This window comes from Pseudoalteromonas sp. ABE4_541 (genome assembly GCF_056312285.1).
The window spans coordinates 1-56,487 of sequence record NZ_JBSVEM010000026.1; the positions used below are offsets into that span (position 1 = coordinate 1).

Sequence of the window (56,487 nt, forward strand, 5' to 3'; positions counted from 1 at the left end):
CAATTTACAGGCGCGGGATGGAGCAGCCTGGTAGCTCGTCGGGCTCATAACCCGAAGGTCGTCGGTTCAAATCCGGCTCCCGCAACCACTTTCCTGTAAATAGCTTTTCAATAAAGCGTCAAATACTTCCGACTTATTTCCTGACTAATTCTGAATTTATTATTTCATTGCTGTACGTGCACAAATGTCTCACACTGTATTTTTGACTTATTTGTATACTTGATGACAGGCAAAGTGAAGCAAATTCCACTTTGCCTAGCTTGATGTTAGAACTTAGCGGCGTATTCTTCGGCTTGACGCCAAACACGCAAAGTGTTGCCACTTAATATCTTTTTAATTTGAACTTCGCTATAACCTCTATCCAAAAGTCCTTGTACTAGATTTGGATAGCTCGACACATCTTTTAAGCCAATGGGTAATGAATCACCAACCCCATCATAGTCTGAGCCAATGCCAACATGATCGATGCCAATTAGCTTTACAACATAATCGATGTGATCAAGCACTTGCTCTAAGGTGGCAAATGGGAATGGGTTTTGCGCGATATAGGCATCACGCTGTTGGGCTTCATCGCGTTTTTTATACCAATTTCTGGCATTTGCCGTAACAAAGCTTGAACCAAAGTTTATTTGAATAACCCCGCCATTTTTCTTCAGTGCTTTGAGCATGTCATCATCCATATTACGCTCAAAACCCGGTGTGTACTTGCGCAGAGAAGAGTGAGAAGCGATCACCGGCGCTTTAGACAGTTCCATCACTTGATAAAAAGCGGCGTCAGAGATATGCGATACATCGATCAACATACCAATCTTATTCATTTCCACAATCAGCTCTTTACCAAATGGGCTTAAACCTTTCCACTTGCGACGAATATCGTACGATGAGTCGGAAATATGATTACTTTGCGAATGGGCAAGCGTGATATACCTGATACCCCTATCAAAAAAGTGATGGAGATTTTTAATGTCTCCTTCAATAGGTGAGCCATTTTCCATTCCCATAGCAATCGAGATCTTACCCTGTTTAAAATGGGTATAAATGTCTTTGCTTGAATAAGCCACGGCAAACTTTTCAGGCGCTCTAAAAGCCAATGCTTCCATGCTGTCGATGAGTTCATTGGCTAATTGATAACTTTTGCCTTTACCTTCAAATTCCAAATTTGCAGGAATATAAATTGACATAAACGGTGCGTTTAGGCCGCCTTTGACTGCTCTAGGGTAATCAAAATCACCGCCTGTGGTGGCTTGACTGACATCCTCCCACTTTGATTGAAGTCGATAGGGGACGTCGATATGGGTATCAATCAAAATACTTTTTTGAGCAATGCTTTGCGCACGATCGGACGCTTTATAATCTGTAGCGTAGGCGCTAGATATCGTTAGGACGCTGGCACAAAGCGCAGTCGTTAACTTCATGGGGTTGCCTTTATTGTTGTTGTGATGTGTTATTGATTGTATCAATTATTACTTCATCTACAATCTTTTACGTTTAGCCGCTAATTTGACCTTTCGTCATTATTTCGATTGAAGAAATGTTGATTTTTAACGTTTATCACCGAAATTGACCGCTCATCATTTAGTTCAACTCAAGGTTGCTGAAATCCTTATTATTTATCTCAAGCAATACGCAAAATTTAAATTTAAGGAAGTAACCATGTATAAAATGAAATCTCTCACTCTGGCATTGGCAGCATCACTATTCGCTTTGGGTTCTGCCACGGCGGCCGCGCATGACAAAAAAGAAAGTAGTGGCTTAGATATCTGGCAAGGGGTATCTATCGATTTACAAAGTTTGGATATAGATAAGCGTTTTTCGGGAGACGGTTCCGGCATCACATTACAAAAGCAGCTATTTACTTTTGAAAACAATTGGAACCTAGATGTATATGGTCGTTTCAATTTGCAAATGCTCAGTGATGATGAAACGGCACAACATATCGAGCAAAAGGGCATTACAATTGGTTTGAATTGGAATGTGACCGACAACCAAAGGTTGTTTGTTGAAGAAAGCTATATGCATCAAGACTTACGCCTAGTCACTGGTGATTCAACGCTGAGTTATGAGCAATGGACGCTTGGTGCAGAAAGCATGCTTGGAGAGCGCTTGGCCGTACGTGGTGCGATTGAATATCGTGACAATACCGATTCAGAGACTGGATTTTCTGTGGCGATAAGAGCGATAGAGTTTTCAATGATGAAGCCTGAAGTGGGCTTTCGCAAAATCGGCGATGATGAGTCGCTGTATGTAAGCCTTGGTTTCAACTTTTAACTTGGTTTAATTAAGTAATGGTTGCGGTTACAATGCGTTCCAAAAATAGGGAGCGCATAACCATGTCAGCATTAATAAAAAAACCAACAAAGGCCTACTGGTTTTGCCAGCTTACTGGGTGGGGCTCGATGCTTATCATGACTTCACTTTTTCTTCTTCCTGTGCTTAAAGATCTCGCCACATTTTTTGAGTACATTGAGCGAGGGTTATATACCGCATCCGGTGGTCTTATCATTTCACATTTTGTGATCCGTGGTACAGCGCATATTATGATGCGCCGTCATGGTTGGCATCAGGTCAAGTTTTGGCTGCTGGCAATATTGGCTGTATTCGCTGCCGTCGCAAGTGTCTTGTGGCTTGAAATAGTAGTACATGGGTTTCTTGCTACGCCTATAGACTCTGTATCATTCGAACAGCAGGCTAACACGGGCAAGCATGGCTCGGGTTTTACATTTGATATGTCCGGGGTAAAAGGTATCTTCTCAACGTACTTATCACACTGTGGCCTGTTTCTGCTTTGGTCTATCTGCTACTACGTTATCACTGGTCGTCGGGAGAAAAAGCGTTTGCAACAAGCATTAAAAGAGCAACAATTAGCGGGGTTACTTAATCAAATCAATCCGCATTTCTTGTTTAATTCGCTGAATACTATTCGGGGTATGATTTATCAAGATAGGGATAAAGCCGCGGAGGTCGTCACACAACTGTCGGAATTATTTCGTTATAACTTATCGACTGACTTGCGAACACATGTGGCACTTAAAGACGAGTGGCATATTTGTTGTCAATATCTGGAAATTGAAAGTGTCCGCTTTGGTAAACGACTTACCTACAGTATGCACTGCCCTAAAGAGCTGGAGAATGTAACGTTGCCCAGCATGTCAATACTGACTTTAGTTGAGAATGCCGTTAAACATGGTATTTCACACTTACCATCAGGTGGCGAGGTGGGTGTAGAAGTGGCATATGGACAACTACATAATTCGGTAGAAGTTATTGTCAAAAATCCTTTTGATGTATCGAGAGTGAGCTCAGGCACCCAATTAGGATTAAAGAACATTCGCTCGCGTTTAGCCATCATGTTTGATGGTCAAGGCAAGCTGCTGGTTGAACCCAGCGACAATGAGTATGTGGTACGTATGGTGATCCCAAATGGCAAATAAAATTCGAGTACTCGTCGTCGATGATGAACCGCTGGCACGAGCGGAGTTAGCAAGATTACTTAAAAATCATAAAGACATTGAGATCTGTGCTGAAGCTGAAAACATCTTTGATGCGCAGCAGAAAATTCAGGTGCATTCACCCCAAGTTATTTTTTTAGATATTGAGATGCCGGGTGGGACGGGCCTTGAACTCGCGGAGCAATTAGGTGGTGATATTCCCATCGTATTTTGTACCGCTTACAATGAGTTTGCCGTTGATGCGTTTTCACTCAACGCAGTTGATTATTTGTTGAAGCCCGTACAACCTGCGCGTCTTGAACATGCTATTTCAAAGTTCGCTCCGCTTATGGCTGAACAGGCCAATACCACTTTGGATGATGACTTCAAGCTGATGGTGAAAATGGCAGAGACCATGCGTATCATTCAATTGAGAGAGATCATTCGCTTTGAAAGTGTAGGAAACCATGCCGCCATTTACACTGCGCATGGCAAAGCCTATTTACACAGCTCATTAACTAAAATTGAAGCGCGATTAAAGTCAGATGTTTATCTGCGTGCTAGTCGCAGTGATATCATTCGCTTGGATGCCATTAGTGAGTTAGAAGAGACAATTAACTATGGGCTGTTGGCTAAATTGCATAATGGCGCAGAAGTTGAGATCTCCCGCCGCCAAGCCGGTAAATTAAAAAAACAGATGAGCTTTGCTTTGTAGCACTACTCATCATACGGATGATACTCATCACTTTGCATTGCGTGAAACTGTGCTTTTGAGACGATATTGACCGACTCATGTAGCTCAGAAAATACAATCAATGCTTCGCCAGATTTGAGCTGGGCTTTCACATGTTCCACCTTGGCAGCAGTGGAAAATTCTTGTTCACCGTAGTCAGTCCCCTCTCTGAGCACATAGTGCTCAATCAGGTTTTCCAGTGTGTTTGGGTCAAGTTGCTGATAAGGAATGATCATCCATTAGCCCTTTGTATGTAACGCGTTAAAGTAATGAGGAATGGCTTGCTCTAACCAAAATTGTGGTTTAAATGGATTCTTGCCCGCAATAAAACCTACATGCCCACCAGTTTGAGATACCGCAAGTGTTACGCTACTACTGACCTGTTCAGGCTGAGGAACAGATTGCGCGGATAGCATGGGGTCATCTTGGGCGTGCACCACCAGTGTAGGCGTTCGGATCTCTTTGAGATAGCTTTGTGCACTCGCTTTGGCATAGTAGTCTTCGGCCCCATTAAAACCATGTAGTTGGGCGGTGATCTCATTATCAAATTGCCACAAATCATTGATGGCGTTGAGTTGCTTTGCATTGATGTTCAACACATCACCTATAGTATCTAACTTTCTTGAGAAGGAATGCTTCATTCTATCGAGCAAATACTTTTGATATAGGCCATAACAACTTTTTCGGATCACTTGGCATGACGATGATAGGTGGTGAGGTGCTGAGATCACGGCGGCACCTTGTAAGTTGCTATGGCTGCCTTGTTCACCTAGGTATTTGGCTAATACATTGCCACCAAGAGAAAAGCCAACGGCATACAGCGGTTTATCCTCAAAGCGTTGTTTTAAGGTATGGATCAAAAAACCAAGGTCGGCGGTTTCACCACTATGATATGCACGTGGCAATCGATTGGCGGCGCGGGAACAGTTTCTAAAATGCATGAGTACTGCATTAAAGCCTTTTTGTGATAGGGCTTTAAGCATGCCCTTGGCGTAAAAGCTATTAATATTACCTTCAAGACCATGTAGCACGATAGCAAGCGGTGCATTGGGATAAGACTGTTTAGCCCAAGCAAGCTCAAGAAAGTCTCCATCAGGTGTAGTGAGCTCTTCAAATTTAACCGCTACTTTTTGCCACGGCCTGAAAAAACGCGGCAATATGGTTTGTACATGTCGGTTGCGCATCCACCATGCGCTTTGAAATGAGTAGTCCATAAGGTGTCTTACAATCAAACGGATTGGCAGTGTAACAAAGTTCATGAGCGCTGTTGAGCGTAAAATAAAAAGCACCCGACTAACATGGTTAGTAAGGTGCTTTGTGCGTCGTGCTTAATTCTTTCGTCTGTGGGAACAGGTGTGCTGATTTAGGTTATTAATCTAAGCTCAGTACGGGCTCATTAGTATCAATTTGGTGCTTCTGCTTCGTTCACTTTTTTAACGAAGTAGTATACGTAGAACAGACACAGCGCAATCACTACTCCTAAGATCCCGAATGAGAGAAATAACACTGGGTCAGTAAAAAAATCTCTGAAGAATACGTTCATGGCGATGCCTCCTAACTTGTCGATGAGGTAATCTTAGCCCCAGGAGCGCAGGCAAGACATGATCAAGATCAAGTTTTAAAACGCGTGCTTTTACAGTGCTCTGGAAGATTGATCTCGATCATGCTTTTTAGCTTATTAGGGCTATTTTAATGTGTTGATCTGCGTTTTCGTGAGGTAGAGGGCAAGATTGTTAGGTGCCGTTTGTGGAGTAGGTTTAAGTTGATTTACTCGTTTAACAAGCTCTGCCTGCTGCAGCTTTTCAAGCTCAAGCTCACTGTGGAGCAATTGTTTTCTCAGTTGCGCATAGGAGGGGTGTTGCTGGTAATTTTGTTTTAGGATGCTGCGGATCTGACGATGCGGTGTCAGTAACTGAGCATCCAATGATTGGCATAGCGTACTTAGCTGTATGACATCATCGCTAGATAGCTGTAAATTGAGGTGATCCAGCTGCATCAGTAACAAGCACAAGTTAATATTTTTATGGTACTCGTTTTGTAAATTAAGCAAGGCACTTTGCATCGTGCCTTGCTGATAGACTCGACAAGCGTATTGCCAAAAAGTGTGCTCACACAGTGGCATCACGCCTCTAAACTCTCTTCAAACGCGGCTTGTTTTTCTTCCAGTTCTTCAAGCGCCATGAGTAACGATTCTTCCACGTCATTAAGCAGTGGCGTGACTTTAGCTTGCTCTGCGAGTAACTCGGTGAGTTTGCTTTTGTTATCGTCACTATACAGGCTGTTATCGGCCAGTTGTGCTTCGATCTCAGCTAATTGCTCGGTGTATTTATCCAGCGATTTTTCGAGCTTTTCAATATTCTTTTTCAGTGGTTGGACTGATTTCCTAAACTCTGCTTCTAAGCGCTTTTGCTCTTTTCGATTGCTGCTTGAGTGTGCCTTGCTGTCACTTTCTGTTTTTTTCGCTGCTTCTTTATTGGCATTTAACAACCATTGGTAGTAGGCATCTAGGTCATAGCCAAACTGGCTAACTTCTCCATTGTCTACCAAGTAATATTCATCGGCGGTATTTTTCAGCATATGGCGATCGTGCGATACGGTCACCATGGCGCCTTCGAAGCCTTGTAATGCCATGACTAATGCATGGCGCATCTCTAAATCAAGGTGGTTGGTAGGTTCATCCAGCAGTAGTAAGTTGGGTTTTTGGTAAACCAACATGGCTAACACTAAACGTGCTTTTTCTCCGCCGGAGAAAGGCGCTACAGGCTCTAATGCGCGGTCGCCATGAAACGCAAAGCCACCGATAAAATCACGAAGTGATTGCTCGCTGGCTTTTGGGTCTAGTCGTTGTAGATGTGTTACTGCACTGGCGTTTAAATCGAGTGACTCCAGTTGATGCTGGGCGAAGTAGCCGATTTTGAGGCCTTGATGCATAAAGACTTCGCCCGCTTGCGGCTCGAGTTCACCCGCTAACAGCTTGATTAAAGTAGACTTACCAGCACCGTTACGACCCAGTAATGCTATACGACTACCTGGTACCAAATTAAGCTTAATTTTATGCAAGATCGTAATGTCACCATAGCCAGCTTGTGCGCCGTCAAGTGTCATCAACGGGTTCGGTAAAGCACTAGGCATTGCAAATTCAAAATCAAACGGTGAATCGGCGTGGGCTGGTGCGAGTTTTTCCATTCGCTCAAGTGCCTTAACACGACTTTGTGCTTGTTTAGCCTTACTGGCTTTTGCTTTAAAGCGTGTAATGAACTTTTCTAAGTGGGCGATTTGTTCTTGCTGTTTTTCAAAAAGCGCTTGCTGTTGTGACATACGCTCGGCTTTTTGGCGCTCAAACTGTGAGTAATGGCCCTTGTAAACATTGATTTTTTGTTGGTCGATGTGCCAGATCTGATCAACCACAGCGTCTAAAAACTCTCTATCGTGAGAGATAAGTACCAGCGTGCCAGTGTAGGCGCGTAAAAAACGCTCTAACCAATAAACAGCGTCTAGGTCTAAGTGGTTGGTTGGTTCATCCAGCAGTAGCAGATCGGCGTCACGGATCAAGGCTTGCGCGAGGTTGAGTCGCATTCGCCAACCACCAGAAAAGGCGCTGACCGGATTATCAATTTGTTCGTTACTGAACCCTAAGCCATGTAATAACTCGCCCGCTTTGGCTTCAATGCTATAGCCTTTGATATGTTCTAATTGTTGATGCACTTGTGCTTGTTTTGCGCCATCTTGCTCTTTTTCTGCTTCTTGCAAAGCTATTCGACAAGCATAATATTCAGGGTGCCCCTGCAATACATAGTCCAGCGCACTGTTTTCCAGTGCGGGCGTTTCTTGTTTTACCGAGGCGATTGACCAGTCTTTTGGAAATAACAACTCACCAGAATCTAGCGTTAGCTCTCCTTTTAGCAGAGCAAATAGTGAAGACTTACCACACCCATTGGCACCAACCAGGCCCACTTTGTGTTCTGGAAATAAGGTGGCACTGGCATGTTTTAACAGGTTTTTTCCACCACGAAGGAGTTCTATATCAGACAGCTGGATCATAATGTATCTATGTTTACCTCAATTGTGCCTATCATAGCACGAACCCAGATGCTTACGTCATCCAAGTTAGTCATATCCTGCACTTCGACTTTGGGTTAAAATAGCAACATTCGCTGTGAGCCTAGTAGTAGGGGAAACCATGAGGCAGAAAAAACGTTTTATTGCAGGGGCATCTTGCCCAGAGTGCCAAGAATTAGATGTGATGATGCTGTACAAAGAGCATGAAGTCGAAAAGGTTGAGTGTGTTAAGTGTGGTCATGTGATGACCCAGCCAGAAGAGGCGGTACAAGCATCAACACGCCAGTTTGAGCAGGTCATAGGGGTGTTTAAGCCAGAGTAAAACTCAGGCTTAATTTTGACATAATAAATCTCTAGTAGTGGGGTGGAGGTGGCTCTTTATGCTGAGGCATCAGGCCTTCTTCTCTGCTTTCTTTTATTTTCTCACCCAGTAATTGGATTTGGCGCTGCATTTTAGCGAGTCGCTGTTGGTGCGTGCGCAACTCGTCGTTGAGTGTTTCAATGGTGTCGTCTTGAAAAGCCACTTTGGCTTCAAGCTCCATTACACGCTCTTCTAATTCGGTCATTGGGACTCCATTTGATTAAAACGCTCTAATAAGCCGCTTGAGCTTTCGCTCATTAGAGCGCGGTCTTGTTCTAAAAATGTGACATCGAACACGACAGCTGATTTTGGGCGGCTACCCTCGCGAGGCTGTACTTTCCATAGTCCTAGTTTTTCTCCATCTTTGACTCGCCATAATGTGAGTTCTCTATTGGGAGAGCCTGTGGCAAGCAAAGTACCAGTATCGTTAAAGCGCACCGCACTGAATATTTTCTGCCGCGCAATATACTGTAATTGTGAGACAAGATCACCTGACGCAAGTTGCCAAATGCTGGCTTTTTTTAGACTATCCGCAGTGAAAGCGTATTGGCCAGATGCATCAAGTGCCACTTTTGTCACTCGACTCGGGTGGTTAAAGCGGTGGATCACTTGTCCCGTTCGGGTATCCCAAAAGTAGGCTGTGTAGTCATTTGCACCGGTGAGTGCGAAGTGCCCGTTGGGTGACATGGCAATTGAATTAATTTTTTCTTGATGTCCAAGGAACTCTAAGCGCCTTCCGCTCTCTAAATCCAGATGTACGACGACGTTGTCGCTGCGGCCGTATAATATGTAACGGCCTTGGTTACTGATAGTAATGTCTCTGATGGTGCCGGTTTGAATTTGATAATAGCCTCGGTTTTGGCCTGAGCTGATATCCCAAACCGCAAAGGTATTATTTTCGGCAGTGACTGCAAAGCTATTGTCATAAGCAATAGCTAGTGAATGGACTAAATTGCCATCAGGCTTTGATTGTTGCCATTGATATTTTAATCCGTGGACTTGATTGTCCCAAAGATTGACACCATGTTCTACGGATGACACTAAACTGTAACGACCATCGTGTGAAATAGCGGCCGCAAACGCGCCGCGAGCAGCATGTTCGACAGTGAGGTCGGCTTTTTTATCTGACGGTGTACAGCTCATTAGCATAACCACCGCTGCAATAAGCAAAGCGCGTTGAAGTTTGGGCATAATGTCGGTTTTCCCTTAACGCAGTGCGTTGTACAAGGTAGACTATGAATATCTATCCAATTGTTGAATAGTATTCTTTGATAGTAGCGTATCGTTACTGCAAAGTCGCTTCAAGTCACAGAAAACGCTAAAAATATGCTGAGAAGGTCATACAATTTGGCATCTGCAGCGATGAATGCTAATGTGGCTAAACAGTTTTAACCATTAATAAAATATTAACAGACAGTCGAAAGGCTTGTCGGAGAGAGAGAATGAAACAGACGATTAAATTGTCTTTGGTAGCGGCTTCAGTTCTTGCACTGACTGCATGTAACCAAAAAGCAGAAGAACAAAAACCAGTAGAACTAAAACTAGAAACTGAAGTACAGCAACAAGCCTACGGTATTGGTGCTTCTGTTGGTAACTTCCTACAAAAAGACTTAGAAGAGAAAAGTGGTTTTGGTGTGCAACTAGACAAAGCCCTACTTATGCGTGGTTTTGAAGATGCATTGGCGGGTAACGCACAACTAGACGAAGCTAAAATTCGTGAAGTATTAACTGCATTAGACGCGAATGTGCGTGAGAAGCAAGCTGAAAAAGTAAAACTAGAAGCAGAGCAGAACAAAGCTGAAGGCGAAAAGTACCTGGCTGAAAACGCGAAAAAAGAAGGCGTTACTGTGACTGAATCTGGTCTTCAGTACGAAGTTATCTCTGAAGGTGAAGGTGAAAAACCGGCAGACACTGACCGTGTGAAAGTACACTACAAAGGTACTTTGCTAGATGGTACTGAGTTTGATAGCTCATACGCGCGCAATCAGCCAGCAAGCTTTGGTTTACGTCAAGTCATTAAAGGTTGGACTGAAGGCCTACAATTAATGCCTGTTGGTTCAAAGTACAAGTTTACAATTCCAGCTGAACTTGGTTATGGCGAGCGCAACCTAGGTAAGATCCCAGCGAACTCAACGCTTGTTTTTGAAGTAGAATTACTTGAAATTGAAAGCGATGAAGGTCACGGCGAAGACGGTCACAAGCACGCGTCGGAATAATCTTTCGAGATAATAAAAAAGGGCCATAAGGCCCTTTTTTATTATATGTTCCGCAACATAGAGTTAATCAGTGTGATTGGCGTATAAGTTGTCGATCAGTTCATCTTCAAGTTCGAAGCGTAACTCTAATACCTCACCAAGGTTGGATAAATCTCTATCAAAATCTTTCAGCACTTGTTCTTGAGAATGCTCTGCATATTTATCATTGAAATCAAGTGCAACATCGGTAGTGTCTGCGATACGAGGATAAAGAGACTTTGCTAATTTAGCACTTTCAGGGCCTTTTTCTTCACAAGCCTCGACTAAATTATCATAGATCTCAAAGTGTCCGGCTGAAAGATAATCCATGAGAATTTGGCAAAATGACTGGATCTGCACTTGATCTGGCAAGGCGTGGTCCTTTTTGTCATATGGAGAAAATCCCGCAATTTTACAAAATTGAAGTAGTAATTCTTGTCTCTCTGCTAACCATGCATCAATAACACTATGGCTGCCTCCCCATTTTTCTTGGGCTTGTTCTAACCTCGAAAGCATAGTGAATTCCTCTTGCGGATTGTTTTCTTCTATAAAAAGGAAATCTGCTGCAAAGGTCAACCTATTTTTATTTTTATTCTAAAGAAACAAGCTAACCACTTGATAAATAAGGTGTATCTTTTTTGGGGTTTTAGGAAAAGAAAAACCACCCTAAAGGTGGTTCGAATGCAGTTTAGCTATTTGATAACTATTTTTATTCTTATTATAAAGGTGTTTTGTTGTTATTTTTGTAACGCGGCATTTTTATAACAAGTTTTCACCCTTGTTGTAAATACTTTGCCACGATGTAATTTGAATATTTTTTATATAAAAAAGCTAACAATCTGAGTTACCGAGGAATTTAATCTAGATCATAAATGGGTAAATTTGCGCTTGGGTTTCGATAGAGCACAAAGCAAGATAGTGATACAATCTGCGCAATTTTTAAAGTATTGGAATAGAGACACGCTATGAGCGAATTGAAAAACGATCGTTATTTACGTGCGTTGATGAAGCAACCCGTGGACGTAACGCCAGTATGGATGATGCGTCAAGCGGGCCGTTATTTGCCGGAGTATCGTGCAACTCGTGCACAAGCTGGCGACTTTATGAGTCTGTGTAAAAACGCTGAGTTGGCCTGTGAAGTAACGTTACAGCCGTTACGCCGTTATCCGTTAGATGCCGCAATTTTGTTCAGCGATATTCTTACTATTCCTGATGCGATGGGCCTTGGTCTTTACTTTGAAACGGGTGAAGGTCCTAAGTTTGAACGCCCAATCAGTTCACTACAAGACGTAAAAAATATTCCAAACATCGACCCAACGGACGAGCTTGGTTATGTGATGAATGCCGTGAGTACGATTCGTCGTGAATTGAAAGGCGAAGTACCATTAATCGGTTTTTCTGGTTCACCATGGACACTAGCAACTTACATGGTTGAAGGTGGCAGCAGCAAAACCTTCGGTAAAATTAAGAAGATGGCATTTGCCGAGCCACAAACACTACACCTATTGCTAGACAAAGTCGCAGACTCAGTCATTGATTATTTGAACGCGCAAGTGAAAGCTGGTGCACAGTCATTGATGATTTTTGACTCATGGGGTGGCGTATTAAGCCCTCGTGACTATAAAGAGTTTTCACTTCAATACATGCACAAAATTGTGGATGGTTTAATTCGTGAATATGATGGCCGCAAGGTTCCTGTAACGCTCTTTACAAAAAATGGTGGTCAATGGATCGAAGCGATTGCAGCCACAGGCTGTGATGCTATTGGCTTGGATTGGACGATTGATATTGCCGATGCGAAACGCCGTGTAGGGGATAAAGTAGCACTACAAGGTAATATGGACCCTGCGATGTTACATGGTACGCCAGAGCGTATTCGTGAAGAAGTGCAGTCTATTTTAGCAGGTTTTGGTGAAGGTTCAGGTCACGTATTCAACCTTGGTCACGGTATTACGCCTGATGTTGACCCTGAAAATGCCGGTATATTCATCAATGCTGTGCATGAATTTAGTGCGCAGTACCACAAGTAAACTCGCACAGTAATGCAATAAAAAACCCAAGCTGAGCTTGGGTTTTTTATATTAAACGCTTGGATTTAATTATTTATTAAATGCACGTTTCATAAAGTTAGGGGTGGCTAATGCGCCTTTGTGAATACCGGTATTGTAGTATTCAGTATCAAATGCTGCGTTATCAGCATCTGCTTCTCTAAAGCCCGCAAATTTTTCATCTTTACGCGCAAGTGTTGCTGACCATAAACCGCTTGGGTAAATAGGCTGTGGGAACGGCAGAGTTTGCAAATCAACGAATCCAACTTCTAGCATCGCTTCACGCATCTCAAGAAGCAGTGGCATATGTGTCAGTGGAGATTCACTTTGCTGCACCATGATGCCGCCAGGGCGTAGTGCTTTCAAACAGCTCGTATAAAATGCATGGTTGAACAAACCTTCACCAGGGCCCACAGGGTCAGTACCATCGACAATCACAACATCAATAGAGCTTGGTGCTGCTTCGCGCATGTATTTGATACCATCATCAAACATCACAGTGGCACGAGGGTCGTTATTTGACTCACATAGCTCAGGGAAGTACTTCAAAGACATTTGTGTAACAACTTCATCGATATCGATTTGTGTCACACTCTCTACGCCTGGGTGTTTTAGAACTTCGCGTAAAGTACCGCAGTCGCCACCACCAATGATCACGACATTTTTTGGTGCTGGGTGTGAAAAGAGCGCAGGGTGGCTCATCATTTCGTGATAGAAAAAGTTCTCACGCGTGCTCACCATCGTACAGCCATCAATGATCATTAGATTTCCGAAATGGGTGGTTTCGTACATTTCTACATTTTGAAACGGTGACTGGACTTCATCTAATTTTTTGTTGATGCGCAGTGAAAAAGCACTGCCATCACGGTCGCTCACCTCTGTAAACCAACGGTTTGCTTCTAAGTTCGACATATCTGTTATTACACTCACAATATTGTAAACGCTAATTTTGCCAGCGCAGATGCGATAGCTCAATGAAAATTTGCGTGGCCCATTTTCTCGTGCCACGAAACCTAACTGTAATAATAGAGCAAGTTCTCAACGAAGGTAAAACTAACCGGGCATTGATGCTGTGATATTTTATGGGACAAGTGAGTGAAAGCCGCATTATGAGTGCGTAACTACAATGACTACTCTGATTTATCAAATTCATTTTATGGTGCTTGAGTGCTTACATTGATTTTTGCCCGAGTACTTACGCTTTAAAATAGTGTCGCTTATCCAAGGCGGGCGTATTAAAATAGGGGTTTTCGAAGATATAAAAGAGAAAGCCATGACTTGGGGTTTAGACACTGCACGCGAGATTTACAACGTCGCTCATTGGAGTGAAGGTTATTTTGATATTAATGCACAAGGTGAGTTAGTTGCGTACCCTGATGGTGATCATAGTAAATCGCCAGTGTCTTTAACTGAGTTAACGGAGCAATTTAAAGCGCAAGGCTTAACTTTGCCGGTACTTGTGCGTTTCACTGATATTTTAAAACATCGTGTAGATACGATGACCGATGCATTTGCCCAAGCTTGCCAGCAGCGCAGCTATCAAGGGCAGTATAACTGTGTTTACCCAATTAAAGTTAACCAGCAACGTTCCGTTGTCACCAAGTTATTGGCTCACCCTAGTGGCCAAGTTGGTCTAGAAGCTGGCTCTAAGCCTGAGCTAATGGCTATTTTGGGTGTGGCCACATCACCTATCACAATCGTGTGCAATGGCTACAAAGACAGCGAGTTTTTACGTTTAGCCTGTATTGGTCAAGCCATGGGCCACAAAGTGAATATTGTGGTTGAGAAGCTTTCTGAACTGACAACTTTAATCAAAGAAATTGATGATTTAAAGATTGAGCCAGCGATAGGTATTCGTATTCGATTAAATTCGGTCGGCAAAGGTAAATGGCAAAATACCGGTGGTGAAAAAGGTAAATTTGGTCTGACTGCGGGCCAAGTACTTGAAGCCGTTGAAATGCTTAAGGCTGCGAATAAGCTGCATCTAATGAACTTAGTACATTTCCATATTGGTTCTCAAATTGCCAATATTCGCGACATTCATCGTGCACTTAAAGAATGTGCGCGTCATTTCGCTGAGTTATCACAGCTCGGTGTCCCTTTGAAAACTGTTGATGTGGGTGGGGGTCTTGGCGTGGATTATGAAGGTTCGGGTTCGCGCAGTGCATGCTCGATGAACTATACCGTGGCGGAGTATGCCCGCAATGTGGTCAATGCGTTTGCCGAAGTATGTGAACAACATGCGTTAGCGCATCCCGCTATCATTACTGAGTCGGGGCGTGCCTTGACTGCACATCATGCCGTCTTGATCACCGATGTGATTGATGTCGAAAAGGCACCGAAACAAAATGCGCCAGAGGCACCGTCTGCAAAAGCGCACGCTATTTTGCAAGAGCTTTGGCAAACTTATAGTCGTATCACGCCGCGTTTGGCCCTTGAAATGTACCATGATGCGATGCACTTATTCAGTGAAGCCCATGCGCAGTACGTGCATGGACTTGTGAGCATGACACAATGGGCGCAAATTGAGCATTTGTATTTTACTATTTTGCATCAAGTGCGAGACTTACTGAATGAAAATGCTAGGGCACATAGAGAAGTGCTGGATGACCTAAACGAGAAACTAGCCGATAAGCTATTTGTGAATTTTTCATTGTTTCAGTCGCTTCCTGATGTATGGGGGATCCAGCAGTTATTCCCAGTTATGCCGATTGAAGCACTTGACCAGCCACTCACTCAAAGGGCTATTTTACAGGATATTACCTGTGATTCGGATGGCCAAATTCGAGACTATGTTGAAGGCTCTGGTATTGAATCAAGTTTACCCATTCCACCTTACACGCCGGGCCAGCAATACCATATTGCCATGTTTATGGTTGGTGCGTATCAGGAGATCTTAGGTGATTTGCATAACCTTTTTGGTGATACTGATTCGGTTCATGTGGAGCTTAACGAGCAAGGTTACACACTCACCAATGCCATCAAAGGTGATAGTGTGCAAGATGTACTGAAGTTTGTGCATTATGACAATGCTCAATTGTCTAAAACGTTTGAAGCGCGAGTCAATGAATCGGTTCAGGATGACGCTTTGAAAAGCCAATATTTAGATGAATTGAACGCAGGTCTTACTGGTTATACCTATTTTGAGGACTAGACAAAAGTAATCAGCTAGGTTTTTTGTCAGTTAAAAACAAGGTATTATCAACGGCCATATTAAAGGCTGAGGGAGCATATACTCTCTTAGCCGATTGGCTTAGTTGTAAAGGAAGCATTGCATGTCATTTTTGCGTCGTATTTTGGGTTTGATATTGTACACAGTGAACACGCTTGTTTGGTTTGTTCCTATCTTTATCTTCGGTTTAATTAAACTCTTGCCCATACCGCCATTACAAAAAGCATGTAGTTGGTTGGCAAAAGAGTGTGCGAGCCTGTGGGTAGGTTGTAATACCTTAAACCAAAATCTGACGGCTCCGTATAAGCTAAATGTTTATGGTCTTGAAGAAGCGAAACGCAAAGACTGGTATCTCGTTATTGCCAATCATCAAAGCTGGGTTGATATTCTGGTTTTACAGCGGGTACTGCATCGCCAAATACCATTTCTAAACTTCTTTTTGAAAAAAGAGCTCTTGTACGTGCCATTTCTTGGCCTTGCTTGGTGGGCGCTCGACTTTCCATTTATGACCCGCAGCAGTAAAAGTCAGTTAAAGAAAAACCCGAAACTTAAAGGCAAAGATGTAGAAACAACAAAGAAAGCCTGTGAAAAATTCAAAACGATGCCAGTGAGTATTGTGAATTTTGTTGAGGGAACGCGCTACACAGAGTCAAAACATCAGCGTCAAAATAGCCCTTTTAAGCATCTCTTAAAACCTAAGGCCGGTGGTATCGCATTTGTGATGCAAGCCATGGGGGAGCAGATCAGTAAGGTGGTGAATGTGACTATTCATTATCCTGACGGGATCCCTTCGTTTATTGATTTTGTAAGCGGTAAGGTTAGGGTTGTTGATGTACATATTGAAGTCATGCCCGTCAGTAATAACCTGATTGGGGACTATAGCAATGACAATGAGTTTCGAGTTCGTTTTCAGAATGAACTAAATCAACTTTGGAGTCAAAAGGACGAGCAATTACAGCAGTTTAGTGGGTCTGAATAATATTTAGTGAGGTTGGCAATGCTCAGAAATGGTGTACCTAAATGGTTTTTTGGATTGCTAGCAACTTGGGTCTTGTTACTTAATACCTTAATTTGCGGCGTAATAGTGTTTATGCTTGGTTTGGTTAAGCTGTGTTTACCTGTGCGGGCTGTGTCGGTGCTGTTACATCAAGCTTACGGGCTGTGGTGTAAGGGTAATAAGCTTGGTCTGCAAATAGGTTGTGGTCAACTTAACATATATGTACCTGAAGACGTGCAATCAAATGGTTGGTACTTATTGGTCTCAAATCACATCAGTTGGTTGGATATTGTGGTACTCAGCGCCATTGATGCATTACCCGCCCCCAAGTTTTTTCTCAAAGATGAATTAAAGTTCGTGCCTTTTATTGGTACCGGTGCATGGGCAATGGGTATGCCGTTTATGAAACGGGCCAGTAAGGCACAAATAGCCAAAAATCCAAAGCTCAAAGGAATGGATGTAGCGAGAACAAAACACAGTTGTCGTAACTTCAAAAACCACCCAACAACAGTGATTAATTTTGCAGAGGGAACGCGCTTCACGTCTGGTAAGCATGCAAAGCAAAATAGCCAGTTTAGGCATTTATTAAAACCCAAAGCGGGTGGTACGGCATTTGCCTTGGAAGTATTATCGGATCAACTCGATGGTTTGCTTAACACCACTATTATCTATGAATCAAAAGGCAGTCATATTTGTCGAAGCTTTATGCTTGGACAACTATACAGTGTCAATGTTGATGTCGAATTTGTGAAGATGAGTGCGCTGCCATTAGGTAACTATCAGCAAGATAAAGCATATCGCGTTTGTTTCCAAAATTACCTAAATACGCTTTGGCAAACGAAAGACCGTCAAATTGATTTGTTTTACTCAACATCCTGTGCCAATACATCGAATATTAACAAGGAAATTGCACCACTATGACTTTGGTTCATGTTACAGATTTATTAGATGCTTGGTTTGCCAACGTACCACAGGGAAATATGCTCAGTGCATTGACTGCCAACGGCATTGGTATGATATCGCTGATCTTTTTGTATTTATTTACACGACGTTTGGTTTTGCCCAGCATTCAAAGGGGGCTGACTAAAGTATCACCGACGCGTATAGGCCACTTAGCGCCTGAGTTAAATAAGCTAACCGGACGCTTAGCGGCAATGTTATGCTGCGTGGCATTTTTGGCATTTTATGAACGGGTACTTGTCGCCCCAACTTGGTTAATGGGCGTGTTTTTGTCACTTGGACAAATTATTTTGGTGATCATTGCAGGCTTTTTGTTTAGTGGGTTTGTAAACCTTGCTCATGCGATATACAACCAATTACGTTTTGCCAAAGATGTGCCAATTCAAGGTATTGTGCAAGTTACCAAATTACTAACCTTTATCGTCAGCAGCATTTTGGTGATTAGCATGCTGCTTGATAAGTCGCCGACTTACATCCTGTCGGGCTTTGGTGCAATTGCTGCTGTTACCTTATTGGTTTTCAAAGATACGATATTAGGCTTAGTTGCAAGCATTCAAATTGCGGCAAATAGACTTGTAAAAACAGGCGACTGGATCCAAGTGGATGCCTTTGGTGCAGATGGTGAGGTGTTAGATTTAGGCTTAAACACAGTGAGAGTCAAGAACTGGGATAATACGGTCACAACCATTCCAACTTACATGCTGATCTCAGATTCATTTAAAAACTGGCGTGCTATGCAAGAATCGGCTGGGCGACGCATAAAACGTTCGTTATTGGTGGATATGCATAGCATTACATGTCTCAGCAGTAATGAAGTTGATGCGCTTAGGAAGAAGTTTGGCATGCTTGAAGAAGAGCAATCTCTACCAAGCAATGTGACCAATTTGGGTTTATTTCGCCGCTATGCTGAGTTGTATTTAAAAACTCATCCTGAAATCAACCAAGAGTGTGTATGTATGGTCAGAGAGTTAGCGCCTGCAAATTATGGTTTGCCCATTGAATTGTATTGCTTTAGTCGCAACAAGCAGTGGGTTGCGTATGAACACATCCAAGCAGACATTTTAGATCATATGTTGGCAACGATGGGCGCTTTTGGATTACGCCCATATCAAAGTATTTCAGGGCAGGTGTTGCAACAGCAAACCAACTCCAGAGAAAGCCAGTAGCATCATCCATATTGGCGGCTTTGCTAGCTTAAGCACAGCAAAGCCGACTAGCACTGCACCTAAATGCCACAGGTTGTAGACAGCCGAGACCAAAATAGGATCATATAAGGCTGCTGCAAGTAATCCTACCACGGCGGCATTTAACGCAGCGGTCATACTGGCAAACTTAGGGTAAGCACTGAGCGTTTGCCAACTATGAATACAGGCCCACATGAGTAATAAGCCGGGCAAAAATATCGCCACTGTCGCTATTGCTGCACCTAGCCAGACATTGTCAGGTTGTGCACTGGCACCCAAAAATGTTGCGATGCTAAACATCGGACCTGGTACTGCTTGTGCAGCCGCATAGGCGGTCAAAAAGCTATCTTGTTCAAGTCCCGAAACGGTACCCTGCAATAGGGGCAAGACGACATGTCCACCACCAAAGACCAAGGCACCTGCTTGGTAAAACTGTGCAAATAAAGCATTTGGCAAACTGATAAAAGTGAGTAAAAACAGCAGAGAAAACAAAGCTAATACTGACCAGTTAAGTGATGCTGAACCGGCTTGTGATGAAGCTGGCAAAGTATTAAAGCGATACAAAAGCCCAAACACAGCAGCGCTGCCAAGCACCCACAGTTGTCCATGTAATGTTGGTAACAGTAAAAGTGCCAGTGTACTGAAAAATGTCACAACCTTTAGTGGTGTTGTCTTACAGAAGCTTTTTGCCATGCTGAGCACCGCATCAAATACCACGACTACGGCAAATAACTTCAGGCCACTGATCACGCCAAACGCCATGTCGTTGAGTTGAGAAGCCGTCAAAGCTAGCAGTAACATAATTAGAAAAGAGGGCAGGGTAAAACCCAAAAATGCGGCAATACCACCGACAATACCTGCGCGTTCTAATCCGATTGCAAAGCCAACTTGGCTCGAGCCTGGGCCGGGCAATATTTGTGATAGGCTGATCATTGCACTATATCGATCATTCGACAGCCAACCTAAATTATCCACAAAGTGTTGTTTGAAGAAGCCTAAGTGTGCCGCTGGACCACCAAAACTTGTGCAGCCAAGTAAAAAAAATTGATAAAAAATATTCAGTGCCATAGCCTACCTTGTGATAAAGTTAACGTTATAAAATCGCATAATAACATGACAATTTTATGATATTTTACTCTGTATGAAAGCAGTTAGTTATGCGGTTATTTCAGTGAAGTTCATCGGAACTATGCTATAGGTGAATGAGAGGTATGACAATTTGCTGCGTTTAGTGATTGCTTTTTCAATTATTTTTGCTGCTTTAGTGAGGCAAGCACACGCTGAACACAAAACGATTCATGTTGCTATCGATCATGCGCCACCTTACAGTACCGTTAACAGCGATGGTGAGTCATCTGGGTTGATCTTAGATATCGTTAGAGCGGCTGCGTCCGAGCACTACCATGTACGTCCAGTGCCATGTCCACTCTCGCGTTGTTTGCGAATGCTTGAACAAGGTGAAGTCGATGTGATGGGGGGGCTAATTAAAACGCCTCAAAGGCAAGATTCTATGGTTTTTATCGACCCTCCTTACATGGCTCTGCCCTCGTCTTACGTATTTTATGCCAAAAAAGGCAGCAAAATAAATGTAATGCGTTTTGAAGACCTGTATGGCAAACGGATTGCTGTCATGCGCGGTGCTGCATTTTTTAAACGTTTTGATGAAGATGCGCGGTTGGACAAAGTTGAAGTGACGTCAGAGCAAATTGCGTTAGATTTGGTGCTAAAGGGACGCGTTGATCTGGCTATTGCGGTTGAGGATACCGCTGAAGTGGCGATGAAAGCACTAAAGCAACCCATTTCTCAGCTCGAAACCATGCATTACCGACACACCAAATTGATCTATGGCTATATGGCCGTTAGTCAGTCTTTTAATCAATCTGATGCAGCTGCGCAGCTTCATAGAGCAATGGAAGAATTAGCGCGTACGCGTCAGTTAGATAAAATCATAGCACCTTATTCGCTCCCCCCTATCCCTGAGCGTCTGTTGCAATAATCGGCATAAGTTAATCTGCGATTCAGGCACCTCCTTTTAGGCTTAGACCTAACTACTTTGGAGGCAATGATGATCTTAAACAAGCAATGCGCATTGGCTGTTGCGCTGAGTGTGACTTTAATCTCTGGCTGTCAAATGACCAATACAGGTAAGGGGGCATCTATCGGTGCTGCGGCCGGTGCGGTATTGGGTAAAGCAACAGGGAATCATAAAGATAAACGTATTTTCATTGGTGCTGCCATTGGCGCACTTGCTGGCGCTGCAATCGGTGATTACATGGATAAACAAGAAGCGGCGTTTCGCAAGGAGCTGGAAGGCTCAGGTGTTGAGGTGATCCGAGAAGGGGATAACATGCGCCTTGTGATGCCAAGCAATATTACTTTTGCCTCTAGCCAAGCCAATATTTCCCCCAGTTTTTACCCCACTTTAGATGCCATTACGAAAGTGATGAATCAATACGAAAAAACCTTACTTAATATCGTGGGCCATACTGATAGTACGGGGAGCAGCGAGTTAAATCAGCGCCTAAGTGAGCAGCGCGCCAACGGAGTTAAAAACTACCTACTCGGTCAAAATGTATTGGCGGCAAGGCTGCAAACACAGGGCATGGGCGCATCTGTGCCCATCGCGAACAATAGTACCGAGCAAGGGCGAGCGCAAAATCGTAGAGTAGAGATTCAAATCGTGCCTAATCGCGCATAACAAAGCGGTGCAAAGCACCGCTTCTTTCATTACTTGGAGTAAGCCAGTTGTAGAGCAAGTTGCTGAATAATAGCCATTGCTTGTGCATGTGCTTCATGATTATCGTCGCCATTACTGAGCAGCACAATGCCATTGTTGTGCCTAACATCACCTATCATTTGAGACATGACACCAGGGTCTGAACCGTCGTGGTGAATCAAATCACCGTCCAGTTCCCAGAAATAACCAATATCCCTACTTGGCACTGGAGTAGCTGTTTGTGGGCTCAACATGGCCGAAACGGCGTTGGCCGATAATGCCTGTTGTTGGTCAATTTTACCCTCGTTCATACTGGCAATTAAAAAGCGAGCCACATCATTCACGGTTGAAATTGCTGCGCCATCTGGGTAAGTCACCGCACCGTAGTCAGGCATTGGCAGTAATTGATTATCGTTAGGTGAAAATACAAAGCGTGTCGCGACAGTATCAGGTGTTGGACCTACTCCCCAGCGGCTATTATCCATCGCCAAAGGCGAGAACAGATAGCTTTGCACTAACTCAACGAATGGCGTTTGCGTTTTTTGTTCTAAGGTATACGCGGCGAGTGCCGTGGCGATGTTAGAGTATACGTAAATGTCGCCCGTATTATGGCCATACTGACTGGTAAAGTTTTTTTCTTGATAACGAGTGCCACTTTCACTTAAGTAGTTTGCTAGATAAATACCAAGATCGGGGTTGATTTTCTCATCACAAATTCTGCTGCCTAACAGCGCATCATTCATGTTTTGCATCGTGTCATGCAAATAGTAAGAGCAGGTATAGGCGATAGTTTCATCTACGATACCACTGGTATGTGTGACTAAGTGCCTGAAGGTGACTGGCTCATCTTGCGCAGGGATTGCATTCAACTCAAACGGGACATGAGCCGAAATAGAATCATCTAAAGAAAGTTGTCCAGCATCCACAGCGTGTGCCAGTGTCGCGCCCACGAGTGTTTTGCTCACTGACGCGAGGTAAAAAGGGGTATCAGCCTGAACAGGCGTACCTTTTGTGTCGGCGATACCAAAGCCTTGACTATATTTTAGTTGTCCATTTTGGATAACCGCAACTGCCAAACCTGGTAACTCGCTTTGTGCCATTACCTCACTGATTTGTTTTTCGAAGTTGGTAATATTTATGGCTGGGTAAGTTTGTTTTCCGAGTTTTTCTAATGCGTAATCGTAGCTAGCAAAGCGGAGTAATTCGCCTGAGAAGCCACTAAATGCAGGGATCTGCACGTCTGGTTGAAGGCCGCGACCTTCAAAGTTCTCACCTTTTAAATTTCGATACTCTTCATTAGATAAGCCTATCTCCCAACCATTTGGTAGGGTTAATCGCAGTACATCAGAAAATGCGCCAGAAGTTTCTTCTCCAATATGAGTGACTTGCGGAAGCTGTTTCATCATCATGGCAAAGACTTCACCAGCGCTCACGGTAATTTGGCTGGTGAGTAAGTACACAGGTTTGAGATAAGGATCTGGTGCCGCATTGAGTATATGATGTGACTGTGGCCCCAAACCAGCCCGGTTGTTTGCCCGCTTGTGAAACGCAATGCCTTCTTTTTCGTTAAACTGCTTAGCGAATAATTTAGCAATTGCATCCTCTCCGCCAAGGTTATTACGAATGTCAATTATCATGCCGTCCGTGTCTTTAAGGTCATTCATGATGTCGTCGACATGCTTTAAGGCTGCTTCCATATGTTCTTTTTCGTTTGCTTTGGGGTCGCTGGAAAAGTCAGCTAGATTATTGATCACAAGGATGCCCACATTGTCAGTTGTTTTGCCCCAAATTACCGTTTTTGATCCGACCTGCGAAGGGATAGTCTTTAGGGTGCTTGCGGTGATGTAGTTGGCTGTCGTTTGCTCATAATCTTCCAAAATAGACCCGATCACATCCATAGTATCAACGTCGAAGCCAAAGCGCAGATAAGATTTGGCCTCACCCTCTGCTGCACGCAAGATGGGGCTTGGTTTCAGCACGTTAAATTCTTGCTCATGGTTATCAAGATACACATGCGCATCTTGCAAAGGTGCAACCATGTCAGCCATCACAGTAAACAATTCATCGTCACTCATCGCATCACTAATACGCGGCGCGTGAGTGTCGTACTGTGCTTGCCAATCTACATGTCGGATATCAAAAAAGGCATAGTAATCATTAAAGGCATGCCAAAAGTACTCAAATACTTGGCTTGGTTTTGCATCGGCTTTGACAACTATTGGAGTATGGCATGTGTTTGGGAGTTTATCGGTTGAGGTATAGGTTGTTACATTCACATCGCTCGTTACAAAAAGCGTACTTTTCTCTTGCGAGACCCTGGCAAAGTCACCATTTTTGGCTCGCAGGTGGGTTTGTTTGTTTACTTCAATACAACCTTGGCTGTTTAACTGATAGTGGGTCACATGTGTCGGGTCTATTTTTATGACTTGGCCGTAGCTGGCTCTTTTCCAAACACCTTGTGCTTTTTGCAACTCGGTTCGGTTATCGTTACTGTCATTACAAGCACTTAAAAAAGTCGTAGTCGCGACGGCAATGGCTAAGGTATGTAATTTGAAGTTCATCGAAAGCAGTCCTTTAACAAGAGTAATTGCAAAAAGAATATGGGGAACTGGTATCAAGAACTGTCAGCAATTGCTCAAAAATTGTTTAAATGGCTCGAACAAAAATTACACATTTATACATTTGGGCATGTGTGAGGAAATAGGTTATCGACTTTTTAGGGAAAGACGATAACCTAAGGGGAAATTCAAAATGAACGGACGAGATCAGAAATCCCACTTCACGCCAAAGCTTGGGATCATTGGCAACCAGTGGCCATATTCCTGATTGACAATGACGTCCCCATCGTTGTCGAGTCGATAGTTGCTCGCTTCAACACAGCACTGATTTTTGCGATTGAGTAGGTTCGATACTTCAAAGAACACTTGTAACTGGCTATCGGGCAGTAAATATTGTTTTGAGACTCGCAAATCAAAGCGCATGTAATTGGCTAAAGATTGTTGGTTTCTTTCTTTGAGATGCCGGATTATTTGCTTCTCGCCATTGGCAGCGGTGCGCACGGTGCCATACTCACCTGTAGTAGGCCACCCCGAATGATAGTGAGCGGTCACATTTAAGTTCCAACCACTGTCAAATAGATAGTTTACTCCACCATTGAAGGTGTGAGTTTGATCCCAACTGCGGTTAACCTTTTTCCCGTCAACGGTTTCTTTTGCATCTGACCATGTGTAATTGGCATGCCAGCGCCATTTTTCGTTGATTTGCTTTTGCACGGATAGCTCTACGCCAGAGATTGTGCCTTCCGTTGCTACAATAAGGTGCCTGTCGGCTTGCCCTTCAGGAAAGAAATTGAGTGGGTCGAGGATGCTTTCATAACGCGTTGGGATATCAGACAATCGCTTGTGGTATGCTTCAATACGGTAATTTAAACTCTGCAATATACCGTCATAACCCAGAATGAGATGCTCTGCTTTTTGTGCTTTTTGGAATGTTGTAACGCCATCGGCCACTTGTAAATCTAAAATATCTTGTGCTTGATAAAAGTGCCCCCAACTAAAGCTGACGCTAGAATCGTTATTTAAACGATAAGAAAGCGCCGCGCGAGGACTAATTTGACTGTCGCTAAACCCTTGATAATCTTGCTTATCATATCTCGCGCCTAGTTCTCCAGCCCATTGAGAAGTAAAGCGGTATTTGGCGCTTGCATAGGCGCCTATATCAGCACCTTTTGCGGTCACTTTGGCGTTACTGTGCTTCGCTTGAGGTTGGTCGGCATAGAGTCGATGATAGTGGGCTTGCATACTGTAGTCATACTTAGCATTTAGTTGCTTGGCATGCATGCCACACTCAAGCATCAAGTTGTCACTGCGAAGCCAGCGCCAATCTTGTTTGAACGCTATGAAAGAGAACGACTTGTCATCTTTGAGTGTTAAATCAATCTCGTAAGGATCGTTTTGCCCGCCACGTCGCTGTTCTTCAACTTCGCCAACAGAGAGCATAATGGTTGAGCTTAAATCATCATGCCAGTCAGAGTGTAAGCGAGTCCATAAATATTGGCTTGCATAAGCACCACTGATCTTCTCTTTGACATAATATTTTTCAAACCCGTTCCACTCGTCAAAGTTATCATCCAGTAACTCATCATCGTAGGCGTAGAGTAAGTTGGCTGATAAGGTATGCGTGTCGTTTAACTCGTAGCTTACTTTGCTGTATAGGTCTGCGTATATAGGCTCGAATTTACTGGTTTCGTCATCCATGGCTTTGAGCACCATATCCAAATAGCCCCGTCGTGCAGAGACCAACCACTGGCCTTTACCTTCATCGAAGCTACCTTGTCCAGCTGCTCGTGCATTGATAAAGCTCACACCAAGGCTGTACTGGGTTTGCTCTGAGGGGGTGAGTGAATCTATATCTAATACGCCGCTGAGTTTGTTACCAAAGCGTGCACTGAATCCTCCGGTGTATAGGTTAATTTGCTCTGCATTGTCGGTGTCTATGATGCTAAAAGCACTGTTAAAACTTTTCATGTGAAAGGGGCGGTAAAGTTGCTGGCCATCTAGTAACACCAACACTTCATTGGCTTGCCCGCCGCGTATATAAAAGTTTGCTGAGTAATCGCCTGCACTTACCCCGGGTAAGCTGGGCATGAGCCGAAATACATCGTCAGCAATGTGTGGTGCTTGTGCGATGCCTTCTCTATCTAATTGCTGAATTGCTGAGCCATTGGTTTTCATTAGCATATAACGACTCGCACCGACTTCAATGTGCTCTATGTCTCTTTGCTCTTGTGCATAGGTTAAACATGGAGCGCTAGATAAAGTCGCGGCAACGCTCAGTGCAATTTTGCGTTTGTTATCATTGATCATTGCGGCAGCTCCAAGTATTCAAGAGGGAGTTTGGAAAATGCATGGGCCATTTCATCAAGCTCTGATTGTGCGAACCAGTGACCGTCAATTACTACGCCAGTGCGGCTTTTTAAGTTTTGAATATCCACTAACGGGTTTTTATCAAATAGCACCAAGTCAGCTAAGTATTCAGGTTTGATAAGTCCTCTGTCTTGTGGTTGCTGTAAGATGCGCGCTATCACCTTGGCTGGCACTTTTGTCGCAGCCGCGAGCGCTTGCTTAGGAGATAAGCCTGCTTCAACCATCAGTTCCATATCTCTTAATAACAACGCTGGTACTGAGCCTGCGTCACTGGTGTCAGAGCCAACCTGTACTTCAATACCCGCCTCAACCATTTGTTTGATAATAGACAGAGCGAGATCATGATACTGAGGGTCTGCATCTCCTAACTGTGGTTCTTGTTGCCAGATAGCCAGCAGGGCATCGGGAATATTACGATAGATATCGTTTTGATAAACATCTTCACCACTTGACCATTTAGCAACCACCTCATCGGTAGACCAATTGAAAACAAGCGAAATTTGATTCTCTAACATGGTATCTATTACCCACTCAAGATAAGCTTCATCATCCATATCTGGATCAACATGGTCTTTACCAACAATGATTTCAGATAAGTGGGCAATTTCATTGTGATGGGCTAGCACGTTTTCCATTGATGTATTTGGAATGTGTCCGGACAGAAATAGTCCCTGTGTTTTTGCGGTTTCGGCTATCTGTAGGTAGTTTTGCTCAGTGACACCTGAATATACTTTCACAAAATCATAATTAAGCGCTTTTTGCTGTTCGACGACTGTTTTGGTTTCAACTTCAGAAGTCGGCCAAGTATAAGCGAGCTTCGCGAGAAACTCAGTGTCTATTGAGTCATGCGGTACGCCTAACATAGGCTCTTCAGGTTCATACAAAGAAATGATGGGTCCGCTGCTGATCATTCGCGTGCCAAGCCAGTCTCCTGCATTTACTTTGTCACGCCATTGAAGCTCACGAAGTGTGCCTGAAAAGTTTCGTACCGTGGTGATCCCTTGTTGTAAAAATAGCGACATTTGTGCGGGCGAGGTGAGTACTTCCGCAACGTTTGCTAGATCCCCCGACTCGTGCCGAAAATGTGCATGAGCGTCAATCAGGCCTGGCGTTAAGAAGCCATTTTGACCATCAATGACTTTGTCTTCAGCGTGTAAAGGGATGCTGATCGCGTCGCCAATTGCGTTGATGCGCTGCCCAATAATAACAACGCGCTGGTTTTGCAAAACATCCGCTTCATCATCCAACATAGTGATCACATTCACATTATCAATGATGAGCCGAAACGGGCGTTTTGGGGGAGTGAGTCCCGTTTGATAAACGGTTTTATCAGTGATGGGAACAGCCGTGGTTTTTTGCTCGCTGCTATACTCGCTGTTACATGCGCTAAGTATAATAAGAGTGAGTACACTTATGGCAAGCATACAATAGGTTTTAAACAGGCGTCGTGACATGTTACCTCCTGAATTTGGGGACGACGCTTCATTGTTGATGATTACGCAGTACTATGTCGTCTTGTTTGATAACATAGGACAATCTTTATCTTTTTGTATTTAAAGCTTATTTTTATTTACACAGCGATTGGCGGGTTTTTTTTGAATTCGCTGGGGGTTTGTTGCGTGTATTTTTTAAAGGCATTGTAAAAAGCCGAACGAGAGTTAAAGCCGGTTTCCAATGCAACATCTAGCACGGTTTTTTGTGTGTTGTTCAGCAAGAGCTGTTTTGCATCGTGGATCCGTAATTCATTCACATAATCAAAAAAATTCTTGCCACTGACTTGGTTAATAGCCTGAGAAAGTTGATGGCGTGACCACCCGGTTGAACTAACTAGCCCATCTAGTGTGAGTTGTGGGTCAAGATATAAGCGCTGTTGTTTGACCTGTTTATCGAGTTCTTCAAATAGCTGTTTAGCGAGTTGCGGCGATAAGGTGGAATTGACATAGCGAGTTGTTTGTTCGGTGTTTATGGACCCTGCTGGTGTTTGTGGCGGTTTACTTTGGCTAAAAACAGCGGGTTGTTTCAAACCGTAGTAAGTCATGGCGTATACGCATAAAATCAGCCCCATTTCCGATGGGTAAAAATAGCGCTCTTCGGTTACCCAAGGCATGTCACAAAATAACGATATGGCAGAGTCGTAGCAAAGTCGGCTATTGAGGTCGATAAGTTCATCGATTAGCCATAGCACCACCAAAGCGGCGATCACGCGACTAAACCAAGTGAGCCAAGACAAATTGACTTTTTCCAAGTAAGAAAATTGCCCTTTTACGTAGAGGGTGTGGGTTTGTAGGAGTTTAAAAACGACGCTTAAATAACACACCAACTGCAATAAAGTGAAGGCGGGAATGGCGCTATCCACTAAGAACTCAAAACGTTCGTTGATAGGCCCAAGCGGGGCATTGAAAACAAAGAATTGCTTTTTTTGTTCGGCTGTTTGTAACAAGAACTCAGCACTTAAGCATACAACGATGATACATGGTAAAAAATGTAGCCAAAGTGGTTTCTTTGCAACTTGTTCAGTCAGTTTTGCAACATAGAGGTAAAAGAGTGGTCCCAGTGCTAATACTAAACTTTCGTGTACACCAATCAAATGGGGGTAATAAAACAACAAAGACGATGTGTCGAGAAAGACGCTAAACAATATCAGTCCAAACAAACAAATGAATACCCCAAGGTAGAGGTTAGCGGGGCTAGTTCTTTGTTGTTTGAGTAAAAAAACACTCAAAACGATGGCGTGAATAAAGCCAAGTAATAATACGGTTTGTTCTAAAAACGCTACCATGATGAGGCCATTGTCGCACGGCTTTATGATAAGCAATGCGTATCTTTTTTAGAAACTTCAAGTCTTTTCTTGGGGGGGATCAAGTATTCGCTTAGGCTAGTGAGCGCTAAGCGAACACTTCAAATCAGAACACTTGGCAAACATCCGCAACTTTGCAGGTGATCACACTGACATTTTGATAGCCTAAACGAGTTAATTGCTCGGCGGCAAAGGTCGCGCGCCCGCCTGCCGCGCAATGCAAATAAATAGGACGCGCAGCATCTTTTTCGATTTCTGGAAGTTTAAATTCCAATAAACCGCGAGGAATATTAATGGCACCCTTGGCCGCGACTGTTTGGTGTTCATTGGGCTCGCGTACATCAATGAGAAGTCCACCGTTTTGCTCAATTTCAGTTTTGGCTTGTTGTGCGCTAATGCAACGCTGGTTTGGGCTGACTGTTTTTAAAACATCTTGAACTGCGGTTAACATGCAATTACTCCTTTACGCCTAATTTTTTAAGTAGGGAGATCATTGGGCACCATCGAGTGAATGCCGACTGGATCAAGTTAACACCGATAAAGACACTAAACCAAACCCAGTGCTCGTTTACAAGGTGACTCAGTGCTAAAGACAGCAATAACATACATCCAGCTATCAATCTAAGCATAGCTTCTAATTTCATAACAACTGTCGATAATATTAGATTTCTCTAATATTAGACATTGCTAATGTGTTTGTCTATACTTTGCCCAACTTTATTATGGTAAGTGGTGATCATGGACTTTGAAGCAATGGCGCATAACGCGCAACAAGCAGAGGCTTTGCTAAAACTCATGGCAAATAAAAATCGATTAATGATTTTATGCAGCTTGTTAGAGCAAGAGATGAGCGTGAGTGCGTTGAATGAAAGCGTGCCTTTGGCGCAATCTGCGTTATCACAGCATTTGGCCAGCTTAAGAAAAGCAAACATCGTAGATACTCGCCGTGATGGGCCGACTATCTATTACCGCGTTGTCGATGAAAAGGTCAAAGCCATTTTACAACAGCTCTACCAACTCTTTTGTGCTGCATAAGGAACGCACATTATGAAAATTATCGACAAAGTGCTTGCGGCAAGTCTTGCTGGTCGACTACCTGTGGTCTTGTTGTTTTTGTCTTTGCTGATGGGGTTGTTTGCTTTGCAGTTTACACCGCGCGAAGAAGAACCACAGATTGTAGTTCCTATGCTGGACATTCGTGTGAATACACCCAACTTAAGTGGCCCAGAAGTAGCGCGTTTAGTGACCGAACCACTGGAAAAGTTACTATCACAGTTGCCCGGCGTCGAGCATATTTACTCCACCACAGATACCGGTGGTACGGTAGTAACATTGCGCTTTCATGTGGGAGAGAATCGTGAGCAAGCCATCTTAAACACCTACACCAAGCTGTATGCAAATCAACACACCATGGCGGCAGTGGTGCAAGGTTGGCAGGTGCAACCTGTTGAGGTAGATGATGTACCAATTTTGATGCTGGGCTTGTACAGCAAAAACTCAGAGCGATATAGTGACTTTGAGTTGACCCGTTTCGCACAAGAGCTCTCCACTCAATTACAAAAGTTACCGAATACCAGCGAAGTTAAAGTGATCTCCGCTCGCAAGCGACAAATTCAGGTTTACCTAGACGCAACGGCGCTTGCGGCACATCAAACAACACCGTTGGATGTGCTGATGGCGCTTGATGTCAGTAATAAGCTGCAACGCGTCGGCAGTCGTGTTGAGGGCGAGCAGCTTATCGCTTTAGAAGCTGGGGATGTGCTGCGAGACGTCGCGCAGGTATCACAATTAACGGTTAATGTGCTCAATGGCCAAGAAATATTACTTAAAGATGTGGCAAGGGTGGTGGATGGACCCAGTGAGCCCAATACTTATCAGTGGTTGGCGTTGGATGAGCAACAGCAGCACTTACCCTTAGTGACACTGTCGATTGCGAAACAAAGAGGCAGTAATGCGGTACTGGTTGCCGAACAAAGCTTGCAGTTGATGGAAGAGTTGAAACAACGTTTATTGCCTCATGACATTGACGTTAAGGTGTTACGTAATTACGGCGATACAGCAAACGAAAAGGTAAATGATTTAACCGCGAGCTTAGCTTTTGCAGTGTTGACTGTGGTGATTTTTATTGGCGTGTTTTTAGGTTGGCGACCTGCCATTGTAGTGGGTTTGGCAGTGCCTATTTGCTACGGTATTACGCTTGGACTTGATTTTGCGTTTGGCTATACCATCAATCGGGTGACGCTATTTGCCTTGATTTTATCACTGGGATTGTTAGTTGATGACCCTATCACTGGGGTGGAAAATATCAGTCGCTTTTTGGCAAAGCGCAAGGTAACGGATAAACAGTACACCAACAAACAGGTGGTTGCCGCAATGTCTGAGATCAAAGTTGCCTTGCTGATGTCGACCTTAACCATCAGTGTGGCATTTCTACCTTTGGCTTATATTACCGGCATGATGGGACCTTACATGGCGCCTATGGCGTTCAATGTGCCGGTGAGTGTGATTGCTTCAACCTTGGTGGCCTTTTTAGTCACGCCTTGGCTGGCAAAAAAACTACTCCATAATCATCCCATTGAAGAGCCTGAGCTTGAGCACAAAACATCCTTGTATAGCCGCGTATTAACGCCGTTATTGGCACAGCCTTGGAAAGCCAAACTGGTGCTATGGAGTATGTTGGTGCTGTTTATGATCAGTGTCAGTTTACCGTTGTTTCGTGCAGTGCCACTTAAGTTGTTGCCTTTTGACAATAAAAGTGAAGTACAAGTACTGATTGACCTGCCTGAGGGGAGTACTTTGGAGCAAACGGCGAAGATCGCCAAACAAATACAGCATGTGGTGTGGCAACAAAATGAAGTGACGGCAATTGCGGCTTATGTCGGTGAGCCATCAAGTATGGATTTTAACGGTATGGTGCGCGGTTACTATCGCCGCCAAGCGTCCCATTTAGCTGATTTACGGGTGTTGCTCGTTGATAAAGCATCGCGTGCACATCAATCTCATGCCGTGGTATTGAGATTACGGGAGGCACTTAAGCCATTTAATCAGCAAGGCATTCAAGTAAAAGTGGTGGAAGTACCGCCTGGCCCACCTGTTTTGAGCACCTTGGTTGCGCAAGTATATGCAGACTCGTTTGTGCCAGCACATACCCATCAGCAAGCGGCCAGCGCTTTGATGGAAAGGTTGCAAGCCGAAGCATACGTGGTGGAAGTGGATAGCTCGATGGCAGAAACGACCCTTATCAAGCGTTTTGTAACGGATAAAGGAAAAGCCGCACTTTCGGGTATTTCAACAGATGACATTAATCAGTCACTACGTATTGCCAGTGGCGGGTTAGATACGGGGTTAGCCTATATCGAGCACGAAGCACAACCCATCCCAATCAATTTACGTTTACCGTACAGTGAGCGAAACCAGCAACCTAACTTGGATGCGCTTCAGTTAAGAGGGCAGCGCGATTTAAGTAAAGTGGGCAGCGAATATGGACTTGATAGTGCAACACGCCCGCTGGTGGCATTATCGGAGTTGGGGCGTTGGCAAGCTGTACAAGCACCGCAACCTATCGTACGCAAAGACTTGCAAAACGTGATTTATGTCACCGCAGAGCTCAATGGGCGAACGCCCGGTGAAGTCATCGCTGATATTGTGGCGGATGAACAGACATCTGATAACACACCAACCGACTGGCAAGCACGCACTTTTTTAAACAGCGGTGCAGGCATCACGTGGCAATTACCAGAAGGGACCTCTTACAGCTTCAGCGGTGAAGGGGAGTGGCGTATTACCGTGGATGTGTTTCGCGATATGGGCATTGCCTTTGCTTTTGCATTGTTGGCTATTTTCTTCATCTTGCGTTGGCAAACCGCGTCCAGCTCAGTCTCACTGATTATTATGTCGGCTATTCCACTGACCATGATTGGCATTATGCCGGGGTTTTGGTTGCTTAATCAGTTTGGTGAGCGTGAAATAGCGGGCGCGCCAGAGCCAGTACTATTCACCGCAACGGCGATGATAGGCATGATAGCACTTGCTGGCATAGTGGTTCGTAACTCACTCATTCTCGTTGAATTTATTAACCAAGCACGCTCGCAGGGCATGGCGTTAAAGGCCTCTCTCATTCAAGCAGGAGAAGTGCGCATGCGACCCGTATTGCTCACTGCTGGTACCACTTTACTGGGCAACCTCGTGATCATACTCGACCCCGTGTTCAGCGGTTTAGCGTTAGCGATTATATTCGGCATTATCGCCTCAACTATTTTCTCACTAGTGGTCGTGCCATTAGTGTATTTTTTAGTGTTTAACAAAACAAAGAGCAGCAATTATGTTATCGACAATCAAGAAAACTAAACAGTGGCTAATCCCTGTGTTTGCCGTGGCGCTATTGCTGTTAGTAGTAGCCTACATGGCAGGCATGTTTAACCGCGTGGTTGAAGCAGGTCACAAGACTGCGCCCGCGCCTTATCAAGGGCAAACGCATATAGTGGAAAAACATCCAGTGATGCACCATGAAGTGGTGAACGCCAATGTATCGGCCAGAGAAAATACGCTGGTTGCGAGCCGTTTACTTGCGCAACTAAAAACCTTGCATGTTCGTGCAGGACAAAGCGTTACAGCAGGGCAGTTATTAGCAACCATTGATGATGCGGATTTAAAAGCTCAGGCTTCTCAAGTGCGTGCGCAGCAAGATGCCATCGACGCGCAATTACAACAAGCCCAAAAACAACTTGCACGTAGTGAAAAGTTGCAACAACAAGGCTTGGTTGCGGTTAATGTGGTTGATGAATGGCAAACAAAAGTGAATGAGCTTCAAGCCCAAAAAGTGGCGTTAGCACAACGGTTGGCAGCGGCAGAAGTGGCCTTGCGTGATACAAAAATTATCGCGCCTATTAATGGCACTGTGGTTGAGCGCTTACAAGAACCGGGGGTGATGCTAACGCCGGGTATGTCGATAGTTTCATTGTATAACCCCGCTCAGTTACAAATAAGTGCGGCAGTGCGAGAGCAGCTAGCGAGCAAGCTGCACTTAGGCGATGATTTAAAAATCCATATACCTGCAAGTGGCGCTACTCAGTATGCAAAAATCAGTGAAATAGTACCCGTTGCTGATAGCAATGCTCGGCGCTTTATGGTGAAGCTGGATGTGGAGCTGGCTGAAAACGTCAAGCCAGGCATGTATGCACAAGTGTTTATACCCTCAAAAAGTAAGCAACAAGTGCTGGTGCCTTCAAGGCTCGTCAAGCGTTATGGGCAATTGACTATGGTGGAAGTGGTAGAACAAGGACATATCCAAAGGCGATATATTCGCTTGGGACAAACTCATGAAAATAAGGTCGAGGTTTTAACTGGCCTCGCAGTAGGGGAAAAATTGGCGGTTCGTTAACCGCCAATACTCGTCAGCGATTTATAGAAAGGTCGTGACTTCTTCAAACGGCTTTTTCACAAGCGCATGATCTGGCACCGTTGCATCTTCGCTTGGGTAACCGGCAATCAGCAACATATACGGGCGCTCGTTATCTCTATCACGGCCACAAATTTCGGTTAAAAAGCTCATTGGTTTAGGTGTATGCGTGAGTGTGGCCAGCCCTGCATTGTGCAGTGCTTGAATTAAGAAACCAGTGGCAATCCCCACGGACTCATGTACGTAGTAGTTGGTGTTCTTATCTTCGCTGTGAATACCGCCTTTTTTCTGGCTAAAAATTGCGATTAACCAAGGTGCGTGCTCAAGGTACGGCTTATCGGCATCTGTACCGAGTGGTTTTAGCGCATCTAACCACTCATCACCAGCACGGCCTTCATAAAACGAGCGTTCTAAGTCTTCTGCCGCTTGGCGAATTTGCTTTTTAACATCGGCACTGTGAATCGCCACAAAGTGCCAAGGCTGATGGTTTGCACCACTGGGGGCTGTTGCTGCCGTCTTTATGCAAGCTTCAATAATGTCTTTTGGAACAGGGCGGTCACTAAAGCTGCGAATTGTATGCCGGCGTTTTGAGTTTTCTAGGAAAGACTCGGCGCGCGCGAGCATTTCATCCTGTGGGTATTCAATAAAATCTGTTAATGGTTGTTGTGCATGATCTTGCATCTCTCATCCCCTTATTATTTTTATTCCAGCACTGAGTGTTTCAGTGTTTCTTCCCCTTTGCAACATTGCTTTGGCATTATAGACGTCTAAATTGTAAAGTAACTCAGACAGTCGTGATGATTTTCAGAAAGATTAGACACAGTTCTTTAAAATTCAATATGTTGCATAAGTATCGCTTGGCGCAGATAATTTACACAGCAATACTAAGAAAACAATAAAACATAGGGAAGAGTTATATGCATCAGCATCAATGGCACGATGGTCAAACAATTGAATTACCAACGGGCAAGATAGTCTGTGTGGGTCGTAATTACGCCGCCCATGCAAAAGAGTTAAACAACCCCATTCCAGATAGCCCCATCCTTTTTATTAAACCTAATACCTGTTTTCAGCCATTATCTAACGGTGTTCATCTTGCCAAGCGCTTTGGTGAACATCATTACGAAGCGGAGTTAGCGTTACTCATTGGTAAGCAAATTGACGCTGATACGCAAGCGCCACTTGAACATATCCAAGGTGTGGGGCTTGCATTAGATACGACCATTCGTTCACTACAAAGTGAACTGAAAAGCAAAGGCTACCCTTGGGAGCGGGCCAAAGCTTACGATGGCAGCTGTCCAATCAGTGCATTCTATCCAGTGACTGATACTGATGAGTTGAACCACGCTGAATATCGCTTTTGGCTCAATGGCACATTAGCACAGCACGGTAAAACAGCCATGATGTTATTTAACATTGAAACGCTGCTTAAAGAAATCGCACAAACATTTACCTTATTACCCGGCGATGTGGTACTGACTGGCACCCCAGAAGGCGTGGGGGTATTAAACCATAACGACCAACTCACATTGCAATATCAAGACTATGCCCCTGTTGATGCAACCGTTACAATTGCGTAGTGATGTATCTCCAAGGAACCTGTATGAAAATAAAAACACTCGGCACACCGTTCTCATCAACGGCGTGTAAAGTTTTACTCTGTGGCGGCGGCGAGCTTGGCAAAGAAGTTGTGATTGAATTTAAACGCCTTGGCTGCGAAGTGGTGGTGTTAGACCGTTATGACCATGCGCCAGCCATGCAAGTGGCGGATCGAAGCTATGTATTGTCGATGCTTGATGGTGCGCGTTTAGCCAGTATCATCGAGCAAGAGCAGCCCGATTACATCGTGCCAGAGATTGAAGCCATCGCCACCGATAAACTGGTTGAGTTGGAAGCGCAGGGCTATACGGTGGTCCCCAGTGCCAAAGCTACGCAACTCACCATGAACCGTGAAGGCATTCGTCGCCTAGCTGCGGAAGAACTTGGCTTAGCAACATCTGCATATCAATTTGTAGATAACTTGGCCGATTTTAAAAACGCCATCGCCGAAATTGGTATGCCGTGTGTGGTCAAACCCATTATGAGTTCATCGGGGAAAGGCCAAAGCGTAGTCAAAACCGAGCAAGATATCGGAGCGGCTTGGCAATACGCACAAGAAGGTGGTCGTGCAGGGCAAGGTCGAGTGATTGTGGAAGGGTTTGTTGATTTTGATTATGAGATCACCTTGCTGACCATCCGTCACGTCAATGGCACCAGCTTCTGTGAGCCAATTGGTCACGTGCAAAAAAATGGTGACTACCAGCAAAGTTGGCAGCCGCAAGCGATGAGTGAATTGGCATTATCTCGCTCCAAAGACATGGCAAGCAAAGTCACCGAAGCACTGGGCGGTCGCGGCTTATTTGGTGTAGAGCTGTTTATTAAAGGGGATGATGTATACTTTAGTGAAGTATCACCACGACCTCATGACACGGGCATGGTGACGCTGATCTCGCAAGACCTCAGTGAGTTTGCGTTGCATGTACGTGCCATCTTAGGTTTGCCAATAGCGAATATTCACTTTCATGGCCCATCGGCATCCAGCGTATTGCTTGTAAGTGGTGAGTCTAAGCAAGTTCAATACGCCAATTTGGCACAAGCGCTCAGTCAGCCCGATACGGATGTACGCCTGTTTGGTAAACCAGCGGTAGTAGGTACACGTCGTATGGGCGTGGCGCTGGCAAGAGATAACTCTGTTGAGCAAGCTGTAGACAAAGCAAAACAGGTTGCAAGTAGTATCAAGGTAACGGTATGAGTCAAACATCAAGCCACCGAGTAATAGACCCATTAGTGGTTGGGTTTTGGCGTTTATTAGATTGGCAATTGACTGATCAACAATGTTTAAGTTACTTGCAGCAGTGCATCGACCTAGGCCTGAGGCATACAGATCACGCTGACATTTACGGCGAATATGAGTGTGAAGCGGCTTTTGGCCGTGCGCTCAAACTTGCCCCCAGTGTGCGTAATCAAATTAAGCTTATTACTAAATGTGGTATTCGCCCAGCCTTGGCTAAAAAAGGTTTGGCTGGCAAAGCCAATCACTACGACTCTAGTAAAACGCATATCATAGAGTCGGTGCAGCAAAGCCTGAAACATTTTCATACCGACAGGCTCGATGTTTTACTCATTCACCGTCCGGATTACTTGATGGATGTGGATGAAATGGCTGAAGCATTTAATAGTTTGAAGCAGCTGGGCGATGTATTGCACTTTGGGGTTTCTAACTTTACCCCATCTCAATTTGAGATGTTGCAATCGCGCTTGACCTTCCCGTTGATAACCAATCAAATAGAGTGTTCAGTGTATGAAATGAAGGCGTTGGACGATGGCTCCTTAGATCAATGCCAGCAACGTCGTATTCACCCAATGATTTGGTCGCCACTGGCGGGTGGCAAGCTGTTTGATAAAAAAGATGCCAAGGCCAAACGCTTACGCGCCGTGCTGGAAGAGGTTGCAAACGAAGCGTCAGCAAGTTCTATTGATCAGATTGCCTATGCTTGGCTCAATCGTATGCCAAGCCAGCCCTCCGTGGTGTTGGGAACGGGCAATATTGAACGTGTGAAAGCCGCTGTTGAATCGCAACATATCAACCTTTCGCGTGAGCAGTGGTATCGCATCTGGCAAGGTTCAACTGGACACAGTGTGCCATAACTCAAATGATAAAAGGGCCTTTCGGCCCTTGATTTGCAGCAAGTATCAAAGATCTTTTTGGTTATAAGGTAAAGTCTAGCCCGTAACTGACATAGACCTGTAAGTCATCGTCACTATCTAAATCTGTAGTTAACAAAGCGAACGTGAAACCAGACTTGCTTAAGCTAATACTGTAATCCATATAAGCATCATCTTGTGAGGTCCATTCATGTATGGTGTCGCCACTAGAGCGCCCAATGTGTAAAGCGAGCTCTGTGTCATTGAGGATGGTAAAGCTGGCATTGAGCTCCAAATACAGCATGTCTTCCTCAGTGCTGGAATCATCCTGAGCGTGAAGTAAGTGGCTGGCTTTAACGCTTAGCCACTGCCAACTCAGCTCTGCGTACAGTTCACCAAAATCGCTGTCGGCGCTGGTACCAGGGTAGGCGTAATAAATATAACCAACATCATAATCAAAATGGTCAGTGGCACCCTTAAAGCCAGTATAAAAATCTAATTCGTGGCTCGCATCATCACCAAAATCGACATTGGATACCCAAGTACCTGCGTAAAAACCGCTTTCGCTGCTGTAGTCTAAGCCGCCCGACACCGCTGCGCTATCGTCGGTTTGTGTGAGTCCTCGCCAATGGTAATTGGAACTTACAGCGACATTGCCAGTGACCTCTGCATAAGCATGAAGAGATGAAAAACTAAGACAAACGAAAGTGAGTAAAGAAAGTGTTTTTTTCATTGTATTTCCTATGAGCACTGAGTCGACTATGAATATAGCAACGGCTGAGCCAACAGTGAGCTAAAAAGGAATTCATTATTCAATGCAATGATATATATGAATTTTTTTAATGTTATCGATGGGCTGGTAGCGTGTGTGAGGAAAAGTTATGCACTGAACTGGTGCGTCTTGAATGAAATTTGCACATGTACCTATCACGACACATGTGCAAAAGGAGACAAAATGTAGGCTTAGCCGAAAATAGTGCGCATAAGTGAAATGGTTTCATCCACACTGCGGCCTTTTTCCACTTCCGCCACAATAGAATCGCGCTTAGCACGAATGTGCTCAGGAATAGACTCATCGCTGAGCGCTCTATCAACTAGAATTTCAGCCGACTCTTTACCGCGACGTACCGTTTTAGTACCGCCACTGCTGGTGGTGCGTTTAGGCTTGTTCAATAACTTTAAGTAGTTTGAGTTTTCAGCGGTATCTTTGTCGGCATAGTAAAACCAACAAGGTAAGAGCGCTTTAATTTCAACTAATTGCTGCTCAAACTCATTCGCTGGGGTGGGCATGGCAAACCAAGGCATGCTTTTTATGCTCATCACCACATCTTGCCAGTAACGCTCAAAATCACGATTGCTCAGCTTGGTCACACCCAGTGCGGAGCATAAGGCATCTAGCTTACTGTTACTAAGCGGTGTAAACACATCGGGGCGGCGCATTGCCAATAAACGAGTTGCAGGCGCGAGCGTTGGCTTTTCATCGCTGCCGTTAAAGGCCATAAAGTAAGCAACCATAAATTGTTGATAATCTTGCTCGCTCACGTCACCTTCGGCTGGAATGTGCGCTAAGGCATCATCAAATGCACCCGGTAGGTCGGCCAAGAGTTGGTGAAAGCCTTTGGCATTTTTTGTAGAGCTAAACCACTCAACGTCAAAGTTGTACACGCTTGGATCAAGTGATGCGGCATGCTTACCACTAAATGCCAAGCGATCTTCAACTATCATCTCTTTCAGTGGTGTTGCGCGCTTGTCAGCAAGATAGCTGATGAGCTTGAGTTGCTCTTCAAGGGCTAATACTTCTTTGTGCTGTTCAACAAAACCGGCTAATACAGGCCAAGGCGTAATACGCAGGGTTTTAAGTTGTAAAAAGCTAATGGCATTGCTGAGTAAATCTTGTAGCTTCTTAACCGTAGGTAGTTGGTGGTCGTCCAGTAAATCAAAGTTAATGCGGTTTTTGGCCACATCTAATAACTCATAACACCACAATAAAAAGTCTTCTGGGTGGTTCTCTACTTTCACCGCCATCAGGTTTAAACTGATCTCTGTCGCTTGTTTCAAAATGTTTTGATAAATTTGGCTTTCTTGTTCGCCTAAAGCCATTTTCGACGGGGAAATGAGCAACTTCTTCATGCCGGTTTGAGTCTCCACACACTTACTTAAAATTCATAACAAAAGTTTAGCCAATGTCAGATAAAACTGACAAGGGCCGGCGATCATACCTAAGTATTGAAAAGTTACAATCTGAACAGCCGTTATTTTGTGTGAAAATATGACAACACACTGGCTACTTGCGCCATAGCGTGTTGCTTAAAGTTTTCTTATCAATAGACATGAATTTAACGCGCAGCAACGCTACTATATGTAGCATTAGCTTTTATTATCAGTCATTAAGGAATTGATATGAAAACCGTCGTGAAGGTTTTGAGTGGATTTATTTTAGTGGTGTTGGCCTTAGTGCTTGCCGTGCCTTTTCTTATTCCCACAGAGCGCGTGATTGCTGAGCTGTCTGAGCAGGTTGAGAGTAATACGGGTCGTCAACTCAAAGTACTGGGTGCCAGTGAGTTGTCGGTTTTACCTAGTTTAAAAATAGAACTCAACGATGTGCATTTTTCAAATATGCCCACGGGTAGTCGCAAAGAGATGATAAGCATGCAGGCTTTGGAGGTGTATATTCCGTGGTTATCCATCCTTGGTGGCGAAGCAAAATTAGAAAAGTTTGTAATTCGTGAACCCAATATCTTGCTCGAGACTGATAAAAACGGCGTGGCCAACTGGCAAATATTACCAACCAGCAAAACCGCGCCAAGCAACCCCACTGAGCCTTCAGCACCGGCAAAGCTGCCTGAAAACTTTGACGTAAAACTCGGTGAGGTAGCCATTTACGGCGGTCAATTTACCTACATTGACGGGCAAACGGGCGCTAAGCAAGCACTGAGTGATGTTGAAGTGAGCGTGCAACTCCCCTCGCTGTATGACACGTTGGCAATCGCAGGCTCAATTACCTATCAGCAACAAGTGTTTGAACTGAACACCACCTTGGCAACCCCCGCCAAACTGGTGAATGGCGACGCATTTAAAGTGATGCAAACGCTCAATTCTAAATTACTCGATATGACCTTTACTGGCACCGTGGCGCAAATGGGCCAAGATATCCAAGGTGAGCTGAGCTTAAAGGGGGATTCCGTTAAAGCCATTACCGCTTGGCAAAACATTGACTTAAAAGCCAAAGACAATGCGTTTAATCAGTTTTCAGTCGAGGGCAGCATGCGTATGCAAGGGCAAACCTTTACCCTTGAAAAACTCACTGCAAAGCTGGATGAGTTGGCCATTGAAGGGCACAGCACCATACAACTGGGCAAACGCCTAAATGTGCAAGCCAATGTGGATTTAGGCATGTTGGACTTAAACCCTTACCTGCCAGAGCCAGTAAAACAAGTTGAAGCTCCCAAAGAGCAAAAAGAAGTACAACAAGAAGAGCAACCCATTGTATGGGATGACACAGCCATTGACCTATCGGCGTTAAATTCACTAGATGCCAACATTGTGGTGCGCTCGACCGGTTTAAAGGCGCGAGAAATCAAACTGGGTAAAAACCAACTGTCTTTGAAGTTAAACAAAGGCGTTGCAACAATCGGTTTGGATGAATTTAATGCTTACGAAGGTACTGGCAAAGGCACCGTTAAGGTGGATGCCAGCCGCACACCGTATAACATCAACACCCAGTTTGCCTTAGACAGCATTAACGCCGAGCCGCTACTCACCGATGCGGTGGGCTTTGACAAGGTACTGGGCAAGGGCAGTATCAACTGGAATTTAACCACGCAAGGGCAAAGCCAAAAGAGTTTTATATCCGCCCTTGGTGGCAAACTGGCGTTTAACCTAAAAGACGGCGGCGTAAAAGGCGCAAACATTGCCGAAATGACCCGCAAAGCCAAAGAAATGTTCAAAGGCGATTTCTCCTCACTCAAAGAGGGCCTCAACGCCGATTATAACCCCGAGCAAAAAACCGACTTTTCATCACTGACAGGCAGCCTTGTATTCACCAATGGTATCGGTCGCAATACCGACTTATACCTTGCCAGCCCGCTTATTCGTATCACAGGCGAAGGCGATGTGGACTTACCGCAAGCCAATGTGAACTACCGCTTGGTCACGGGCATTGTCGACACCATCGAAGGGCAAGCCAGTACTGACAGCAGCACCGGCTTTAAAGTGCCTCTGCGCATTAAAGGCCCCTTCCATAAAGTGGATGTAAATATTGATATCAGCGGCGCGGCGAAAGATAAAGCCAAAGACAAAATTAAGGATAAATTAAAAGATAAACTGAAAGGGCTGTTTGGTGGGTAAGTGTTGAAGGTATTTTATTGAAGAAGGGGAAATATTGCCCTTCTTCAATTTCCTCCCTTTATTCAACCTAAACCGTATTGTTTTTGTTGTGTTAAATGCATTAAAGTGGCTGTAATTCGGTGTAATCGTATTGGAACATCGAATATGGTTAGATAATCACTGTCCTTAAAAAATGAACGAAGGAAACTTACATGAATCAAACTGACACCTATCACTACACAGTGACACCTGACGCGACAGGTGAAGATTGGCAAATTACACAAAATACCAATTCAAATGATGGCTCGTTAAGAATACAGCTTAAAAATGGTGACAAAGCGGTTTTGATTTATACCCTTGCACCAGAGTCGCAAAATGAGTGGAAGTTTACTGAAAATGGGACGCTATTTACCGAAGCACAAAACAACTTAAATTATAATTTGTCGAGTCAGGTGTCTGCAGATGGTGTGGCGGTCACGGTGTCGATTGAAGCGGTGAACCTAGACCACACGTTAACAACAACAGATATTGCTAAACTGATCCAAGAGCCGCAAGCAATGAGTTGTGTACTTGAGCCTCTAGGCGAAGCGACTATTGATTTTCGTTTAGTGGCTGAGCGAGCGATCGATAGCAATAACCCTCTTGAGGCAGTTAAGCGTTATTTTTCTCAAGATCCTAAAGTGGTGATTGGTGGCATTCAGCCAAAATAGTATAGCTCTTTTCTAGGTGAAGGCTGGAGCAGGCTTACAAAGGATATTTACATTATCCAAGCCTATTAATTGGATCAGTGTTGGTTTATGACTACAAAGTTTTTTAAACCAAGGTAGTGCGAAGAAGCTCTTACTCCAACCTTCATTTATACTTGACTCTATTGCCAGAAGAGCTGATTGAGATTCGCCCAAAATAGTCAATACCATAGCTTTTACAAACTTTAGGTCGTAATTACTCGGGTGTTCTAATTCGAGTTCATTTATTAATCTTAAGGCAGCAACCTGTTGTCCTGAATGAAGCAATGCTTGCGCCCTTACCAGTAATATGTCCGAGTTATCAGAGTCGTTGGTTAGAACGATAATTTCTTGATAAAAATGCTTTGCTTGTGTTTCTTCACCTTTATAAATCAAGCTGTCGGCATAGTTGAGGATGTAGCTTACATTGTTAGAGTTCAGAGTATATGCTTTGTAAGCGTTTTTTGAAGATTGTGCATAGTCTCCGATTAAAGCTAGAGCGATAGAAAGGTTTGTTAAGGTTTTCGAATCATTGGGTGTTTTTTTAAGTAACTGTCTATAAGCCTTAATAGCTTTAACTGGGGAATCGTTTAAAAGAGATATATCTGCGTAGGCCTGCAGAGCCCAATAATCATTGGGAGCTGAACTTATAACTAAATCTAAAAACTTTAATGCCGAGGGGTAGTCGCCATTTAAGAGGTGAGTGACTGCAAGATTCCTAGTAGTATAAAGAGTTGGTCGTAGTCTATGAGCTTCAACCATATTCAGAAGAGCTTCCTTGTACTGAGCTCTTTCTCTATGATAGCTGGCTTTTATACTAAAAAACTCGTATGCGTCTATAAAAGAGCTGTTTTCAAGCGATAAAATCAAATTGTCGGCTTCTTTCCAATTATTTAAAGACTGGTATACCAAGATATGGTCGAGAGTATAATTCGGGCTCTCTTTGTAGTTTTTAGGGGCGTTCTCTAAATCACTTAAGAAGTCCCACAAAACATTTTTATCAGAGTGCGCACGATGAGTTTCTATCACTACTCTTCGGTAAAAGCTGTATAGAGGTGTAAACCTAGGAGATTGCCTTAAAAGTATCTGGGCTTGGTCTAAGATAGTTTTCAGCTCTCTACTTCCAGTATTGTATGCATTTACGAGTTCTACATACTCATCATAAAATGCATTACTAACTTCTGCTTGTTGAGGCTGTTTAGAAAATAGTCTGTTGACATGATTTAGAGTGTTTCGATAGGTTTCGCTAAAAATATCTGCATCAACACTATAACGTGTCGACTTAACCATAGTGGCATTACTACCATCTATTGCATTCAATATCACTTCACAAATCGACCCGCGACACGACAGTTTTGGCTCCAACAGAATATTTGCTCCCAGCGCTTTACCTAAACTTGCCAATGAGGTTTCTTCACCCATCAGTTTAATTGCGGTTTCCACCTCGGAATTAGACACTTGTAAGGTGCCGCTATCTTGCAAAACAAAATTACTAATGGAGTCATCTAGGCCGAGCTTTACAATACGTTGCTGAGTATCGGTGAGCGATGAGTTCTCATCATATTTAATTGGCAACGCCGCTATATAAGTTTTCGGTTTATTGACTTGCCAGTACCACACACCTGCGCCAATTAAGCCAATCACTAAAAACGCGAGAGAAAACAGTACAACGAGTTTATTGTGGGCGCTGTTTGGCTTGCTAATGTTCACTTCGCTCAGTTCAACCGTTTCGTCACTGTTGTCGTAGCTGACGCTCATCATGATTTGCTTGAGTTGCATGGCCACTTCATCGGCACTGCTTGGGCGTAAGTCTTTATTAAATTGCAGTAAACGGTCGAGCAGAGTAACTAACGCAGGGTGCAGGTCAATAATCTCACTGGCACTGGCTTTAAGTGGTACATGTTTGATTTGCTCGGCAATGGCTTGCTCGCTCTGGTTGCTTGCTTGCCCTTGATACGGGTGGCTGCCAGAAAGTAGTTGATAAGCCAGTAGGCCGAACGAGAACAAGTCGCTGCGTTGGTCTAGCGGCTCTTCGCGTAATTGTTCTGGCGACATGGATGTAAGGCTGCCAAAGCTCGACATGTTGGCCACTTCTTGCTCACCTTTGAGCTGTGAAATACCAAAGTCGGCAATTTTGGCTTGGCCTTGCTCATTAATAAGCACATTGGCGGCTTTTAAGTCGAGGTGCAAAATATGTTGTTTATGGGCGGCACTTAACCCTTGGGCAAGGTCAATAAGAATAGACAATTTCTGTTCTAATTCTAAATGAGCTTCTTTCACATAGTTTGCAAGTGTGGTGCCCTGTACGTATTCCATCTCAAGCACTAAGCTGTTTTCGATTTCCTGCACATTATAAATTTGCACAATATTGGGGTGATTCAACTTTGCCAGTAGCCGCGCCTCTTCCATTAAGGTTTGTGAGTGCGTTTTGCCATTGTTTAAAACCTTAAGCGCGACCTTACGACCCAACTTGGCGTCGGTTGCTAAAAAAACGGTGCTCATGCCCCCTTGTCCAATGGGCATCACGTTTTGATAATGGCGGCTTAAGTCTATCACTACTGAGCAAGTTCCAATATTTAATAACAACTTATGAGTTTATAGCGACGAGCGGGCAATGAGAACCTCTAATTACACAAAACCTGTTATTTAATTTTATTCAATTGAAGCGCTTATAGCCCCGTGGTTAACTGAGTGTTCCTAATTTAGTCAGTTGAACAAGGAGGAAGCGAATGAAAAAAGTGCTCTCAAGTGTGATTGCGACCTTGTTTGCCATAAGTTGTGCAGGCTGTAGCAATGTTGAAGCAGAACCCAGTGGTAAAACTAACGGCAAAACATCTATAGATAAAACATCGACGGATAAGACGCAGTGGCAGTATCCAAGCGGTGCGCGCAATGCCATTAGCATTACCTTTGACGATGCACGAGAAAGCCAAGTTGATGTGGGCGTGGCTATTTTAGACAAACATAATGTAAAAGGCACTTTTTATGTGATGCCAGAGCGTGTACAAACACGCATGGCACAATGGCAAGCTGTTGCGGACAATGGTCATGAAATTGGCAATCATACCCACAGTCATTTATGTACCGGCAACTTCCAATGGCTGCGCGCAATGGATAAAGGGCTAGAGCAGGTTGATTTAACTTGGATGCGCGACGACATTGAAAAAACCAACCAGTTTATTGAAAGCAACTTGGGTGTCACACCGCGCTCGTTTGCTTATCCGTGTGGCAACACCTTTGTAGGGCGAGGCGCTGAAGTACAAAGCTATGTGCCCCTCATCGTGGATATGTTCACAACGGGCCGCACTTGGTTAGATGAAACAGCGAACGATGCTAACTATACCGACTTTGCCCAACTGACGGGCATTCGCATCGACGGCATGACCTTTGAGCAAATTAAAGCGACATTGGATACGCTGCGTTTTACCAAAAGCTGGATTATTTTGGCAGGCCACGATGTAGGTGAAAAGGGGATGTATACCATCGACAGCCAAGCGCTAGAGTCGCTGATTATTTACCTTAAGGACCCTGCGAACGGTTATTGGCTCGATACGGTGGATAATGTGGCAAATTATTTAAAACAACATCGAGACCCACTAAAATAACTTGTTTGTTTTTTAATCTATTGATGCAAAAAGGGACTTTTGCATTGAAAAAGCTAACTCGTGCCCCCACCTAGTAAAACTGTACCCGCTCTAATGGCTGTGTTTGCTAAATTAATTAAAAATTGAACTATCCATACGCATACTTTGCTGGTACAATTGCCCGCCCTTGAAAGACAAATACTTGGTTTTTTGAGCGGAAAATAATCTAAATGCTTTGATTTCAAACAAAATTAAAGCGAGTTGTAACTACACCGGAGCTCATTAATATGATCCAAATGCAAACTCAGCTGGACGTTGCTGATAACAGCGGCGCTCGCAAAGTGCAGTGTATTAAAGTCCTTGGTGGTTCGCACCGTCGCTATGCGGCAGTTGGTGACATCATTAAAGTTTCTGTTAAAGAAGCAATTCCTCGCGGTAAAGTGAAGAAAGGTGATGTTAAAAACGCGGTAGTTGTGCGTACTAAAAAAGGCGTTCGTCGTCCAGACGGTTCATTGATCCGTTTCGATAGCAATGCGGCAGTTATCCTTAACGATAACTTACAGCCAATTGGTACTCGTATCTTCGGCCCTGTGACTCGTGAACTTCGTACTGAAAAGTTCATGAAAATCGTTTCACTAGCACCAGAAGTACTATAAGGAGTCGATCATGGCAGCAAAAATCCGTCGTGATGACGAAGTAATCGTACTAGCCGGTAAAGACAAAGGTAAGCGCGGTAAAGTGCTTTCAGTTGTAACTGAATCTGGCCGAGTATTTGTCGAAGGCATTAACTTAATCAAGAAGCACCAGAAGCCTGTACCTCAGTTACAGCAAGCTGGCGGCATTGTTGAGAAAGAAGCGTCAATCGACGTATCAAACGTTGCGATCTTCAACCAGGAAACTGGTAAAGCAGATCGTGTAGGTTTCAAGATTGAAGACGGTAAGAAATTACGTATCTTCAAATCTACCGGTAAAACTATTTAATAGTTGGAGTAGACGATGGCGAAACTGCATGAAGTATATAAAGACAAAGTAGTCGCTGAACTTCAAGAGAAGTTTGGTTTCAGCTCTGTCATGCAAGTCCCTCAGATCGAAAAGATCACATTAAATATGGGTGTGGGCGAAGCCCTAGCTGACAAGAAAATTCTAGAAAACGCTGTTGCGGACCTAGAAGCAATCTCTGGTCAGAAAGCTCTAATCACGAAAGCACGTAAATCAGTTGCTGGTTTCAAAATTCGTGAAGGCTACCCTATTGGCTGTAAAGTAACCCTACGCGGCGAGCGTATGTGGGATTTCCTTGAGCGTTTAGTCTCAATTGCGATGCCACGTATTCGTGACTTCCGCGGTGTTAGCGCTAAGTCTTTCGACGGTCGCGGTAACTACTCTATGGGCGTACGTGAGCAAATCATCTTCCCAGAAATCGATTATGATAAAGTAGACCGCGTTCGCGGTATGGATATCACAATCACTACTTCTGCGAAAACTGATGAGGAAGGCCGTGCGTTGTTAGAAGCATTTAACTTCCCATTCAAGAAATAAGGGTAGGGTTATGGCAAAGAATTCTATGAAAGCGCGCGAAGCAAAGCGCACTAAATTAGTTGCTCAGTACGCTGAAAAGCGCGCAGCACTAAAAGCTATCATCAGCGATGTTAACGCATCTGAAGATGATCGTTGGGATGCGGTATTAAAGCTTCAAAGCTTACCGCGTGATTCAAGCCCTGCACGTCAACGTAACCGTTGTAACATCACGGGCCGCCCACATGGTTTCCTTCGCAAGTTCGGCATGAGCCGTATCAAAGTTCGCGAAGCAGCTATGCGCGGTGAAATTCCTGGCCTTAAAAAGGCTTCTTGGTAATAGAGTCACGGGAGTAAGACATGAGCTTGCAAGATCCTATTGCGGATTTGTTCACACGTATCCGTAACGGTCAGACTGCGAAGAAGGTATCAGTTTCAATGCCAACTTCAAAGCTGAAAGTAGCAGTTGCTAAAGTACTAAAAGACGAAGGTTATATCACTGACTTCGCAGTATCTAGCGACGTAAAAGCAGAATTGACTATCGAATTAAAGTACTTCGAAGGCAAAGCTGTAATCGAAAACATCCAGCGTGTTAGCCGCCCTGGTCTACGTATCTATAAGAAACGTGACGCATTACCTAAGGTAATGGGTGGTCTAGGTATCGCTATCGTATCAACTTCTCAAGGCTTGATGACAGACCGCGCAGCACGCAGTGCAGGCGTTGGTGGTGAAATCATTGGCTTTGTAGCTTAATCGGAGGGGAACAATGTCTCGTATAGCGAAGGCTCCAATTACAGTTCCTGCCGGTGTAGAAGTTACAATTAAAGGCCAGGACATCACAGTTAAAGGCAAAAATGGTGAGTTGTCTCGTACTATCAACGACGCTGTTGAAGTAACTCTAGCTGACAACGTGATCACAACGACTCCTCGTGACGTTGCGAACGCGTGGGCACAAGCAGGTACTGCTCGTGCACTTATCAACAACATGATTGTTGGTACTAACGAAGGTTATGAGAAAAAACTTCAACTAGTTGGTGTTGGTTACCGTGCGGCAGTTAAGGGTAAAGTATTAGACTTAACTCTTGGCTTCTCTCACCCAGTGAACTTTGATATCCCTGAGGGCATCACTATCGAAGCTCCAAGCCAAACTGAACTTGTAGTTAAAGGCGCTGACAAACAATTAGTTGGTCAAACTGCTGCTAACATCCGTTCATACCGTGAGCCAGAGCCTTATAAAGGTAAAGGTGTACGTTATGCAGATGAGCACGTGCGTCGTAAAGAAGCTAAGAAGAAGTAAGGTAAGACGATGGATAAGAAAACAGCTCGTCTACGTCGTGCTAAACGCACCCGTAGAAATTTTATTGAACAAGGCACAACGCGTCTTGTTATCCACCGCACGCCACGTCACATTTACGCTCAGCTAGTAAACGCTGAAGGTACTGTGCTGGCTGCTGCTTCTACTGTTGAAAAAGCAATTGCTGAATCAGTATCAGGCACAAGCAACATCGCTGCAGCACAAGCTGTAGGTAAAGCGATCGCAGAACGTGCAGCTGACAAAGGTGTTGAAAAACTAGCCTTTGATCGCAGTGGCTTTAAATATCACGGCCGTGTGAAGGCGCTTGCTGATGCAGCGCGTGAAGCCGGTCTGCAATTCTAGGAGTAGACAATGGCTAACGTAGAAGCAAAAGCACAACAGCCTGAATTGGCTGAAAAGCTAATCGCGGTAAACCGTGTGTCTAAAGTGGTTAAAGGTGGTCGTATCTTTAGCTTCACTGCACTAACAGTAGTTGGTGACGGCGCAGGTAAAGTAGGTTTTGGTTATGGTAAAGCACGTGAAGTTCCAGCTGCTATTCAAAAAGCAATGGAAAAAGCACGTCGCAACATGATCAACGTTGAACTAAACGGTAACACGTTACAGCACCCAATCAAGGGTCGTCACGCGGGTTCTAAAGTATACATGCAACCAGCATCTGAAGGTACTGGTATCATCGCCGGTGGTGCGATGCGTGCAGTACTAGAAGTAACTGGCGTACAAAACGTACTATCAAAAGCATACGGTTCAACAAACCCAATCAACATCGTTCGTGCAACAATTTCTGCTCTAGAGAACATGAATTCTCCAGAAGGTATTGCTGCAAAACGTGGTTTAACTGTTGAACAGATTCAGGGGTAATTAACCATGGCTAATAAAACTGTAAAAGTTACTCAAGTAAAGAGCTCTATCGGTCGTTTACCGAAGCATAAAGCAACTTTACGTGGCCTTGGTTTACGTCGTATCAACCACACTGTTGAGTTAGAAGACACAGCATGTGTACGTGGTATGATCAACCAAGTTTCTTACATGGTTAAGGTTGAGGGGTAATTCGAATGCATTTGAATACACTTTCACCTGCTGCTGGTGCAAAAACTGAAAAGAAACGTCTAGGTCGTGGTATTGGTTCTGGTCTTGGTAAGACTGGTGGCCGTGGTCATAAAGGCCAAAAATCACGTTCTGGCGGTAAAGTTCGCGTTGGTTTTGAAGGCGGTCAAATGCCTATGCAACGTCGTCTACCTAAGTTCGGTTTCACTTCACGTAAATCTCTAGTATCTACTGAAGTTAACCTTTACGAAATCGCTAAAGTTGAAGGCGATGTGGTAGACTTGAACGCATTACAAGCAGCTGGTCTAGTTAAAAAGAACATCCAGTTCGTTAAAGTTGTTAAATCTGGCGAAGTTTCACGCGCAGTAACTGTAAAAGGCATGAAAGTGTCTAAAGGTGCTCGCGAAGCTATCGAAGCTGCCGGAGGCAAGGTAGAAGAATAAGGAAGTACACTATGGCTAAACCAGGTCAAGATATGCAAAGTGCACAAAGTGGGCTTGCGGAACTGAAGCGCCGATTACTATTTGTATTGGGTGCTATCATTATTTACCGTCTAGGTTCATTCGTGCCGATCCCTGGGATTGATGCCGCTGTACTTGCCGATTTCTTCGAGCAACAAAAGGGCACCATTGTTGAAATGTTCAACATGTTCAGCGGTGGTGCGCTTGAGCGTGCTTCGGTACTGGCACTCGGTATTATGCCGTATATCTCGGCTTCAATTATTATGCAGCTATTAACGCACATACATCCTGCGATGATAGAGCTTAAGAAAGAAGGTGAGCAAGGGCGTAAGAAAATTAGTCAGTACACGCGTTATGGTACGCTTGTGCTTGCTACATTCCAGTCAATTGGTATTGCCACAGGCTTACCAAGCATGATGGACGGGTTAGTTGTTAACCCTGGTTTTGGTTTCTACTTCACCGCTGTGGTGAGCTTAGTAACTGGTACCATGTTCCTAATGTGGCTGGGCGAGCAAATTACAGAACGAGGTATTGGTAACGGTATCTCAGTACTGATTTTTGTTGGTATTGTAGCTAACCTGCCGTCTGCAATTGGTTCGACAGCTGAAATGGCGCGCCAAGGTGATCTGAATGTTCTTGTACTGTTATTGATTGCGGTAATCGTATTCGCAGTTACTTATCTTGTTGTTTTCTTTGAACGTGGTCAACGTCGTATCGTTGTAAACTACGCGAAGCGCCAGCAAGGTCGTCAAGTATTTGCTGCTCAAAGCACGCATTTACCACTAAAAGTTAACATGGCGGGTGTTATTCCACCAATCTTTGCTAGCAGTATAATTTTGTTCCCTGGTACAATTGCAAGCTGGTTCGGCCAAGGTGAAGGTCCGGTCGCTGATGTGCTACAAGCTATCTCTGCAGTGTTGACTCCTGGTCAGCCTCTGTATGCGATGGTATTAGCTGCGGCTATTATCTTCTTCTGCTTCTTCTACACTGCGTTGGTATTTAACCCGCGTGAGACAGCAGATAACCTGAAAAAATCTGGCGCTTTTATTCCAGGCATTCGTCCAGGTGAGCAGACATCCAAATACATTGATAAAGTGATGACACGCCTGACATTGGCAGGTGCTTTGTATATAACCTTTATCTGTCTGGTGCCCGAGTTTATGACCATGGCGTGGCAAACGCCGTTCTACTTCGGCGGTACATCAATCTTGATTATCGTTGTTGTAATCATGGACTTTATGGCACAAGTACAGACTCATATGATGTCACATCAGTATGATTCTGTGCTGAAAAAAGCAAACCTTAAAGGCTACGGCCGCTAAGGTTATTTTCACGGAGTTGAGCAATGAAAGTACGTGCTTCCGTTAAGAAAATCTGCCGTAACTGTAAAGTAATCAAGCGTGCTGGTGTAGTACGTGTGATCTGCAGTGAGCCTAAGCACAAGCAAAGGCAAGGCTAATAAAAGTCATGCAGGCTAAGTAAATACTACTTAGCCTGTGTTTTTGAATATGATCTGATCTTCGTTTGAGTATCCTTGCGGGCTTTTCAAACAGATGGGTGTCGGATCTAAATATAGGAGATGTGTTAGTGGCCCGTATCGCTGGCATTAACGTCCCTGATCATAAGCATGCTGTTATTGGTTTAACAAGCATCTATGGTGTAGGTAAAACTCGCGCTAAGGCGATCTTAGCAGCGACTGGTATCGCCGAAACTACTAAAATCGGTGAGCTTTCAGACGAAACACTTGACGTACTTCGTGAAGAAGTTGGCAAGTACACTGTCGAAGGTGATCTTCGTCGTGAAGTGACTTTAAACATCAAGCGTCTTATGGACCTTGGTTGTTTCCGTGGCTTACGTCATCGTCGTTCGTTACCACTTCGTGGTCAACGTACTAAGACTAACGCGCGTACTCGTAAGGGTCCACGCAAGCCTATCAAGAAATAAGGTGGGGTAAGTTATGGCTAAAGCACCAATTCGTCGTAAAAAGGTCAAAAAGCAAGTTGTTGATGGTATGGCACACGTTCATGCTTCATTCAACAACACAATCGTAACCATTACTGACCGTCAAGGTAATGCTCTTTCTTGGGCGACTGCAGGTGGTTCTGGTTTCCGTGGTTCACGTAAGTCTACTCCGTTCGCTGCACAGGTTGCTGCTGAGCGCGCAGGTACTGCTGCACAAGAGTACGGTCTTAAGAACCTTGAAGTATTCATTAAAGGTCCAGGTCCAGGCCGTGAGTCTGCTGTACGTGCATTGAATGCTGCGGGTTACCGTATCACAAACATCACTGACGTGACGCCAATCCCTCATAATGGTTGTCGTCCACCGAAGAAACGTCGCGTTTAACAATAGGTTAGGAGAAAGAACATGGCAAGATATTTGGGCCCTAAGCTCAAGCTGAGTCGTCGTGAAGGTACTGACCTGTTCCTTAAGAGCGGCGTGAGAGCTATCGACTCAAAGTGTAAGCTTGAGACAGCACCTGGTCAGCACGGCGCTCGTAAAGGTCGTCTATCTGATTACGGTTTACAATTACGTGAAAAGCAAAAAGTACGTCGTATCTACGGTGTATTAGAAAAGCAATTCCGTAACTATTACAAAGAAGCTGCTCGCCTTAAAGGTAACACAGGTGAAAACCTACTACAGCTTCTAGAGCAACGTTTAGACAATGTTGTATATCGCATGGGTTTTGCAAGCACACGTGCTGAAGCACGTCAGCTAGTTAGCCACAAAGCGGTTATGGTTAATGGTCGTGTTGTGAATATCCCTTCTTTCGTAGTTACTCCTGAAGATGTAGTAGTAATTCGCGAGAAGTCTAAAAAGCAAGCGCGTATCATCGCTGCTCTAGAGTTGGCTGAGCAACGTGAAAAGCCAACTTGGATTGAAGTTGACGGTAAGAAAATGGAAGGTAGCTTCAAGCGCCTACCAGAGCGTTCTGATCTGTCTGCGGACATTAACGAACAACTAATCGTCGAACTTTACTCGAAGTAAAGTTAAGAGTTAAGAGAGGATAAAATGCAGGGTTCTGTAACCGAATTCCTAAAGCCAAGGTTAGTCGATATCGACGCTATCAACCCAACTCGTTCTAAAGTAGTTTTAGAGCCATTAGAGCGTGGTTTTGGCCACACTTTGGGTAACGCTTTACGCCGTATACTGTTGTCATCTATGCCAGGTTGCGCAGTAACTGAAGTTGAAATCGACGGTGTATTGCATGAGTACAGCGCGAAAGAAGGCGTTCAAGAAGACATCATTGAAATTTTGTTGAATCTTAAAGGTTTAGCGGTATCTCTAGAAGGTAAAGATGAAGTTTTTCTGACCCTGACTAAGTCTGGTGTAGGCCCTGTGACTGCGGCAGATATCCAGCACGATGGAGATGTAACAATCGCCAACCCAGATCACGTTATTTGTCACTTAACAGCTGACAATAGCGAAATCAGCATGCGTATTCGTGTTGAGCGTGGTCGTGGTTATGTGCCTGCGTCTAGCCGTTTATCCTCTGATGACGATGAGCGTCCAATTGGTCGTCTGTTGCTTGATGCATCATTCAGTCCAGTTGAGCGTATTGCGTACTCGGTTGAATCAGCCCGTGTTGAGCAACGTACAGATTTAGACAAGCTAATCATTGATATGGAAACAAACGGCACTTTAGATCCTGAAGAAGCGATCCGTCGTGCGTCTACTATCTTAGCTGAGCAATTAGAAGCGTTCGTAGATTTACGTGATGTTTCTGAGCCAGAAGAGAAAGAAGAGAAGCCAGAATTCGATCCTATTCTGCTTCGTCCAGTTGATGATCTTGAGCTAACAGTACGTTCAGCAAACTGTTTGAAAGCCGAGCAAATTCAATATATCGGTGACTTAGTACAGCGTACTGAAGTTGAGCTTCTGAAAACACCAAACCTTGGTAAGAAGTCTCTAACTGAAATCAAAGATGTACTAGCTTCACGTGGTCTTTCACTAGGCATGCGCCTAGAGAACTGGCCACCGGCAAGCTTAGCTGAATAAGCTAAGTTACTATATTTTAGTTAGAAGGATAGGGTCATGCGCCATCGTAAGAGTGGTCGTCAATTAAACCGTAACAGCAGCCATCGCAAAGCGATGTTCAGCAACATGGCTGGTTCTTTGGTGAAGCACGAAATCATCAAAACAACTTTGCCTAAAGCGAAAGAGTTGCGCCGTGTAATTGAACCTTTAATCACACTGGCTAAGACTGACAGCGTAGCAAACCGTCGTTTAGCGTTTGCTCGCACGCGTGATAAAGAAGTAGTTGGTAAATTATTCAGCGAACTAGGTCCTCGTTTTGAAGGCCGTCCAGGTGGTTACACTCGTATTCTTAAGTGTGGCTTCCGTGCTGGTGATAATGCACCAATGGCTTACGTTGAACTTCTAGACCGCCCAGTAGCGGAAGAAGCTCAAGAAGACGCGCAGTCTGCAGAGTAAGTCTTATAGAAGACATAAAAAGCCGAGCATAGCTCGGCTTTTTTCTTTTCTAACCGAAATTAACTATTCTTCAATATAGAATTTATTTCCTCATATATTTTCAATTCTTTTTTCATCTCTTATTTAGAAACTAGTCAATTTTGATTGTATTGCATAAATGATTCGAGATTTACCGCGTTGAAAGCGGGTTTTTATGCTGCATTGATATAAAAATCATATTTAAGTATAGAGTTAAGGGCACATTTAGGCACTTAAACGTATTATTATTGAGCTTAAAGCTTGAAATTTGCTCGAAAGATCTATTTTTATCACTTTTCTTCAGAAATTTTCTAAAAAACGCTTGCGCTTTTAATTCGCCGCCCTATAATGCGACCCCACTGACACGGAGCGCT

General features: G+C 44.1%; 58 protein-coding genes and 1 tRNA gene. 39 read left to right on the forward strand and 20 right to left on the reverse strand.

Going from position 1 to position 56,487, the window contains the following annotated elements; genetic code table 11:
* Window positions 1–11 precede the first annotated feature (11 nt).
* Window positions 12–88: transfer RNA gene (locus tag ACW689_RS19185), tRNA-Met, on the forward strand.
* Between the two features lie 178 nt (window positions 89–266).
* Here the strand turns inward: ACW689_RS19185 and ACW689_RS19190 are convergent.
* Window positions 267–1,415, reverse strand: a complete 1,149-nt coding sequence (locus ACW689_RS19190; RefSeq protein ID WP_476293779.1) for a dipeptidase — start codon at window positions 1,413–1,415, stop codon at window positions 267–269.
* Window positions 1,416–1,653: 238 nt separating this feature from the next.
* On the opposite strand from ACW689_RS19190, the gene ACW689_RS19195 reads away from it, so the two are divergent.
* From ACW689_RS19195 to ACW689_RS19205, 3 genes are all read left to right on the forward strand, one after another.
* Window positions 1,654–2,268: a hypothetical protein gene (locus ACW689_RS19195; protein WP_476293781.1), complete on the forward strand. Its 615-nt coding sequence runs from the start codon at window positions 1,654–1,656 to the stop codon at window positions 2,266–2,268.
* Window positions 2,269–2,330: 62 nt separating this feature from the next.
* Window positions 2,331–3,431: a sensor histidine kinase gene (locus ACW689_RS19200; protein ID WP_476293782.1), complete on the forward strand. Its 1,101-nt coding sequence runs from the start codon at window positions 2,331–2,333 to the stop codon at window positions 3,429–3,431.
* Window positions 3,421–4,143 (forward strand): LytR/AlgR family response regulator transcription factor, encoded by a 723-nt coding sequence (locus ACW689_RS19205; RefSeq protein ID WP_476293784.1) that lies wholly within the window; start codon window positions 3,421–3,423, stop codon window positions 4,141–4,143. The genes ACW689_RS19200 and ACW689_RS19205 overlap by 11 nt, the downstream gene beginning before the upstream one ends.
* Before the next feature lie 2 nt (window positions 4,144–4,145).
* On the opposite strand, the gene ACW689_RS19210 is transcribed toward ACW689_RS19205, so the two are convergent.
* The 4 genes from ACW689_RS19210 to ACW689_RS19225 form a co-directional block, all read right to left on the reverse strand.
* Entirely contained in the window at window positions 4,146–4,397 is a 252-nt protein-coding gene (locus ACW689_RS19210; RefSeq protein WP_476293786.1) for a YheU family protein, read from the reverse strand.
* A gap of 3 nt (window positions 4,398–4,400) precedes the next feature.
* Window positions 4,401–5,375, reverse strand: a complete 975-nt coding sequence (locus ACW689_RS19215) for a hydrolase (RefSeq protein WP_476293844.1) — start codon at window positions 5,373–5,375, stop codon at window positions 4,401–4,403.
* A gap of 470 nt (window positions 5,376–5,845) precedes the next feature.
* Window positions 5,846–6,283, reverse strand: coding sequence for a TIGR02444 family protein (locus ACW689_RS19220; RefSeq protein WP_476293846.1), 438 nt, complete (start codon window positions 6,281–6,283; stop codon window positions 5,846–5,848).
* Window positions 6,283–8,202: an ATP-binding cassette domain-containing protein gene (locus ACW689_RS19225; protein ID WP_476293788.1), complete on the reverse strand. Its 1,920-nt coding sequence runs from the start codon at window positions 8,200–8,202 to the stop codon at window positions 6,283–6,285. The genes ACW689_RS19220 and ACW689_RS19225 overlap by 1 nt, the downstream gene beginning before the upstream one ends.
* Before the next feature lie 139 nt (window positions 8,203–8,341).
* Here ACW689_RS19225 and ACW689_RS19230 point away from each other — a divergent pair, with 139 nt between their 5' ends.
* Window positions 8,342–8,542: a YheV family putative zinc ribbon protein gene (locus ACW689_RS19230; protein WP_476293790.1), complete on the forward strand. Its 201-nt coding sequence runs from the start codon at window positions 8,342–8,344 to the stop codon at window positions 8,540–8,542.
* A 31-nt stretch (window positions 8,543–8,573) separates the two neighbouring features.
* Here ACW689_RS19230 and ACW689_RS19235 read toward each other — a convergent pair whose 3' ends face one another.
* Window positions 8,574–8,786 (reverse strand): SlyX family protein, encoded by a 213-nt coding sequence (locus ACW689_RS19235; RefSeq protein ID WP_476293792.1) that lies wholly within the window; start codon window positions 8,784–8,786, stop codon window positions 8,574–8,576.
* The gene (locus ACW689_RS19240) at window positions 8,783–9,772 is read right to left on the reverse strand and encodes a WD40 repeat domain-containing protein (protein ID WP_476293794.1); all 990 of its coding nucleotides are present in this window, start codon (window positions 9,770–9,772) and stop codon (window positions 8,783–8,785) included. Before ACW689_RS19240 ends, ACW689_RS19235 begins: the two co-directional genes overlap by 4 nt.
* Window positions 9,773–10,023: 251 nt before the next feature.
* On the opposite strand from ACW689_RS19240, the gene fkpA reads away from it, so the two are divergent.
* A complete protein-coding gene (gene fkpA, locus ACW689_RS19245; RefSeq protein WP_476293796.1) occupies window positions 10,024–10,797 on the forward strand; it encodes an FKBP-type peptidyl-prolyl cis-trans isomerase in 774 nt (257 codons plus the stop codon).
* Between the two features lie 63 nt (window positions 10,798–10,860).
* Here the strand turns inward: fkpA and rsd are convergent, their stop codons facing one another.
* Window positions 10,861–11,331 carry a sigma D regulator gene (gene rsd, locus ACW689_RS19250; protein ID WP_476293797.1) on the reverse strand — a complete coding sequence of 157 codons (471 nt, stop codon included), beginning with the start codon at window positions 11,329–11,331 and terminating at the stop codon, window positions 10,861–10,863.
* A gap of 449 nt (window positions 11,332–11,780) precedes the next feature.
* Between rsd and hemE the strand changes: the two genes are divergently transcribed.
* Complete coding sequence (gene hemE, locus ACW689_RS19255; RefSeq protein WP_476293799.1) at window positions 11,781–12,845, forward strand: uroporphyrinogen decarboxylase; 1,065 nt, start codon at window positions 11,781–11,783, stop codon at window positions 12,843–12,845.
* 69 nt (window positions 12,846–12,914) lie between these two features.
* Here the strand turns inward: hemE and speE are convergent, their stop codons facing one another.
* The gene (speE, locus tag ACW689_RS19260; RefSeq protein ID WP_476293800.1) at window positions 12,915–13,775 is read right to left on the reverse strand and encodes a polyamine aminopropyltransferase; all 861 of its coding nucleotides are present in this window, start codon (window positions 13,773–13,775) and stop codon (window positions 12,915–12,917) included.
* 361 nt (window positions 13,776–14,136) lie between these two features.
* On the opposite strand from speE, the gene speA reads away from it, so the two are divergent.
* From speA to ACW689_RS19280, 4 genes are all read left to right on the forward strand, one after another.
* The gene (gene speA / locus ACW689_RS19265; RefSeq protein ID WP_476293801.1) at window positions 14,137–16,017 is read left to right on the forward strand and encodes a biosynthetic arginine decarboxylase; all 1,881 of its coding nucleotides are present in this window, start codon (window positions 14,137–14,139) and stop codon (window positions 16,015–16,017) included.
* A 121-nt stretch (window positions 16,018–16,138) separates the two neighbouring features.
* Window positions 16,139–17,014 carry an acyltransferase gene (locus tag ACW689_RS19270; RefSeq protein ID WP_476293802.1) on the forward strand — a complete coding sequence of 292 codons (876 nt, stop codon included), beginning with the start codon at window positions 16,139–16,141 and terminating at the stop codon, window positions 17,012–17,014.
* A gap of 18 nt (window positions 17,015–17,032) precedes the next feature.
* Window positions 17,033–17,953 carry an acetyltransferase gene (locus tag ACW689_RS19275; protein WP_476293803.1) on the forward strand — a complete coding sequence of 307 codons (921 nt, stop codon included), beginning with the start codon at window positions 17,033–17,035 and terminating at the stop codon, window positions 17,951–17,953.
* Window positions 17,950–19,158 (forward strand): mechanosensitive ion channel family protein, encoded by a 1,209-nt coding sequence (locus ACW689_RS19280; protein WP_476293804.1) that lies wholly within the window; start codon window positions 17,950–17,952, stop codon window positions 19,156–19,158. Before ACW689_RS19275 ends, ACW689_RS19280 begins: the two co-directional genes overlap by 4 nt.
* Here ACW689_RS19280 and chrA read toward each other — a convergent pair.
* Window positions 19,111–20,244, reverse strand: coding sequence for a chromate efflux transporter (gene chrA, locus ACW689_RS19285; protein WP_476293805.1), 1,134 nt, complete (start codon window positions 20,242–20,244; stop codon window positions 19,111–19,113). The genes ACW689_RS19280 and chrA overlap by 48 nt on opposite strands.
* A 130-nt stretch (window positions 20,245–20,374) precedes the next feature.
* On the opposite strand from chrA, the gene ACW689_RS19290 reads away from it, so the two are divergent.
* Both ACW689_RS19290 and ACW689_RS19295 read left to right on the forward strand, forming a co-directional pair.
* A complete protein-coding gene (locus tag ACW689_RS19290; RefSeq protein ID WP_476293806.1) occupies window positions 20,375–21,172 on the forward strand; it encodes a substrate-binding periplasmic protein in 798 nt (265 codons plus the stop codon).
* Window positions 21,173–21,241: 69 nt separating this feature from the next.
* The gene (locus ACW689_RS19295; RefSeq protein WP_476293847.1) at window positions 21,242–21,874 is read left to right on the forward strand and encodes a YiaD family glycine zipper/OmpA-like lipoprotein; all 633 of its coding nucleotides are present in this window, start codon (window positions 21,242–21,244) and stop codon (window positions 21,872–21,874) included.
* Between the two features lie 29 nt (window positions 21,875–21,903).
* Here the strand turns inward: ACW689_RS19295 and ACW689_RS19300 are convergent, their stop codons facing one another.
* The 6 genes from ACW689_RS19300 to ACW689_RS19325 form a co-directional block, all read right to left on the reverse strand.
* Window positions 21,904–24,453 (reverse strand): serine hydrolase, encoded by a 2,550-nt coding sequence (locus tag ACW689_RS19300; RefSeq protein ID WP_476293807.1) that lies wholly within the window; start codon window positions 24,451–24,453, stop codon window positions 21,904–21,906.
* Between the two features lie 204 nt (window positions 24,454–24,657).
* The gene (locus tag ACW689_RS19305) at window positions 24,658–26,757 is read right to left on the reverse strand and encodes a TonB-dependent receptor plug domain-containing protein (RefSeq protein WP_476293808.1); all 2,100 of its coding nucleotides are present in this window, start codon (window positions 26,755–26,757) and stop codon (window positions 24,658–24,660) included.
* Window positions 26,754–28,271 carry an amidohydrolase family protein gene (locus ACW689_RS19310; RefSeq protein WP_476293810.1) on the reverse strand — a complete coding sequence of 506 codons (1,518 nt, stop codon included), beginning with the start codon at window positions 28,269–28,271 and terminating at the stop codon, window positions 26,754–26,756. The genes ACW689_RS19305 and ACW689_RS19310 overlap by 4 nt, the downstream gene beginning before the upstream one ends.
* A gap of 116 nt (window positions 28,272–28,387) precedes the next feature.
* On the reverse strand, window positions 28,388–29,596 hold the full coding sequence (locus tag ACW689_RS19315) for a helix-turn-helix domain-containing protein (protein ID WP_476293811.1): 1,209 nt from the start codon (window positions 29,594–29,596) through the stop codon (window positions 28,388–28,390).
* 124 nt (window positions 29,597–29,720) lie between these two features.
* Entirely contained in the window at window positions 29,721–30,065 is a 345-nt protein-coding gene (locus ACW689_RS19320; protein WP_476293812.1) for a rhodanese-like domain-containing protein, read from the reverse strand.
* Between the two features lie 4 nt (window positions 30,066–30,069).
* Entirely contained in the window at window positions 30,070–30,258 is a 189-nt protein-coding gene (locus ACW689_RS19325; RefSeq protein ID WP_476293813.1) for a YgaP family membrane protein, read from the reverse strand.
* A 94-nt stretch (window positions 30,259–30,352) separates the two neighbouring features.
* Between ACW689_RS19325 and ACW689_RS19330 the strand changes: the two genes are divergently transcribed.
* From ACW689_RS19330 to ACW689_RS19340, 3 genes are read left to right on the forward strand one after another with little or no spacing between them, the layout of a single operon-like run.
* Entirely contained in the window at window positions 30,353–30,649 is a 297-nt protein-coding gene (locus tag ACW689_RS19330; protein WP_476293814.1) for an ArsR/SmtB family transcription factor, read from the forward strand.
* Window positions 30,650–30,661: 12 nt separating this feature from the next.
* On the forward strand, window positions 30,662–33,961 hold the full coding sequence (locus tag ACW689_RS19335) for an efflux RND transporter permease subunit (RefSeq protein WP_476293815.1): 3,300 nt from the start codon (window positions 30,662–30,664) through the stop codon (window positions 33,959–33,961).
* Window positions 33,936–34,994 carry an efflux RND transporter periplasmic adaptor subunit gene (locus ACW689_RS19340; RefSeq protein WP_476293816.1) on the forward strand — a complete coding sequence of 353 codons (1,059 nt, stop codon included), beginning with the start codon at window positions 33,936–33,938 and terminating at the stop codon, window positions 34,992–34,994. The genes ACW689_RS19335 and ACW689_RS19340 overlap by 26 nt, the downstream gene beginning before the upstream one ends.
* Before the next feature lie 21 nt (window positions 34,995–35,015).
* Here the strand turns inward: ACW689_RS19340 and ACW689_RS19345 are convergent, their stop codons facing one another.
* Window positions 35,016–35,693, reverse strand: coding sequence for a nitroreductase family protein (locus ACW689_RS19345; protein ID WP_476293817.1), 678 nt, complete (start codon window positions 35,691–35,693; stop codon window positions 35,016–35,018).
* A 236-nt stretch (window positions 35,694–35,929) separates the two neighbouring features.
* Between ACW689_RS19345 and ACW689_RS19350 the strand changes: the two genes are divergently transcribed.
* Genes ACW689_RS19350 through ACW689_RS19360 form a run of 3 tightly spaced genes read left to right on the forward strand, consistent with a single transcriptional unit; the run spans window position 35,930 to window position 38,699 of the window.
* A complete protein-coding gene (locus ACW689_RS19350; RefSeq protein WP_476293818.1) occupies window positions 35,930–36,592 on the forward strand; it encodes a fumarylacetoacetate hydrolase family protein in 663 nt (220 codons plus the stop codon).
* 23 nt (window positions 36,593–36,615) lie between these two features.
* A complete protein-coding gene (gene purT, locus ACW689_RS19355; RefSeq protein WP_476293820.1) occupies window positions 36,616–37,803 on the forward strand; it encodes a formate-dependent phosphoribosylglycinamide formyltransferase in 1,188 nt (395 codons plus the stop codon).
* Window positions 37,800–38,699, forward strand: a complete 900-nt coding sequence (locus tag ACW689_RS19360; RefSeq protein ID WP_476293822.1) for an aldo/keto reductase — start codon at window positions 37,800–37,802, stop codon at window positions 38,697–38,699. Before purT ends, ACW689_RS19360 begins: the two co-directional genes overlap by 4 nt.
* Window positions 38,700–38,760: 61 nt before the next feature.
* On the opposite strand, the gene ACW689_RS19365 is transcribed toward ACW689_RS19360, so the two are convergent.
* Together ACW689_RS19365 and ACW689_RS19370 are read right to left on the reverse strand one after the other, a co-directional pair.
* Entirely contained in the window at window positions 38,761–39,429 is a 669-nt protein-coding gene (locus tag ACW689_RS19365) for a TorF family putative porin (RefSeq protein ID WP_476293823.1), read from the reverse strand.
* Window positions 39,430–39,659: 230 nt separating this feature from the next.
* Window positions 39,660–40,826, reverse strand: a complete 1,167-nt coding sequence (locus tag ACW689_RS19370) for a hypothetical protein (protein WP_476293824.1) — start codon at window positions 40,824–40,826, stop codon at window positions 39,660–39,662.
* A 270-nt stretch (window positions 40,827–41,096) separates the two neighbouring features.
* On the opposite strand from ACW689_RS19370, the gene ACW689_RS19375 reads away from it, so the two are divergent.
* Window positions 41,097–43,043 (forward strand): AsmA family protein, encoded by a 1,947-nt coding sequence (locus ACW689_RS19375; protein ID WP_476293825.1) that lies wholly within the window; start codon window positions 41,097–41,099, stop codon window positions 43,041–43,043.
* 191 nt (window positions 43,044–43,234) lie between these two features.
* Window positions 43,235–43,732: a hypothetical protein gene (locus ACW689_RS19380; protein WP_476293827.1), complete on the forward strand. Its 498-nt coding sequence runs from the start codon at window positions 43,235–43,237 to the stop codon at window positions 43,730–43,732.
* Window positions 43,733–43,744: 12 nt separating this feature from the next.
* On the opposite strand, the gene ACW689_RS19385 is transcribed toward ACW689_RS19380, so the two are convergent.
* Entirely contained in the window at window positions 43,745–46,270 is a 2,526-nt protein-coding gene (locus ACW689_RS19385) for a protein kinase domain-containing protein (RefSeq protein WP_476293849.1), read from the reverse strand.
* Window positions 46,271–46,476: 206 nt separating this feature from the next.
* On the opposite strand from ACW689_RS19385, the gene ACW689_RS19390 reads away from it, so the two are divergent.
* The 18 genes from ACW689_RS19390 to rplQ all read left to right on the forward strand — a co-directional run bounded on the left by ACW689_RS19390 (window position 46,477) and on the right by rplQ (window position 56,095).
* A complete protein-coding gene (locus tag ACW689_RS19390) occupies window positions 46,477–47,352 on the forward strand; it encodes a polysaccharide deacetylase family protein (protein ID WP_476293829.1) in 876 nt (291 codons plus the stop codon).
* A 266-nt stretch (window positions 47,353–47,618) separates the two neighbouring features.
* Window positions 47,619–47,987: a 50S ribosomal protein L14 gene (gene rplN, locus ACW689_RS19395; protein WP_010378257.1), complete on the forward strand. Its 369-nt coding sequence runs from the start codon at window positions 47,619–47,621 to the stop codon at window positions 47,985–47,987.
* 10 nt (window positions 47,988–47,997) lie between these two features.
* Window positions 47,998–48,312: a 50S ribosomal protein L24 gene (rplX, locus tag ACW689_RS19400; protein WP_476293831.1), complete on the forward strand. Its 315-nt coding sequence runs from the start codon at window positions 47,998–48,000 to the stop codon at window positions 48,310–48,312.
* A gap of 15 nt (window positions 48,313–48,327) precedes the next feature.
* On the forward strand, window positions 48,328–48,867 hold the full coding sequence (rplE, locus tag ACW689_RS19405; protein ID WP_070986510.1) for a 50S ribosomal protein L5: 540 nt from the start codon (window positions 48,328–48,330) through the stop codon (window positions 48,865–48,867).
* Window positions 48,868–48,877: 10 nt separating this feature from the next.
* Window positions 48,878–49,183, forward strand: coding sequence for a 30S ribosomal protein S14 (gene rpsN, locus ACW689_RS19410; protein ID WP_058031299.1), 306 nt, complete (start codon window positions 48,878–48,880; stop codon window positions 49,181–49,183).
* Window positions 49,184–49,203: 20 nt separating this feature from the next.
* Window positions 49,204–49,596: a 30S ribosomal protein S8 gene (gene rpsH / locus ACW689_RS19415; RefSeq protein ID WP_476293832.1), complete on the forward strand. Its 393-nt coding sequence runs from the start codon at window positions 49,204–49,206 to the stop codon at window positions 49,594–49,596.
* A 13-nt stretch (window positions 49,597–49,609) separates the two neighbouring features.
* On the forward strand, window positions 49,610–50,140 hold the full coding sequence (gene rplF / locus ACW689_RS19420) for a 50S ribosomal protein L6 (RefSeq protein ID WP_476293834.1): 531 nt from the start codon (window positions 49,610–49,612) through the stop codon (window positions 50,138–50,140).
* A 9-nt stretch (window positions 50,141–50,149) separates the two neighbouring features.
* Entirely contained in the window at window positions 50,150–50,500 is a 351-nt protein-coding gene (gene rplR, locus ACW689_RS19425; protein ID WP_476293836.1) for a 50S ribosomal protein L18, read from the forward strand.
* Between the two features lie 9 nt (window positions 50,501–50,509).
* A complete protein-coding gene (gene rpsE / locus ACW689_RS19430) occupies window positions 50,510–51,016 on the forward strand; it encodes a 30S ribosomal protein S5 (RefSeq protein WP_476293838.1) in 507 nt (168 codons plus the stop codon).
* Between the two features lie 6 nt (window positions 51,017–51,022).
* Window positions 51,023–51,205, forward strand: a complete 183-nt coding sequence (gene rpmD / locus ACW689_RS19435; protein ID WP_016710201.1) for a 50S ribosomal protein L30 — start codon at window positions 51,023–51,025, stop codon at window positions 51,203–51,205.
* A gap of 5 nt (window positions 51,206–51,210) precedes the next feature.
* A complete protein-coding gene (rplO, locus tag ACW689_RS19440) occupies window positions 51,211–51,645 on the forward strand; it encodes a 50S ribosomal protein L15 (RefSeq protein WP_476293839.1) in 435 nt (144 codons plus the stop codon).
* Window positions 51,646–51,656: 11 nt separating this feature from the next.
* A complete protein-coding gene (gene secY / locus ACW689_RS19445; RefSeq protein ID WP_476293841.1) occupies window positions 51,657–52,985 on the forward strand; it encodes a preprotein translocase subunit SecY in 1,329 nt (442 codons plus the stop codon).
* Window positions 52,986–53,008: 23 nt separating this feature from the next.
* The gene (rpmJ, locus tag ACW689_RS19450; RefSeq protein ID WP_002959476.1) at window positions 53,009–53,122 is read left to right on the forward strand and encodes a 50S ribosomal protein L36; all 114 of its coding nucleotides are present in this window, start codon (window positions 53,009–53,011) and stop codon (window positions 53,120–53,122) included.
* Window positions 53,123–53,250: 128 nt separating this feature from the next.
* Complete coding sequence (gene rpsM, locus ACW689_RS19455; RefSeq protein WP_105189430.1) at window positions 53,251–53,607, forward strand: 30S ribosomal protein S13; 357 nt, start codon at window positions 53,251–53,253, stop codon at window positions 53,605–53,607.
* 13 nt (window positions 53,608–53,620) lie between these two features.
* The gene (gene rpsK / locus ACW689_RS19460; protein WP_010363724.1) at window positions 53,621–54,007 is read left to right on the forward strand and encodes a 30S ribosomal protein S11; all 387 of its coding nucleotides are present in this window, start codon (window positions 53,621–53,623) and stop codon (window positions 54,005–54,007) included.
* 21 nt (window positions 54,008–54,028) lie between these two features.
* Complete coding sequence (gene rpsD / locus ACW689_RS19465) at window positions 54,029–54,649, forward strand: 30S ribosomal protein S4 (protein ID WP_152084658.1); 621 nt, start codon at window positions 54,029–54,031, stop codon at window positions 54,647–54,649.
* A 24-nt stretch (window positions 54,650–54,673) separates the two neighbouring features.
* The gene (locus tag ACW689_RS19470) at window positions 54,674–55,660 is read left to right on the forward strand and encodes a DNA-directed RNA polymerase subunit alpha (protein WP_152084659.1); all 987 of its coding nucleotides are present in this window, start codon (window positions 54,674–54,676) and stop codon (window positions 55,658–55,660) included.
* Window positions 55,661–55,696: 36 nt separating this feature from the next.
* Window positions 55,697–56,095 carry a 50S ribosomal protein L17 gene (gene rplQ / locus ACW689_RS19475; protein ID WP_476293843.1) on the forward strand — a complete coding sequence of 133 codons (399 nt, stop codon included), beginning with the start codon at window positions 55,697–55,699 and terminating at the stop codon, window positions 56,093–56,095.
* The last annotated feature ends 392 nt before the right edge of the window (window positions 56,096–56,487 follow it).

Excerpts from the sequence above, each read along its gene's own strand:
- ACW689_RS19215 (WP_476293844.1), bottom strand. The coding sequence starts at position 5,375 with ATGGACTACTCATTTCAAAGCGCATGGTGGATGCGCAACCGACATGTA.
- ACW689_RS19470 (WP_152084659.1), top strand. The coding sequence starts at position 54,674 with ATGCAGGGTTCTGTAACCGAATTCCTAAAGCCAAGGTTAGTCGATATC.
- ACW689_RS19335 (WP_476293815.1), top strand. The coding sequence starts at position 30,662 with ATGAAAATTATCGACAAAGTGCTTGCGGCAAGTCTTGCTGGTCGACTA.
- ACW689_RS19390 (WP_476293829.1), top strand. The coding sequence starts at position 46,477 with ATGAAAAAAGTGCTCTCAAGTGTGATTGCGACCTTGTTTGCCATAAGT.
- ACW689_RS19195 (WP_476293781.1), top strand. The coding sequence starts at position 1,654 with ATGTATAAAATGAAATCTCTCACTCTGGCATTGGCAGCATCACTATTC.
- ACW689_RS19350 (WP_476293818.1), top strand. The coding sequence starts at position 35,930 with ATGCATCAGCATCAATGGCACGATGGTCAAACAATTGAATTACCAACG.
- ACW689_RS19315 (WP_476293811.1), bottom strand. The coding sequence starts at position 29,596 with ATGGTAGCGTTTTTAGAACAAACCGTATTATTACTTGGCTTTATTCAC.
- rpsK (WP_010363724.1), top strand. The coding sequence starts at position 53,621 with ATGGCTAAAGCACCAATTCGTCGTAAAAAGGTCAAAAAGCAAGTTGTT.
- rplR (WP_476293836.1), top strand. The coding sequence starts at position 50,150 with ATGGATAAGAAAACAGCTCGTCTACGTCGTGCTAAACGCACCCGTAGA.
- ACW689_RS19365 (WP_476293823.1), bottom strand. The coding sequence starts at position 39,429 with ATGAAAAAAACACTTTCTTTACTCACTTTCGTTTGTCTTAGTTTTTCA.
- rpsE (WP_476293838.1), top strand. The coding sequence starts at position 50,510 with ATGGCTAACGTAGAAGCAAAAGCACAACAGCCTGAATTGGCTGAAAAG.
- ACW689_RS19230 (WP_476293790.1), top strand. The coding sequence starts at position 8,342 with ATGAGGCAGAAAAAACGTTTTATTGCAGGGGCATCTTGCCCAGAGTGC.
- ACW689_RS19385 (WP_476293849.1), bottom strand. The coding sequence starts at position 46,270 with ATGCCCATTGGACAAGGGGGCATGAGCACCGTTTTTTTAGCAACCGAC.
- ACW689_RS19360 (WP_476293822.1), top strand. The coding sequence starts at position 37,800 with ATGAGTCAAACATCAAGCCACCGAGTAATAGACCCATTAGTGGTTGGG.
- ACW689_RS19340 (WP_476293816.1), top strand. The coding sequence starts at position 33,936 with ATGTTATCGACAATCAAGAAAACTAAACAGTGGCTAATCCCTGTGTTT.
- rpsN (WP_058031299.1), top strand. The coding sequence starts at position 48,878 with ATGGCAAAGAATTCTATGAAAGCGCGCGAAGCAAAGCGCACTAAATTA.
- purT (WP_476293820.1), top strand. The coding sequence starts at position 36,616 with ATGAAAATAAAAACACTCGGCACACCGTTCTCATCAACGGCGTGTAAA.
- ACW689_RS19220 (WP_476293846.1), bottom strand. The coding sequence starts at position 6,283 with ATGCCACTGTGTGAGCACACTTTTTGGCAATACGCTTGTCGAGTCTAT.
- ACW689_RS19370 (WP_476293824.1), bottom strand. The coding sequence starts at position 40,826 with ATGAAGAAGTTGCTCATTTCCCCGTCGAAAATGGCTTTAGGCGAACAA.
- rplN (WP_010378257.1), top strand. The coding sequence starts at position 47,619 with ATGATCCAAATGCAAACTCAGCTGGACGTTGCTGATAACAGCGGCGCT.
- speE (WP_476293800.1), bottom strand. The coding sequence starts at position 13,775 with ATGTCGAACTTAGAAGCAAACCGTTGGTTTACAGAGGTGAGCGACCGT.
- ACW689_RS19320 (WP_476293812.1), bottom strand. The coding sequence starts at position 30,065 with ATGTTAACCGCAGTTCAAGATGTTTTAAAAACAGTCAGCCCAAACCAG.
- ACW689_RS19280 (WP_476293804.1), top strand. The coding sequence starts at position 17,950 with ATGACTTTGGTTCATGTTACAGATTTATTAGATGCTTGGTTTGCCAAC.
- ACW689_RS19330 (WP_476293814.1), top strand. The coding sequence starts at position 30,353 with ATGGACTTTGAAGCAATGGCGCATAACGCGCAACAAGCAGAGGCTTTG.
- rplF (WP_476293834.1), top strand. The coding sequence starts at position 49,610 with ATGTCTCGTATAGCGAAGGCTCCAATTACAGTTCCTGCCGGTGTAGAA.
- ACW689_RS19380 (WP_476293827.1), top strand. The coding sequence starts at position 43,235 with ATGAATCAAACTGACACCTATCACTACACAGTGACACCTGACGCGACA.
- chrA (WP_476293805.1), bottom strand. The coding sequence starts at position 20,244 with ATGGCACTGAATATTTTTTATCAATTTTTTTTACTTGGCTGCACAAGT.
- hemE (WP_476293799.1), top strand. The coding sequence starts at position 11,781 with ATGAGCGAATTGAAAAACGATCGTTATTTACGTGCGTTGATGAAGCAA.
- speA (WP_476293801.1), top strand. The coding sequence starts at position 14,137 with ATGACTTGGGGTTTAGACACTGCACGCGAGATTTACAACGTCGCTCAT.
- ACW689_RS19200 (WP_476293782.1), top strand. The coding sequence starts at position 2,331 with ATGTCAGCATTAATAAAAAAACCAACAAAGGCCTACTGGTTTTGCCAG.
- rpsD (WP_152084658.1), top strand. The coding sequence starts at position 54,029 with ATGGCAAGATATTTGGGCCCTAAGCTCAAGCTGAGTCGTCGTGAAGGT.
- ACW689_RS19275 (WP_476293803.1), top strand. The coding sequence starts at position 17,033 with ATGCTCAGAAATGGTGTACCTAAATGGTTTTTTGGATTGCTAGCAACT.
- ACW689_RS19270 (WP_476293802.1), top strand. The coding sequence starts at position 16,139 with ATGTCATTTTTGCGTCGTATTTTGGGTTTGATATTGTACACAGTGAAC.
- fkpA (WP_476293796.1), top strand. The coding sequence starts at position 10,024 with ATGAAACAGACGATTAAATTGTCTTTGGTAGCGGCTTCAGTTCTTGCA.
- ACW689_RS19225 (WP_476293788.1), bottom strand. The coding sequence starts at position 8,202 with ATGATCCAGCTGTCTGATATAGAACTCCTTCGTGGTGGAAAAAACCTG.
- ACW689_RS19210 (WP_476293786.1), bottom strand. The coding sequence starts at position 4,397 with ATGATCATTCCTTATCAGCAACTTGACCCAAACACACTGGAAAACCTG.
- secY (WP_476293841.1), top strand. The coding sequence starts at position 51,657 with ATGGCTAAACCAGGTCAAGATATGCAAAGTGCACAAAGTGGGCTTGCG.
- ACW689_RS19305 (WP_476293808.1), bottom strand. The coding sequence starts at position 26,757 with ATGATCAATGATAACAAACGCAAAATTGCACTGAGCGTTGCCGCGACT.
- ACW689_RS19190 (WP_476293779.1), bottom strand. The coding sequence starts at position 1,415 with ATGAAGTTAACGACTGCGCTTTGTGCCAGCGTCCTAACGATATCTAGC.
- rpmJ (WP_002959476.1), top strand. The coding sequence starts at position 53,009 with ATGAAAGTACGTGCTTCCGTTAAGAAAATCTGCCGTAACTGTAAAGTA.
- rsd (WP_476293797.1), bottom strand. The coding sequence starts at position 11,331 with ATGCTTTCGAGGTTAGAACAAGCCCAAGAAAAATGGGGAGGCAGCCAT.
- rplQ (WP_476293843.1), top strand. The coding sequence starts at position 55,697 with ATGCGCCATCGTAAGAGTGGTCGTCAATTAAACCGTAACAGCAGCCAT.
- ACW689_RS19235 (WP_476293792.1), bottom strand. The coding sequence starts at position 8,786 with ATGACCGAATTAGAAGAGCGTGTAATGGAGCTTGAAGCCAAAGTGGCT.
- ACW689_RS19310 (WP_476293810.1), bottom strand. The coding sequence starts at position 28,271 with ATGTCACGACGCCTGTTTAAAACCTATTGTATGCTTGCCATAAGTGTA.
- ACW689_RS19345 (WP_476293817.1), bottom strand. The coding sequence starts at position 35,693 with ATGCAAGATCATGCACAACAACCATTAACAGATTTTATTGAATACCCA.
- rpmD (WP_016710201.1), top strand. The coding sequence starts at position 51,023 with ATGGCTAATAAAACTGTAAAAGTTACTCAAGTAAAGAGCTCTATCGGT.
- ACW689_RS19205 (WP_476293784.1), top strand. The coding sequence starts at position 3,421 with ATGGCAAATAAAATTCGAGTACTCGTCGTCGATGATGAACCGCTGGCA.
- rpsH (WP_476293832.1), top strand. The coding sequence starts at position 49,204 with ATGAGCTTGCAAGATCCTATTGCGGATTTGTTCACACGTATCCGTAAC.
- ACW689_RS19300 (WP_476293807.1), bottom strand. The coding sequence starts at position 24,453 with ATGAACTTCAAATTACATACCTTAGCCATTGCCGTCGCGACTACGACT.
- rplO (WP_476293839.1), top strand. The coding sequence starts at position 51,211 with ATGCATTTGAATACACTTTCACCTGCTGCTGGTGCAAAAACTGAAAAG.
- ACW689_RS19295 (WP_476293847.1), top strand. The coding sequence starts at position 21,242 with ATGATCTTAAACAAGCAATGCGCATTGGCTGTTGCGCTGAGTGTGACT.
- rplE (WP_070986510.1), top strand. The coding sequence starts at position 48,328 with ATGGCGAAACTGCATGAAGTATATAAAGACAAAGTAGTCGCTGAACTT.
- rplX (WP_476293831.1), top strand. The coding sequence starts at position 47,998 with ATGGCAGCAAAAATCCGTCGTGATGACGAAGTAATCGTACTAGCCGGT.
- ACW689_RS19240 (WP_476293794.1), bottom strand. The coding sequence starts at position 9,772 with ATGCCCAAACTTCAACGCGCTTTGCTTATTGCAGCGGTGGTTATGCTA.
- ACW689_RS19325 (WP_476293813.1), bottom strand. The coding sequence starts at position 30,258 with ATGAAATTAGAAGCTATGCTTAGATTGATAGCTGGATGTATGTTATTG.
- ACW689_RS19375 (WP_476293825.1), top strand. The coding sequence starts at position 41,097 with ATGAAAACCGTCGTGAAGGTTTTGAGTGGATTTATTTTAGTGGTGTTG.